Below are 55,105 nucleotides of genomic sequence, written 5' to 3' on the forward strand. Positions count from 1 at the left end.
CGCCGTACGATCGGGATCGCTGGGCCGCGAACTCGCGAACGGTCGAGGCCCGGCCCGAAAATGTGGCTGATTACGAGCGCGGTTACGCCGACTACCAGGCTTCCCTGTCTGCCGCGCGCGGACTGTGGAGGCTGTGAATGATCCTGGAGAACGAGCGTGCCGTCGTGTGCGAGTACGCCCGCCGCCTGACCGCGGACGGCTTGGTCGTCGGCACGTCAGGCAACGTGTCGGCGCGAGCTGGCGACCTGGTCGCGGTAACCCCGACCGGTGTTGACTACGCCGCCCTCACACCCGCCGACATCCCCGTGGTGGACCTCGACGGCAACCCCGCGGACGGCACCCTGAAGCCGACGAGCGAACTTCCGATGCACTTGGCGGTGTACACCCGGGCCGTCGATCCGGAGTCCGCCCCGGTGAACGCGGTGGTGCACACGCATTCGGTGCACGCCACCGCAGTGTCCACTTTGGTCACCGAAGTCCCGCCGATCCACTACATGCTCGCGGCAATCGGCCCCACGGCTCGCGTGGCTCCGTACTCGACCTACGGCACCACCGAGCTTGCCGATGCCATGCTGGCGGCCTTGGCCGATCGTCGAGGCTGCCTCCTGGCGAACCACGGCACGATCACTTACGGAGACTCGTTGTCGAGTGCGTATAGCCGTGCCCAGCAATTGGAATGGGTCTGCCAGGTGTGGCTGCTGGCTCGCTCAGCCGGTAGCCCGGGTTTGTTGCCGCCAGCGGAAATCGAGCATGTGGTGGAGAAACTGAAGGGATACGGCCAACGCTGATTGATCAGTGCGAGGGCGGCGGCCCGCCCTGGCCGCCTTGGCCCGGCGGATACCCGGGCTGGGGTGGATACCCGGGCTGGGGCGGATAGTCAGGTTGTGGTGCAGCTGGTGCTGCCGGGTAGCCGTTCTGCGGCAAGGGATTCCCCGGCCCGGGCGGCGGCATCGGGTACCCAGTCTGAGCAGGAGCCCAGGGCTGCGGTGAGGATCCGGGTTGCGCAGGAAACCCAGACTGCGCAGGAAACCCAGACTGCACAGGAACTCCGGGCTGCGGGGGAACTCCGGGCTGTGCGGGAATCCCGGGCTGACCCGGATACGTAATGCCCGGCTGAGGCGCGTACCCAGCTTGCGGGACCTGCCCGGCGTATCCCTGCGGCGGGTACTGCGCTGCTGTCCAAGCCGCCGGACCGTAGCCCGTTCCGGCGGGTTGCGCGCCCGGAAGAAGCTTGGCGACCGGAGGCAGCAGCAGCGCGATCGCCGTCAGTCCGGCGACGACAGCCGCAATGCCCGTCTGAAGTTCCACGACGGCAAGCACGTGCCGCGAGAGCAAACGCGACAGCGAAACAATGGCCACCACCGCTTGTACAACCGCGGGAACGACGAGAAAACGCGCCGGGCGCAGACCTCGCGTCGCGAGCAATGCCGCTCCAGGCAACACCGCGATACTCAGCACAGCCAACAGCGGATGCACGTAACTGCCGCTGTCCCAACCATGGTTGATCATGGTCGCGGCTTCGGCCCACAGCACGACTATTTCGCTGAGTCCGAGCACTCCGGCGGGCACCAGAGCGAGGTTCCGCGCCTGTTTGGTTGGTCCGGGCATGCCGGGATAACCCATACTTCCCCCTCCGTCGTCCTCTTACGGTAGCGGCACGAGCGCCCCCATGCCTGCCCGTGCGAACTGCGTAGCCAACCGTTGCGGCAACGGATTCGGGTACAAAATGATCGACGCGAACGGCGACGGCGTGTAACCGGCCCCGCCGTTGCTCTGCAGGTGCACGCTGACGTGCACGTTGCGGTCAGCGGGAACCTCGAACGACACCGCGCCCCAGGAAACGACGTACTGCCGACCGTCGATCCCCGCGAACGGGATGTAGGCGCCGGCGTGGAAAATATGCGTGGAAATATCGATCGTGAGCAACCGGCGCGGCCCGTCATGCGGGTCGACGTACGGGATCACGTTCGGAGTGGAAGCCAAATCTGGCGGCTCGGTCGGGTCGGTCATCGTTCCGGGCCTTCCGGTAGGCAACGGACGAATCTTACCCTCGGCGCAGGGATCCGGGAGCGTCTTCCGGCGGCGGGCGCGTACAGCCAACGGCCAAGAGTTCGCAGAAAGTCCTGGTATCGCTGCAGTGCCAGCCCGAAGTCCCCGACTTCGCTGAACTTCGGGGCTTTCGCAGGAGTTCCGGAATAACCCAGTGCGCACTGCGCCCGGCGGCTTACGCGGCATTTCCCCTTGAGGCCGAAAGCATGTCTGCCACCAGTGTCCCGCAGTGCGGCGAGATTAGAACTGGTAGTACAGGAACGGGCTGAAAGTCCCCGTAGCCACCAGGATCGCCGCGTAGATCAGGCCGACCGTCATGACCCCGATCCGCAGCGCCGTCGCGCCGCGGCTTCGGGAGGATTCCAGCAGCGGGCCGGTCACCGGGTGCGCCGGGAGGATGAACACGATCAGCGCCAGTAGCAGGATCACCAGCCGCTGGTTCGTCAGCGCGCTTTCCACGACGTCGCCGAGGCCGCCGAAGTCGGGGATCAGCATGTGGCCGATCATCGACAGGGCGTGGCCGAGGTCGGCTGAGCGGAAGAAGACCCAGCCGAACACCACGAGGATCAGCGTCAGCACCCGGCGGGCGATGCGGGCGACCGGGCTGGCCGGGGAGTCGCCGAGGTTGAAGCGGCGTTCGATGACCAAGAGCGCGCCGTGGTAGCAGCCCCAGATCAGGAACGTCCATTGCGCGCCGTGCCAGAAACCCGTCAGCACGAAGACGATCGACAGGTTCCGGTACGTCTTTCCGGCGCCGGAACGGTTCCCGCCCAGCGGGATGTAGACGTAGTCGCGGAACCAGCGCGACAGCGACATGTGCCAGCGGCGCCAGAACTCCGTGATCGTCACCGACGAGTACGGGCGGGCGAAGTTCTCCGGCAGCCGGAAGCCGAGCATGCGGCCGAGGCCGATCGCCATGTCCGAGTAGCCGGAGAAGTCGAAGAACAGCTGCAGGGTGTAGCCGATCGCGCCGAGCCAGGCCGTCGTGAACGTCATCTGGTTCGCCGGGGTCGAGAAGCAGGCTTCGACCATCGGGCTGAGCGAGTCGGCGATGATCGACTTCTTGCACAGGCCCAGCGCGAACCTCGGGAAGCCCGCGGCGATGTCGTCCAGCCGGTGCGAACGCCGCTGCGGAAGCTGGTCGGCGATCTCCCGGTACCGCACGATGGGACCCGCCACGAGCTGCGGGAACATCGCGATGTACGCGGCGAATGACACCGGGTTGCGCAGCGCGTGCCGTTCGCCGCGGTAGATGTCCACCACGTACGAGATGTGGTGGAAGGTGTAGAAGGAAATGCCGATCGGCACCACGATGTTCGCGACGCCCAGGTCGCCGCCGAACCAGTGCGCGACGGCCGCGATCTGCTGCGTCGCGAAACCGGCGTACTTCCAGATGACGAGCACGAGCACGTCGAGGGTGATGACGCCGATCAGGATCCGCTTCCGGCGCTTGCCGCGGACGTCCCACGGGCTGGGCTCCAGCGCCGGCCCGGCCAGGAAGTTCACCGCCATGCAGAGCAGCAGCAGGAACAGGTACGGGCCGGCGCCGATCGTGTAGAACAGCAGGCTCGCGACCGCGACGATGCCGTTGCGCCAGCTGCGCGGGCACGCCAGGACCGCGATCAGCACCGCGGGCATGAAGTACCACAAGAACAGCGGCGAAACGAACGACATCGGTGACGGACCCCCTCGGTTCCGGAGGAGACCTTAGCCCGAGCGGGTGGCCCCGCGGGGCGATGCCCGACGGATCACAGCACGAATCACGCAGGGTGACGGATTTGGGAGGGTTCTGCCGCTCGCGGTGGGGAAGGGCGGGGGACGCGAGCGTTCTGGCGGAGGCGACGACGGCAAGGCTCGTCGGGGAGTTGCCTGCGGCGGAGATCCGAAACAGCAGCTCTCGCGAACCAATTCCAGCCCGGGCTCAGTCGGTGATCCGGCCCAACCACTCGCCCATCAAAGCCTTCTCCGCCGCACTCAACCCCGACACCTGCGGCAACACCGCCCGCAACGCCATCGCCGCCGCGGCGGGTCCAGGAGTCCGGGACACCGGCCGATCCGTGCTGATCGCCGCGATCACCGCTTCCCGAGCCGCGACCGACACCGCCAGGTCGCGGGAATCCGGCGGAGTACCGATCAGGCTCAACGTCGCCCCAGACCCGGCGGCATGGATCAACGCAGCGGCGAGCGGCTCGGGCACTCGGAGCCGTCCGGCCGAGGCGATGCGGCTGACTCGCGCCCCGAGGATCTCCAGCGACTTCTCCAAAGCTGGAGAGGGGCCGGGACGGGTAGTCATCAGTAGGTACAACGCAGGATTGGCCAGGCCGAATTCCAGGTGCTGGTCCCAGCCCCGCCGCAAGTCCTCCAGTGGGTCCTCGGCGGGGGGCTGGGCCGTTTTCGCTTCCAGATAGTCGGCATAGCCCTGGACGGTGATGGCGTCCAGCAGGCCGTCCTTGTCGCCGAACAACCGATAGATCGTCGGCGGCTGGACGCCTGCCGCGGAGCTCACCGCGCGGGTCGACACCGCGTCCGGGCCGCCGGTGGACAGCAGGTCCAGGGCGGCGGCGATGATGCGGGCGCGGGCGTCGTCGGGCATGTTATCGACGATAACAGGCCGGTGATTCCAGTGAAATCAGACGCGTCCGGCGATCCGGCGGCGGCGGGCCACCTCGGCCAGCAGCACGCCGGCGGCGACCGAGGCGTTCAGCGATTCCACACCGGCGGCCATCGGGATCGACACCGTCGCGTCACAGGTCTCGCGCACCAGCCGGGAGAGGCCGCGGCCCTCCGAACCGAGCACGATGACCAGCGGGTCCGCAGCCAGGTCTAGCGCGTCGATGTCGACCGTGCCGTCAGCGTCGAGGCCGACGATCATCAGGCCCTTCGAAGCCCACGCGCGCAGCTGGCGGGTGAGGTTCGTGGCGACCGCGATCGGCAGCTTCGCCGCGGTACCGGCGCTGGTACGCCACGCGACCGCGGTCATTCCGGCGCTGCGACGCTCCGGCAGCAGCACGCCCTGCGCACCGAACGCCGCGGCGGACCGGATCACCGCGCCGAGGTTGCGCGGGTCGGTGACGCCGTCGAGCGCGACGAACAGCGGGGTGTTGCCCGAGTCGCGCGCGGCCTGCATCAGGTCGTCCGGGTGCGCGTACTCGAACGGCGGCACCTGCAGGCCGAGACCCTGGTGCATCGCGCGGTTGGTCTTGCGGTCCAGCTCCTCGCGCGGGATCTCCAGGATCGAGATGCCCTTGTCGCCCGCGAGCCGGACGGCCTCGTTGACCCGGTCGTCGATGTCGATGTTGAGCGCGACGTACAGCGCCGTGCCCGGCACGTCCGCGCGCAGCGCCTCGACGACCGGGTTGCGGCCGGCGATCAGCTCCGGCCGGTCGGCCTTCTTCTGCCGGGCCTGGTCACGCTTGGTGGCGGCGTTGGCAGCGCGGTACGCCTTGTGCCCGGGCCGGTCCTCGGCCTTCGGGGTCGGGCCCTTGCCCTCGAGCGCCTTGCGCCGCTGCCCGCCCGAACCGACGACGGCACCCTTCTTGGTGCCGGTCTTGCGGATGGCACCTTTGCGCTGTGAGTTGCCTGCCATGAATCCTCAATCTCTGCTGCCGCGAAGGAAGTCAGGAGTTCCTGACTGTCCATTGCGGACCGTTCGGGGTGTCTTCCACCGCGATCCCCGCCGCCACGAGACGGTCGCGGGCGGCGTCCGCGCGGGCGAAGTCCTTCGCCGCACGGGCCTCCTGGCGTTCGGCCAGAAGGGCTTCCACGAGCGTGCCCAGCGCGTCGCGGACGGGAGTGTCCGAGCCGCCGTCCGCCCAGTCCGGCGACAGCGGGTCGATGCCGAGCACGCCGGTCATCCCGCGGACCGTGCCGGCCAATTCGAGTGCCTTCGTGGTGTCGCCGCCGTCGAGGGCGGCGTTACCGTCGCGGACCGTGTTGTGCACCACGGCGAACGCGGCGGGCGTCGCCAGGTCGTCGTCCATCGCCGCGGCGAATTCCGAAGAGACCGGGCCGACGTCCACCGGGCCGGCCGACTCCGCCCGGCGCAGGAACGCCTCGATCCGCCGGTAGCCCTGCGCGGCTTCGGAAACCGCGCCCTCGGAGTACTCCACCGTGGACCGGTAGTGCGGCTGCACCAGGTAGTAGCGCAGTTCGGGCGCACGGTAGCGCTCCAGCATCGCCGGGATCGCGACCGTGTTGCCCAGCGACTTCGACATCTTCTCGCCGGACATGGTCACCCACGCGTTGTGCAGCCAGTACCGGGCGAACCCGTCGCCGGCCGCGTTCGACTGCGCGCGCTCGTTCTCGTGGTGCGGGAACACCAGGTCGACGCCGCCGCCGTGGATGTCGAACTCGGCGCCGAGGTAGGTGGTCGCCATCGCCGAGCACTCCAGGTGCCAGCCGGGCCGCCCGTCGCCCCACGGCGTCGGCCACGACGGCTCGCCCGGCTTCGCGCTCTTCCACAGCGTGAAGTCGCGCGAATCACGCTTCCCGCGGGTGGGCGTCTCGCCCTGCTGAACCTCGTCGAGCTGCTGTCCGGAGAGCGTGCCGTACTCCGGGAACGACTTCACCGAGAAGTACACGTCGCCGTCGACGGCGTACGCGTGCCCGGCTTCGATCAGCCGCTCCATCAGCTGGACCATCTGCGTGACGTGCCCGGTCGCGCGCGGCGTGGCCGACGGCGGAAGGCAGCCGAGATCCTCGTACGCCTTCTCGAACGCCCGCTCGTGCGTCGCCGCCCATTCCCACCAGGGCCGTCCGGCGTCGGCGGCCTTGGTGAGGATCTTGTCGTCGATGTCGGTGACGTTGCGGACCAGCAGCACGTCCAGTCCACTGTGGAGCAGCCAGCGGCGGAGCACGTCGTAATTCAGCATGCCGCGGACGTGCCCGATATGCGGTACTCCCTGCACGGTGGCCCCGCACACGTAGATCGACGCCGTTCCGCTGCGGACGGGAGAGAACTCCCGGGGGGCACGGGTCGCGGTGTCGTACAGGTGCAAAGCCACGAGGTAAAGGGTACCGGCAGCACTGTGGGAGACGTCGCAGACGTCAGAGCACGCCGTGCTCCCGCAACACGCCTAGCAGCGCGTCCGGCCGCTGCGCGGTGGGCAGCGGGTCGACCAGGGCGAACTGGCAGCCCAGCGCCCGGGCGCCGCCGTCGGCCTCCTCGCTGTCTCCGACCATCAGCGTCTCCTCGGCGCGGACGCCCAGCCGCTCGATCGCCGCCTGGAAGATCTCCGGCTCCGGTTTCACGGCTCCGACCTCGAAGGACAGGGTGAACTCGGAGACGTGGGCGTCCCAGCCGCGCTGGCCGAACGCCGGCCGGATGTCGAACGCGATGTTGCTCAGCACGCCCGCCTTGCGCCCGCTGCTCGCGACCGCCTTCAGCGCGGCTTCGGTGTCCGGGTACGGCGTCCACTGGTCGGGCGCGATGAGCTGGGCGTACAGCGCCTCGGCCTGGTCGCGCCGGGGCACGCCGGACAGTCGCAGGACCTCCAGGTACACCTTCCGGTGCAGCTGCGGGTCGCGGTCGCGGTTGTGCCAGGCGTGCAGGTGCTCCTCGTCCAGTTCGACGGACTGCTCGACCGGCGCGGTCATCCGCCGCATCAGCTCGGTCTGGGCTTCGACGTCGAGCGCCGAACCGTCGTCGTCGCGTACGTCGTCGAGCCAGCCGTCCTGCTGCTCAAGCCGGAAAAGAGTGCCGGAGAAATCGAACAACACCGCGTTGATGGCCACGCGCCAACCCTATCGGGCGTTCCGGGTGCGCTGCCGCCCGTTTGTGGCCCCCAGCTCATCCGGTCGGGACGTACAGCTCCACGAACTCCGGCGTCGCGTCGAGCCGGACCTTCAGGATCGGCACCGCCTTGTTCACCGGGTCGCCGCGGTCGTCGAACGAGATCATCCCGCTCGCTCCCGGTACCGCGGACTGTCCGTGCAGCCGGTTCCTGGCCTGCAGCACGTCCTGCGCGGTGACCTGCTCCGGGGACACCCGCGGGATCCCCCGGATGGCCCAGACCACGGTCAGCACCGCGTCGTGCGCCAGGATCGCGATGCCGTCGTCCAGCCGTTCCCGGGGGAAGACCGCCGTGAAGCAGCCGTCGCACCCTGGTTCTTCGAAGCTCGCGACGGCCGCCTTGTTGAACGACTCCGGGTGGTCGCGCCAGGCCTGCGGGTGCGCGAGCCCGGGCGCGAGGACGGTGACGTTCGCCTGGAGACCGCGGCGCATCTCCGGACCGGGCGGGCCGACCTGGGCGAGGTCGCCGGTCAGCACGGTCAGGTGCTTCTCGAGGCACGGCCGCTGGGCGAGTTGCGCGACGAACGACTTCAGGTGGTCCTCGCGGCCGGCGAAGTAGACGACGTCCGGGTTGTCGCCGCAGATGTTGGGCATCATCTGCAGGAACGTGTTCTCGATCCCGGGCAGGCTGGAGTCGTAGGACTCGGTGCGCCCGACGATCCGGTGCGTGGCGTCGGCGAACGTCTTGGTGAACGCCGTGGCCAGCGTCTTCGGGTACAGGTCGTCGGGGTTCTGGTCCTGCACGACGGTGGCGGTGTGCGCGGTCGGCTTCACGTAGCCGGCCATCGAACTGCCGTAGGTCGAACTGGTCGGGGACACCCGCAGGAAGCCGGGGATCTGCGAGAACTCGTCGGCGGCCAGATGCGACGCGACGACCGGGACGCGGTGGTCGGACAGCTTCTGGATGGCGCTGCGCGCGGTGTCGAGGCTCAGCCCGATCCCGGTCACGCCCACGATCCGGTCCGCCCCGGTGCGGCCGATCAGGTCGTCGACCACCGGCTCCCACTGTTTGAGCTGGCTGCCGGGGTTCGCGAGCAGCAGCCGGATGAGCGGCACGCTGCCCCACGACTGCGTTTTGTTGGCCCGGTGCTGCGCGACATACGCCCCTTCGAGCTGATGCCGCACCCATTCGCGGGAGAGAATGTCGTGGTCGGTGAGCGTCATCGGCAGGAGCACCGCGATGGTCACGTACGGTTTGCCGGAGCCGACGGTTTCGGTATTTTCCTGATGAATTCTGTTTTCCACATCCGCAAGGTCGGGAGAGAACACGAATTCGCCGTCAGTCGTGCCGATGCATTCGGAATTCTCACCGCGCTCCTCGACGCCGGTGCCGCAGGTGCGATTCGCCTCGCTGATCGCCGGGACCACGACGAACGCCGCGACGACGATGACCACGACCAGCAGCACCGCGCCGCCGCCCCACAGCCACTTCGCCCACGTCGGCCGCGGCGGCTTGATCCGTTGCGTCATCGGTAGCGCTCCGCTCGCTCGTGCAGCAGCATCGATCCTCGTCCCCGGCCTTGGGCCAGATGGTGGAATCCGCTCTCGATCGTGGCGTTGAGGGTGCCGCCCGGGTCACCGAGCGGATCGCGTGCCAGCCACAGCGAAGCGACCAGCCACGCCACGGTGGTCTCCAGTTCGCCTTCCCATTCCCCGACGTGCTGCTGCACCTGGGTGTACGGATCCGCGTTCTCCACCAGGCGGTTGGGCGCGGCGGTGATCGTGTCCAGTTCGGCGAGCCACGCTTCCGCGGTCGGCACGTCGAACTCGGCGTGTGCCGCGGCGAGCGGCTTGCACAGGTGCGTGACCACCGCCTCGACGTTTTCGAGCGCCAGATCGTGGTAGCGCGCGGCGGCGACCCGGCCGTTCTTCTCGTAGAAATCGCGGCAGCGCGTGTGCACCTTCTCCCAGTTCAACGGGTGATCGTCGGCGCGCGTGGCCAGCTTCCGCAGCAGCAACCGGCGCAGCCACGGGTGCAGGACGTAGCGCGACGGGTCGTCCGGATCCGCCCGCAGCCACAGCTGGTCGGCGAGCTGCTTGAACAGCGGTCCCTCGCCCATCGGATTGCGCAGATCGAGAATTTCCTTGTGGAACAGCATTTCCACGTCGACCGCGGCGCTCGCGGTGACGAGTTCCTGGCGGCTCGCGGTCGAAAAGTCCTGCAGCAGGTAGTCGCACATCTCGGCGAGCAAAGTGGAATCGCTGCCGTCTTCCGCGGTTACCTTGGTGTACAAGGCTTCCCGCAACGTGTTCGGGTTGGCCGGTTCGTAGCGCGCGGCGACAGTGTGCAGCACCTCCCGCACCGCGCCGGGATGTCCGTCGGTGAGCCGGGACAGGAACCGCGGCAGCCGCGACGTCGGATGCACGTCGTGCGCGGCGGCGACATCGACGACGTCGCCGCTGGAAAGCGTGCCGAGTTCCAGCAGGTACCACGGGGACCAGCGGTTGCCCGGCTGGCCGGGGATCCAATCGGTCTCCACGTGCGCGGGCAGCCGCGGCACCGGCCATTCCAGACCGCTCGTCCGATGCTCGGGGTTCCGGCGGATTTCCCGGTCGCTGCCGGGATGCGCGGTGACCATCGACCAGCTTTCGCCCCAGTCCGGATTCCACGTCCGGCTCGTCGCGATCACCACGAGCGGATCCGCCTCGTCGGGTGTGTGCCTGCGCGATTCGGCGAGCGCGCGCAGGAAGTCCTGTCCGCCCTTCGTGTGCGCGTTGTCCAGCAATACCAGGCAATTCATCGTCCGGCGGGTGCCGGAGAGACCGGAGTACGCGCGGCGCAGGTCGGCGAGGAACGCGTCGCAGATGATCGCGTCGACCGCCGCCCGGTCGTCCTCGTCGCCGTGCGCGTGCTTGGCGATCTCGATCAGGAAGTCCTGGTGGTTGCCGTGCCCGGTCGGCATGGCCTTGACCTTGCCCATCAGCCGCCGCCGGTCGTACCAGCTGAGCCCGCGCAGCAGCAGTTCGGTCGCCTCGTTCCAGCCAGGGAGGCTGTTGCCGGAGGTGACGCCGCCAACGAGCTTGACGACGTCCACGATCGCGTCGCGATTGCGTTCCAGCGGCTGGTTTTTCCCGATCAGGTCCCGGAGCTTGCGCAGCGCGGCCCTGCGGTCGCCGAGTTCCACCGGCGCGCTGAGCACGAGCATGCATAGCCACAGCCGGGGAAACGCGATACGGCCGAATTGCCGCCATTGCCTCCCCAGATCAAACGCCAAGTGGCCCAGCAGTTCTCGGGGTTGAATCTGCTCCCAGTCGCGCCGCTCGAAATCGACGAGCGCGTGCGGGATGTCCTCGCATCGGGTGCGCAATTCCTCCAGCAGCGCCGACTTCCCGGAGCCGCGCACGCCTAGCGCCACCGCGATCGGCAGTGGTCTGCTCTGTCCTCCCGGACGGCTCAGCAGTTCTTCGACCAGCCTTCCGGTGATCGAACGTACTCCGGACAATCGATGCGCATCGACGGGCATCGTCCCCCTTTGGCCCGGGCGGCCCCGCTCCCTGCCGCCGCAAACGTCGCGAAATAACTATAATGAGCCGCGGGTACGAGCGCAGAAGTTAGCGGAGATCTTTGCCCGATCGACGAAGATCGTTCTACCGGGCCGTGTTGTTCTCGCTGGTCAAGTATCGGCAAAAATGGAATATCACGATTTCCCGCGCGAGCGCATTTCGCTCAGCCGCGCACCAGCAGCGCGGTCGCGACCGCCGCGATGCCCTCGCCGCGGCCGGTGAGGCCGAGCCCGTCCGACGTCGTTCCCGAGACGCTCACCGGTCCGCCGATCGCGTCGCTCAGCACCTGCTGCGCCTCGTCGCGCCGTTTCCCGATCCGCGGGTGGTTCCCGATGACCTGGACGGTCGCGTTGGCTACCTGCCAGCCCTCCGCCCGCAGCAACGTACGCACCTCGACGAGCATGTCGGTGCCGTGCGCGCCGTCCATGCGCGGATCGCCGGTGCCGAATACCGCCCCGAGGTCGCCGAGACCGGCGGCGGACAGCAGGGCGTCGCACAGGGCGTGTGCCGCGACGTCGCCGTCCGAGTGGCCCGCACAGCCGTCGACTCCGGGCCACCGCAAGCCGGCCATCCAGCATTCCCGGCCCGGCTCGACCGGATGGACGTCGACGCCGTTGCCTACCCGCAGATCGGTCACAGGGGATCCTCTCGGTCCCCGCCCGCGACGAGCGCCTCGGCGAGGGTCAGTTCGAAGGCGCTCGCGACGCGCATCGCGTCCGGGTCGCCGGGGACGGTGGCGGCGCCCGCGGTGTCGGCGAGGCCGGGGTCGGCGGAATCGGCGAGTGCGGAGCGGAATGCGGAAAGGGAAAAACCAACCGGGGTTTGCGCGCTGCGGAGACCGTCGCGATCCACCGTGGCGGTGACGATTCCGTTCTCGTCAGTGGTTTTCACCGTGTCGGACATCGGCAGCACCGGCACCGCGACGGGCGCGCCGTCCCGGACCGCGGCCAGGACCTGCCGGACCGTCCGTTGTGGAGTGAACGCCCGCAGCGCGTCGTGCACCAGCACGACGGCGTTGGGGGAAAGAATGGGCTCGACGGCGGCGAATGCCTGCCGGAGCGATTCACCGGGAACGACCCGGCAATCGAGGCCGCGCACAGCCTCGGAAAACGACTTCGCACACCGCTCGGGGGCTGCGGCGACAACCAGATCGATCTCCGGTGTGCCGAGCAGCCCCCGCACGGTGTGCGTGAGTAGTGCTGCACCACCGACCGCCGTGAGCGCGAGCTCGGGATCGGCCGGACGGTGCGCGACAGTCACGAACGCGACACTGAGCACCTGTGGGTTCATCAGGTCGTGATCGTAGGGAACCGGTTGCCTCGGCGGCGAACCGGAGGACCCGGGGTCAGACCGTCGCGGTCTCTAGAACCTCGTCGAGGAGCGTTTCCGCCTTGCCCTCGTCGGTGCCCTCCGCGAGCGCGAGCTCGCTGACCAGGATTTGCCGTGCCTTCGCCAGCATGCGTTTCTCGCCGGCTGAAAGTCCGCGGTCCTTTTCTCGCCGCCAGAGGTCGCGCACCACTTCGGCCACCTTGTTCACATCGCCCGAGGCGAGCTTCTCCAGGTTGGCCTTGTACCGACGAGACCAGTTCGTGGGCTCTTCGGTGTGCGGAGCACGCAGAACATCGAAGACCTTGTCCAGTCCTTCTTGCCCGACGACATCGCGTACGCCGACGATCTCGGCGTTGTCAGCGGGCACGCGAACCGTAAGATCCCCTTGCGCGACTTTGAGGACGAGGTACTTCTTTTCCTCGCCCTTGATCACGCGGGTCTCGATGGCTTCGATGAGTGCGGCACCGTGGTGCGGGTAGACGACGGTCTCTCCGACCTTGAAAACCATGTGTCCTCTGCCCCTTTCGCTGACTCCATCCTATCACGGCTGTTCGGCGGCCACCTAGCGACCCGGGATCGTCGTCGCAGGTCAGCGGCCTGGGCAGGGCTTGACAAACCGGTTTTCGCCGTGCTCATGCAGGTGAGCCGACAGCGCCCCGACCGGCACCGTGGGATCCTTTGTGGACAGTCGATCGGCCGGGAACGCACACCGGTTCCGCGCGCGAAGAACCGCCCGGCTAGTCTTCGGGAAGGACGAGGCCGTGAAAGGGAAGGACTCTGACGTGAGGCTGCAGAATCGCCGCGTGCTCGGCGCAGGCGTGTCGGCGCTCGGCGCCGCACTCGTGCTCGCCGGTTGCGGAGCCGGTCAGATCACCCAGACCGACACCCAGCAGCCCGCCGTCAACGGGACCTACGCCCAGGTGAAGACGATCGTGCTGCGCAACGTCGCGGTGCAGTACCCGGCGCAGGGCCCCGGCTACGCGGCGGGTTCGCCCGCCCCGCTCACGCTCACCGTGATCAACCAGGGCCAGAAGGACGACAAGCTCGTCTCGGTGACCTCCGAGGGCGCGACCGGGCCCGCGCAGATCTCCGGCGACCCGGCGATCGTCGCCGGCCACTCGCTCGTGATCGGCCCGGTCGACGCGGTCGAGCAGGGCGCCCCGGCGCAGCCGGAATCGGCGAACAGCACGCCGGCCTCCGAGACCAACTCGGCCGCCAACGGCGCGCCCAGCTCGGCCCCGGGCTCCGCCTCGAACAGCGCGTCGAACTCCGCCCCCAACTCGGCGTCGAACGCGCCGCAGGCGGGCGAGAACGGCGGCGCGGCGAGCCAGCTCGGCACCGGCAAGGTCGTGCTGCAGGGCCTGAAGCAGCCGCTGTGGCCGGGCGCGACGATCAAGGTCACCTTCACCTTCCAGAACGCCGGCCCGATCGTGGTCGAGCTGCCGGTCGCCGCGCCGGCGCACCCGCGCTCCTGATCGCCGCCGCGTTTCTGTCGGTGCTCGCCGATAGCCTCGCGGCGTGGTGAAGAAGACCAGCACCGTCCATCGGTGCGCGGAATGCGGGTACGAAGCGGCGAAGTGGGTCGGCCGCTGCCCGGAATGTCATGCGTGGGGCACGCTCGAGGAGCGCGGTTCCGCGAAACCGGCGATCGCGCGAGTGGCCGCCGGAGCGCCGAGCGCGCCCGCGCGGCCGATCGCCGAGGTGGACGTCGAGGCGGCCCGGGCGAAAGCCACCGGCGTGCCGGAGCTGGACCGCGTGCTCGGCGGCGGCCTCGTGCCCGGCGCGGTCGCGCTGCTGGCGGGCGAACCCGGGGTCGGCAAATCCACGCTGCTGCTCGAAGTCGCCTATCAATGGGCGGTCACGGCCGGGCGTTCGCTGTACGTCACGGGCGAGGAATCCGCGGGACAGGTCCGGCTGCGCGCCGAGCGCACCGGCAACGTGCACGGAGAGATGTACCTCGCCGCGGAGAGCGATCTGTCCGCGATCCTCGGGCACGTCGACGCGGTGAAGCCGGGAGTGCTGATCGTCGATTCGGTCCAGACCATGGCGTCGCCGCAGGTCGAGGGCTCGCCGGGCGGGGTCACGCAGGTCCGCGCGGTCACCTCCGGGCTCGTCGCGCTGGCCAAGGAACGCGGGTTGCCGGTCGTGCTCGTGGGACATGTCACGAAGGACGGTTCGGTCGCCGGTCCGCGCGTGCTGGAGCACCTGGTGGACGTGGTGCTGCAATTCGAGGGCGACAAGCATTCGACGCTGCGGATGGTGCGCGGCATCAAGAACCGGTTCGGCGCGGCGGACGAGATCGGCTGTTTCGAGCTCACCGAGGAAGGCATCGTCGGCGTGCCCGACCCGTCCGGGCTGTTCCTGAGCCGGACGGCGGAACCGGTGCCGGGCACCGCGGTCACCGTCGCGGTCGAAGGGAAACGGCCGCTGCTGGGCGAGGTGCAGGCGCTGGTGTCGAGCAGCGGCATGCCGCAGCCGCGACGCGCGGTGAGCGGCCTCGATTCGGCCCGGATCGCCATGGTGCTCGCCGTGATGGAAAAACGCGGCCGGATGAAGCTGGGGGACAAGGACGTCTACGTCGCCACGGTCGGCGGCATGAAGATCACCGAGCCCGCCATCGACCTGGCGCTGGTGCTCGCGCTGACCTCCTCACTGCACGACGTGGCCCTGTCGCCGCGGTTGGTGGCGGTGGGCGAAGTCGGGCTGGCGGGCGAGATCCGGCGGGTGCCGAACGTCGCCCGCCGGCTGGCCGAGGCGGCCCGGCTGGGCTTCACGCACGCGTTGGTGCCGCCGGATTCCGGCAAGCTCCCGGACGGCATCCGGGTGCTGGAGGTGCCCGACGTGGCGAGCGCGCTCAACGCGGCGAATCACGCGAAATGATCAGTCTCCCGCCCGCTCGGTGGTCTCGAAGGAGAACTGCGCGGAGCTGACCAAGGTGCCGGGCGGGACTCCGGCGTTTTTGTTCCGGGCGGTCACCTGGATATTGGTCAGCTGGGCTTGCGCGGGGTCCACCGAGACGAGCAGGTAGTACAGGCCGGAGGACGCCGTGTACTGCGCTACGTCCGGGCGTTCCCGCATGGGGGTGAAGCCGAACCCAGGCTTGTCCATCACACTCAGCAAAGCGGCTCGCAGCTCCCGTGATGCGTACCCGGAAGCGAAGACGTTCAGGATCATCGCGGTTCCCTCCGGATAGCTGATGCGGCTGGGGAACTGCGGAGTGCCGCTGTAGTTCATCGGCTGCGGCATCGGCCCGTCGCCCTCGGGCGGCTGCGGAGTGTTGAGGTCGGTGAAGAGGCGAGCGGTCAACTGGCTGGCGTTGGTCGGCAGGCTCGCGACGAATTCCGGGGTCGGGTGGTACCAGCCCGGCGAGAGGAAGTCGGACGGCGAGCGGCTCGGGAAGGGCAGGTTCTGGGTGAAGCGCCCGCCGGGTGCGGATTCCTCGTACTGCGACGGCCCGGGCAGGCCCCCGCTGTCCTTTTCCTTCCCGGTGATCAGCTCCGGCGGCGAGGACCGGGTCCACCGGCCTTTCCAGGTTCCGGCCGGGTTGGCCGGGATCCACAGGTCCAGCTGTTCCCGGATGGTGAACGCGCTCCTGCCCTCCACCCAGGCGGTGCGGCTGTACTTGGTCACGACGTGGGTGAACGGCGCGCCCGCTTCGCGGCGGTCCGTCGAAGAGCCCGGGCCCGCGGGCGCCAGCGTCGACGGCGCGCTGGCGAGTTCCCGGACCACGACCACGCCGCCGGTGACGAGCGCGACCGCGGCCGCCACGGCGATCCACCGCCACGCGCCGGAGCGCTGTTTCCGTTGCGGGGCAACGGGTTCGTCCGATTCGCTCACTGCCGCGGCGGCCCGCATCATGCTCGCGCGGGCTCGGTCGAGTTCGGCGCGGTCGGTGGCCGCCTCGTGCGGGTGCAGTGCGGCGAGGGCTTCGTCGAGTTCGGCGTCGGACCACAGATGCCGCACGGTGTCGTCGTTCACTGTTCCTTCGCCTCCTCGCGGCTCGATGCGCCTGGATTGGTGCGCAGCCATCTGCGGATCCGGTGCAGCCTCGACCGCACGGTGCCCGGCGGGATGCCGAGCGCCTCGGCGACTTCGACCGGTTCCAGCCCGGCCCACGAGACCAGCAGCAGCGTGTCGCGGTCGGCGACGCTCAGCTTCGCGAGCGCGCCGGCCAGCTGTGCCGCGCGGGCCTGTGCGTCCACCTGCTCGGCGACCCGGGTGTCGTGCCCGCCGTGGCCGCGGTCGCTGGAATTCGCGAGCCGCGCGGTGGCTCGCAGCGCCCGGGTTTCGCTGCGGACGTGGTGGCGCAGCAGGTTCGTCGCGATCCCGTACAGCCACGAGCGCGCGGTGCCCAGCTCCGGCCGGTAGGACTCCCGCCGGCGCAGCGCGACGAGGAACGTCTCGGCGACGAGGTCGTGCGCGGTATCCGGGCCGACGCGGCGCGCGAGGTAGCGGTGCATGGTCGCCGCGTGCGCGTCGAACAGCCGCCCGAAGGCCGGGGCGGGATCGGGTCCGCCCAGGTCGGGGCGGTCCTGCGGGCCGGTCGACACCGGCTCGGGACCGTCATGGGTCACCTGCATACCTGTTCTTGCCCGCATGGCGGGCGAGCGTTCACGGCGTTACCAGATGGGGTGGTCGCTGAACTTCTCCAGCGTGCTCACCGACGGCCGGACGAACCAGAGCCCGGCGCTGTAGCCGATCAGGCCGATGGCGAAATTCGCGAACGTCGCGAGCAGTTCGGTGAAGCCGAGCTTGCCGTGGTTGCCCCAGAGATCCACCAGCGCGGACACCCCGAGGGCGATCAGACAGCTGACCGACAGGAACGTGAAACAAGTAGTGAGCGCGGCGCGCGTGCTGCGAGCCCGGGCGATCACGAGGTAGTCGCCTTGCAGACAGCGGCGCGCGGACAGCACCACCACGGCGATGGCGAGCACGGACAGCAGCGGCAGCAGCAGGGCGGCGAGACCGAGCAGGCCGCGCGGCAGGCTGTGCCCGTGCAGCGGACGGTTCACGAGCGCGGTGATGCCGAAAACGAGCAGCGTGCCGATCGCCAGCGCGACCCCGACGACCACGGAAGCGACGCGCACCCGGGCGGCGAACAGCGGCGGCAGCGGGGCGTACTCCGCGGACTGCTGCCCGTAGTACTGCTTCACCGCATCACCTCCGCGCCGGCAACCCGAACGAACGTGCAAATGCTCGTGAAGACCACCTTAACGGAATGCGATTCCGGCAAGGCGGCCTTCACGGCACTTGTCACCGAGGCGTGCTAACGATCTTGCCTGATCAAGCCTTCTCGGCCAGCAGATTCGCGCACCGGATCAGGCCGATGTGCGAGTACGCCTGCGGGTGGTTGCCGAGCGAGCGCTCCGCGACCGGGTCGAACTGCTCGGGCAGCAGCCCGGTCGGGCCCGCCGCGCCGACGATCTGCGCGAACAGCTCCTCGGCCTCGTTGCGCCGACCGGTGCAGAGGTACGCCTCGATCAGCCACGCCGCGCAGATGTGGAAGCCGCCCTCGCCGCCGGGCAGACCGTCGTCGCGCCGGTAGCGGTACACCGTGGAACCGCTGCGGAGCTCGGCCTCGATCGCCGTCACGGTCTTCTGGAACCGCTCGTCCGCCGGGTCGATGAGGCCGGTCAGGCCCACGAACAGGGACGCCGCGTCGAGGTCGGTGCCGTCGTAGGCGGTGGTGAACGCCTGCACCTCGTCGTTCCAGCCGTGCTCGAGGACGTCGGCCTTGATCTGGTCGCGCAGCTGAGGCCAGGCTCCTGGGACGCCGCGGCCGTACTCGTCGCCGAGGCGCACCGCGCGGTCGATGGTCACCCAGCACATCACCCGCGAGTACACGCGGTGCCGCGGTACGTGCCGCTCTTCCCAGATGCCGTGGTCCGGCTCGCTCCAGCGCCGCGTGACCGCCTCGGCCATCGCGCGCACCATCTGCCAGTCCTCGTCGCGCAGTTCGCCGCGGACCTTCGCCAGCGTCGCGACCAGCTCCACGACCGGGCCGAACACGTCGAGCTGCACCTGGTGGTTGGCCAGGTTGCCGACGCGCACCGGCCGCGAACCGGCGTACCCGGGCAGCGATTCGATGACCGCCTCCGCGCCGATGACGCTTCCGGCCAGCGTGTACAGCGGGTGCAGCCGCTCCGGGCCGGCCAGCGTGGCGAGCACGCCGTGTAGCCACTTCAAGTAGCCCTCGGCCTCCTCGTGCGAACCGAGGTGCACGAGTTCGCGCACGGTCATCGCGGCGTCGCGGATCCAGCAATAGCGGTAGTCCCAGTTGCGGACCCCGCCGATCTCCTCCGGAAGCGACGACGTCGCGGCGGCCAGCACGCCGCCGGTGTCGGTGTTGACCAGGCCGCGCAGGGTCAGCGCGGAGCGGCGCACCAGTTCGGTCTGGACGGTCGGCAGCTTGAGCTTCGCCGCCCAGTCGCTCCAGTACCGGCCCGCCCGGTCGCGACGGTCCACTTCGGACAGTTCATGCGCGGTGAAATCCGTGGTGCCGCACCGCAATTCGAGCACCACCGGCTCCTCCGGCGTCGGCTGGACGAGCGCGGTCGCGGTGTCCTGAAGGCCGTCGGAGGTGATCGACCATTCGACGCCGGGCGAGCGCAGCACGAACGGCTCCGACGTGCCCAGCACGCGCAGGCCCTCGGCCTCAGCGACCAGCTTCACCGGCACGCCGCCGAATTCCGGCCGCGGCGCGAACACGACCTGTGCCACCGCTTCGCCGGAGATCACGCGCACGAGGTCGGTGCGGTGCCCGGGGCTTTCCGGTTCGAGATAGTCCGTGACGAGCAGCCGCGACCAGCGCGTCTCCACCGTCATCGTGTTCGGCAGGTACCGCTGGCCGAGCGGGAGCCCGTTGCGGTGCGGTTTGATCGAGAAGTGCCCCGCCCCGGGACCGCCGAGCAGGTCGGCGAACACCGCGGGGGCGTCCGGGCCGGGGTGGCACAGCCAGGTCAGCTTCGCGTCCGGCGTCACCAGCGCGACCGAGCGCTCGTTGGCAAGCAGCGACAGCCGTTCGATCGGCGTCGCGGACTCGCCGTAGAGCCAGTTGCGCCGCTCTTCCAGCAGGAACGCGAGCACCATCGCGACGTCGACGGTGTCGGGCACGTGGTACTCGGCGAGCGATTCGCCGTCGCCGACCTTGATGCCGAGGTCCGGCCCGGCCAGCCGGGCGAACGCCTTCTCGTCGGTGACGTCGTCGCCGAGGAACACCGCGGCGGTGGCCCCGACCTGGTGGCGAAGGGTGTCGAGGGCATTGCCCTTGTCGGTCTTCACGACCGCCAGTTCGACGACTTCCTTGCCGTCAGTGGTCGTGACGCCTTCCCACTTCGCCGGGCCTTCGTGCACGTCCGCGAGGACGCGGCGGCCGGCGTTGTGCTCGGCGCGGCGCACATGCACCGCGATGCTCGCCGGCTTGACCTCGAGCGACACCCCGGGCACGTCGAGCACCAGCTGTTCCAGCTCGTGTTCGAGCCGCCGGTGCAGCGCCTTCGCGTCCTCGTCGAGCGCGTGGATGAAACCGATGTCGAACTCGGATCCGTGGCTGCCGACCAGGTTCACTTCGGACGGCAGGCGCGACAGCGTCGCGAGGTCGCGCAGGGCCCGGCCGGAAATCACGGCGGTGGTCGTTTCGTGCAGGCCGGCGAGAGATCTCAACGCGCCCACGGACTCGGGCAGCGGCCGTGCCTCGTCCGGGTTCGCGGTGATGGGGGCCAATGTGCCGTCGTAGTCGCAGGCGACCAGCAGGCGCGGGGTACGGGCGATCTGCACGATCGCGCGCCGTAGCTCCGCGGGCAACGCCTCGGCGGTCAACACTCCTCCTCAGGAGGTCCAGCGCGGTACGGGGGAGGGGGTCAGTCGGCCGGTTCGGCACCCAGCGCCTGGAGGAACGAACGCGCCCACCGGTCGACGTCGTGGGTGAGGACCTGTCGACGCATGGCGCGCATCCTGCGTCGGCCCTCGGCGGGGTCGAGCGTAATGGCAGCCTCCAACGCGTTCTTCACCCCGTCCAGATCGTGCGGGTTCACGAGGAAAGCGCTGGTCAGTTCGGCCGCCGCGCCGGCGAACTCGCTCAGCACCAGCGCGCCGCCCAGATCCGGGCGGCACGCGACGTACTCCTTGCAGACGAGATTCATCCCGTCGCGCAGCGGAGTCACCACCATGACGTCGGCCGCGGAGAAGAAGGCGGCCAGCTCGGTGCGGTTCACGGATTGGTGCAAATAGTGCACGACCGGGTGGCCGACGCGGGCGAACTCGCCGTTGATCCGGCCGACCATCTGCTCGATCTCGCCGCGCATCCGCTGGTAGTGCTCGACGCGTTCGCGGCTCGGCGTGGCCAGCTGCACGAACGTGACGTCGCCGGGTTCGAGGCGGCCCTCGTGCAGCAGCTCGTGCAGCGCTTGGAGCCGCAGGTCGATGCCCTTGGTGTAGTCGAGCCGGTCGACGCCGAGCAGCACCGCCTTGGGGTTGCCGAGGTCGCGCCGGATCTGCTTGGCGCGCTCGCCGACGCCCTTGCTGCGGGCGAGCGAGTCGAGGCCCGCCGCGTCGATGGAGATCGGGAACGCGCCGACACGCACGGTGCGGTCGCCGACCTGCACCATGCCCGGCCGGGAGCGGACGCCGACCGCGCCGCGGGTGGGTTCGAGGCCGACCAGCTGCCGGGCCAGCCACAGGAAGTTCTGTGCGCCGCCGGGCCGGTGGAAGCCGATCAGGTCCGCGCCGATCAGGCCGCGCACGATCTCCGCGCGCCACGGGAGCTGCATGAAGAGCTCGACCGGCGGGAACGGGATGTGCAGGAAGAAGCCGATGCGCAGGTCCGGCCGTAGTTCGCGGAGCATCCGGGGCACGAGCTGCAGCTGGTAGTCCTGGATCCACACGGTCGCGCCCTGTGCGGCGACGGTGGCGCTGGCCTCGGCGAAGCGCTGGTTGACCTTCACGTAGCTGTCCCACCACGCCCGGTCGAAAACCGGCCGGGCGACGACGTCGTGGTAGAGCGGCCAGAGCGTGGCGTTGGAGAAGCCCTCGTAGTAGTCGCGGACCTCGGCCGAGGTGAGCGACACCGGGTGCAGGACGAGCCCGTCGTCGTCGAACTCGTCCACCTCGACGTCCGGCACGCCCGGCCAGCCGACCCACGCGCCCTTGCGGGACCGCAGGAACGGTTCGAGCGCGGACACCAGTCCGCCGGGACTGGCGGTCCAGCGCTGTTCCCCGTCCGCGGTCCGTTCGAGGTCGACGGGCAGCCGGTTGGCCACCACGACGAAATCCGCGGACGGTGCGCTGTTCTCCTCGGCGATCGCGTCAGTCACTCCAGCTGCTCCCTCGTCATCGGCGGGTCGCGGCCCCACTGGAAACCCTAGCGCGCGCGGAGTGACCGGCCGGTGACCAACTGGTTACTCCAAACGCCTTTCGGTCGGTTCCATCGGCCCGGCCAGCCGCGGCCCGGAGAGCTTGCGCTCGAGCCTGCCGAGCCCGGTGCGGACCGGCTGGGCGAGGTATTCGCCCAGTACAACGCCCGCCGCGAGGGCGAGCCCGACGGCGACCGCGGTCATCAGGGTGGAGATGTTGCCGCCTGGCGACACTGCCAATTGGTATAGACCACGATAGGTGGAGAGACCGGGGAGCAGCGGCGTGATCCCGGACACGGCCACCACGAGCGGAGTAACCTTCAGCCGCCGCGCCATGACGCCGCCGCAGAACCCGACGAGCGTCGCCGCGATCGCCGACGCGCTCACCGCGTCGAGCGTCGCGAGGATCAACGCGCCGTAGACGAGCGCGCCGATCGCGCCCGCCGCGGCGGCGACGAGCATCGCGCGCAGTTTCGAGTACGAGGCGAGCGCGAAGCAGGCGGCCGCGCCGGCCCCGCCGATGACGATGATCGGCAGGTCCTGCGCGGTCGAGATGGGGACGTCGGGCAAGGGCTTGCGCGGCAGTTCGAGCATCACCGCGATGCGAAGTGCGAGCACGACCCCGGCGATCAGCCCGGCACTCATCAACGCGGTTTCCATCGTGCGGCCGGACGCGGTGACGTAGTACCCGGTGATCCCGTCCTGCACCGCCGAAACCGTGGACAGCCCGGACAGCAGCACGGTGACCGCCGCGGCGACCACCAGCGTCGGCCGGTCGGTGGTGAGGATGTTGCTGCTGACGATGATCATCGCCGACAGCGTCGCGAACAGCCCGCCGACCACCTGCTGGAAGAAGAACGGGAGGTTGAACTTGTTGAGCAGCCTGCCGATCCGGTCGATCGCGGCGGAGATGACCATCGCGACGAGCGCGATGTCGAGACCCCCGCCGAGCAGCAGCGTGATGAACCCGGCCAGCCCGCCCCAGGCGGCGGTCGCGGTCCAGCGCGCGTACGGGTGCGGAGCGGAGGTGATCCGGTCCAGTTCGGTGACCGCTTCCTCCGCCCCGGTGTTGCCGCGGACGATCTGGCGCACGAGCGCCTCGGTCTCGTTGAGCCGCGTGTAGTCGAGACTGCGCGAACGGACCACTCGCAACGCGGTGACCGGCGCGAGGTCCGTCCCGCGGTGGCAGGTGACGGTGATCGACGTGAAGATGACGTCGACCTCGCAGTGCGGCAGCCCGAGTGCGGAGGTGAGCGCGAGGATGGTCGCGGTGACGTCGGACGCGCCGGCGCCGCTGGCCATCTGCACCTCGCCGATCCGCAACGTGAGATCCAGAACGAAGTTGACGGTCGCGTCGTCGGGCGGCTTGGGCCCGAGCGCCTCCTCGGACTCGACCGCGGGCTGTTCCGCCGTCGGAGCCTCGAGAATGTGCCAAGCACGACGGCGCAGCAAATTCGGCCGATGCCGCTGGCTCGACCGCGGGTGCGGAGGCTCGAGAATCGGCCACCGTCTGCGCGCGGCCCCCTGGCCGGTACGCTCGTTGATCTTCATGATCGATCCCCACCTCCTCGTTCGTTCCCGGGGACCATCGGCCGTACCGCCCCAGCTGTTGCAGTGGCGTCCGCCACACCTGTCATCGATCGTGCCGCATGGGGTTGGATCTTGTCGATTTTCGGGGCTGACCTGGGGGTTGGGGCGGGTTGTCCGGGTGCGATGGGAGCGGCCCGATATACTTTGGGCGCGCCCGTCGTCGGGTGCGTGCCGGTATAGCTCAGTTGGTAGAGCATCTGTCTTGTAAACAGAAGGTCAGGGGTTCGAACCCCCTTGCCGGCTCCGTCTCGATCATGGTCCTGTCCGGCCGTAGGTAACCGCGGCGGCTGGCACTCGAAACATAAGTGGGCAAGGCGACAGCCTGGCTGCTTACCGGGGCCGCACGCGCCTTGCTTGTTCAGGAAGCTGCCGTAGGGGATAGCGGCGAAGTTGCCGGACGCTTTCGTGGTTTCTTCACTTGCTGCCCGCGAACACCTTGCAGGTCACATCGATACCGGTCGTGATGGTCAGTGCCTGGTCTGACCTCATAAACCCTGATAGCCCGAAGAAGTGGTCCCGTCGCCGACTCGATCGAGATTGTTAGCTCGCAGGGAGGGCTCTGAGATCCTCATCTGCAGATGTGGGTGAGGTACAAGCACTGGACGACGGCCGGAACTGCCGCTCCAGTGGCAGGCGCAAGAAGCCAGCGAGGTCGGCCGAGATTTCCGGGAAGGATCGACGGAGGCTTACTGTGCGCAGACGCGCAGCGGGTTCGTCGACGCAGCCGAGCGACAAGATCCGGGAGGCGAGTGCCTTAGGCCGTGGGAAGCGCGCGAACGTAGGCGGGCGCGAGTGCGCGGATTCTCGATTCAGGGACCGCGCCGTCCAGCGCTGCTATGGCAAGTCGGACACCCGGAGTGTCGCTGCCTCCGAACTGATCTCGTAGAAGCTCCAGGCCAGTTCTTGTTACCGGCCCGACCCAGGAGTCTGTGAGTAACGCCGCGAACCGGGCACCGACTTCGTTGGGACGAGTTCCTACCATGAGGCGGTAGACGTCGCCGGCGTCTTTTGCCGTCAGGCGGTCCGGGCGCCTGTCGGCGTCCGCGAGGCGATCATGAAGCTTGTGAGCCTTAGCTACGAACAGCGCCGCAGGGCCAGCAACATTGACAGTGATGGTGCGTGGATCTTCCTCATTGAGGGATGACACGGTCATAGGCGAACGATCGATGGTCGCGGTTTCGATTCCGGGTACAGGGCGAGCAGCCATGGAGTCGTGCGGCGGGATACTGACGCTTCGGCGGCCTGTCTTGGCCAGCGTCTGGCCAACGAGCAGGTCAAGTTCCACCTGCACCTCCTGCCCGCCGATGTCTTCTATGCGGAACCACAGGCCGGACTGGTTCCTGTCGAGGCGTACGAACCCAGCGTCGGTGAGGGCGTCCTCGATCAGCGGGGCTTCAAGCAGTCGAGCTGGGTCGACGCCGAGATCGCCGTCAGATGTGAATGCGGCTACGGGTAGGTGCACGGCAGAGGTCCGCAGATAGACCGCTTGGGCACCCACGACGGTCAACGCATCGAGGTGCTGTGATAGCGCGACCAGTCCGTCTAGGAGAACTCGCCGCGCGACTGACGTGATTTCGTGCGCGGCAACGTTGCCTGGCAGCTTTGACACGAGATTTCACAACCTGTCGTTGGTCGGAACGATTTTTTGTGGTGGCGCTAATGACCGGTGCGGTCACGCCAGGGCGGCCGCCAGCTCTCGGGGTTTTGGCGCATGTGCCGCAGGACAGCTTCTGCCTCGGCCGGCATTCGGCCAGGTCCCGAGAGCCCGTCGAGGACCAGTTGAGTCTGCGCAACATGTGGAATGCCGCTGATCGCCCGGGTGCCCCTGAATACAACCTTGTCGTGAGCGCGTAGCAACAGAACGTCTGCCCCTTCGTCGGCACGGAGGAGCTCGAGGCGGTCGATCCATTCATCAACGTTGTGTGGTCCGGCGGGTACGTAGAGCATCAGTTGCCCGCCTTCAGTGAGCGGTGCGATCGCGCGTGCTGCGTACGGTCCGGTTACCGCGACGTCAGTGTCTCCAGCGGCCTCGGCCACCAGAGCGCGAAGCTTTTCTAGCGCTGCCGGTATCCCGAACGGTGCTATCGCTCCGACATACGGATTGTGTCGCAGCAAGTCGTAGGTTTCCGCGCGCGCTCGGAGTATGCCTTCCCAATTGACTTCGAGTATCGAGCGGCCGTGTCGCTCGATGAGCAACTGATCTTCGAGTTGGCCAAGTATCTGAGACACCCAAGGCAAGCTGACCTGCGCTTCCTCTGCGATCTCTGTTGCCTGATATGGGGGGGAGTAGTCGGCTAGGAATCGAACGACGCGCCCGCTCCGCGGCCCCGCCAAGGTGACGGTTTTCGAGCTGTTCTGAACGAGTCCTCGCGGGGCATGACTGGCACCGTGGGTAAGAATACGAATCGCTGGGTAGTCGACTGCTAGCGAAACGTTGCCGGTCAGGTCGAGGTACCCGATGCCTCGATCTCGCAACTCGGCCTGGGTGCGAGGGGAGATCCACGGCGCGACGACGAGCATGGTCGGCGGGTTCCGCGTGTGAGCCAGCACGTTGCGGATCGGGCCGATCGCTCGTTCCACGGCCCGAGGCGTCAAGCTCTGCTTGACAGTGACAACTAACTCGGTGAATGGCCCGTGTCCAGGCGGATCGATCTGCAGTGTGGCGTCAAACGCGACCGTCGCCTGTGCTGCGGCCTTGGGGAGCTCCGTTACCGTCCAGGACTCGCCAAGTAACGTGCGCAAAGAGCTAACAGCCTGGTCAACTAGGCTTTGCCCGGGGGGATGCGTCTCCGCCATGAGTACATGCTGACACAGCTGACTACTTAGAGTCAACTTAACTGTGCTCTAGATGCTGACTTTTCCCATGCAGGAAAGTCGGAAAACTAGCAAAGTTGAGACCAATCGCGGTGCTTTGCCCGACGGGCGAAGTGGTCAAGCTAGCAAAGTTTGCACACGTCCTGACCTGGTCAGCTTGCATCGGCACCTCCGCAAGGCGAGACCGGAGCACCGACCTCGCCAGGGTTGGCGGCTGCGGTTGCCGCAATCGCCTAGGTTCACGCAGTTCACCGTTGGGCACGCCGAACGTCCACAACGCCGTAAGTACGGCAAGTCCGAGTGACCCTGATGAGCAAAGGTTCAAGGTCCAACCCCTGCGGCACTGTAGAGTTCACGGTCCTGTCCGGCCGTAGATAACCGCGCCGGCTGGCACTCGAAACATGTTTCGGTCACTGCGATCGGTGATGCCGTGCTCCAGTTCGACAACCGCCACTGCGCCGTCGCCTTCGGTCTTTACCACTCGGCAAGGGACGCGAACCGGCGCTGGGTACCGCGACGCCGTCGTGAGGTCGTCGTCCAGCGCCGGCAGCTTCTCCACGAGCGTGATTTCGGTGCCGTCGGCCCCGGGGAACTGGACTTCGACCCAGCCGGGGAACTCGTCGTCCACTACTTGCGTGGCAGTGCCGCTGAGGTAAGCCATAAAGCGAGAATGCCGCATCCGGAACGGCAAAGTGGGCCCGGCGAACGCACCAGGCCCACTTGTCGTTCAGAAGATCAGAAGCCGTCGCAGGTGGCGGTCGCGAAGTTGCCTGATGCCTTCGCCGTCTTGGCTTCCTTGCCGTCCACGACGACCTTGCAGGCCACGTCTCCGCCGTCGGCGCCGGTGGTCACCGACAGGCTGCCGCCCTTGACCAGGCCCTTCGTGGTGATGTCTTTCGACCACGGCAGGGTCTGCGGCTGGTCCTGGTTGGAGGACGCGTTGGCGTCGCCGATTGTGGTGTAGGTGATCGAGGCTTCCTTCGCCGTGCCGGTGACCTCGTAGTGGATGGTCACGGTGCGGTTTGCCTCGGTGTTGATCTCGTTGACCACCTTGGCGGCCGTCACGGTCCACACGATGCAGATCGCCAGGCCGATCACCGAAAGCACCAGGCCGGCGATCGAGAGGCCCTTGTTCGTGGCCTTTCCGGACCGCGTCCGGGCGAAGCCGAGTGCCGAGAAGATGATCCCGAGGATCACCAGCGGCCACGCCACGAGCCCGATGACCGGGATGAACGAGAAAATCAGGCCGACCAGCCCGAGTACGAACCCGGTGGTGCCGAGGCCGTTCTTCGGCGGGAGCTGGGGTGCCGGCGGGGCCGCCTGGGGTGCGGGCGGCGGGGGATAGTCAGGGGCGGACATTGAGAGCCTTTCGTGATCGACCGTGCACAAACAGGTCGCACTAGTCGCCACGGGCGTTACGCCATTTCCGGTATCAGTTCGGGCGCGGCTCCACGTGCACTCGTTCCCCCTGCAGTCCGAAGAGGATCAGCAGCTCCACCGCGCCTCCGTCGGCGGAGCCGAGCCAATGCGGTTCCGTCGTGTCGAACTCCGCGGCCTCGCCGGGCGGGACCGTCAGGTCTTTCGCGCCTACGATTAACCGGAGATGTCCATTGAGGACGTACAGCCATTCGTAGCCGCTGTGCGTTTTCAGTGCGGGTTCCGCAGAACTGCCGGGGATCAGCATTTTGTACGCGTGCACCCCGCCCGGTCGCCGGGTGAGCGGCACGTAGGTCATCCCGTGCTGGTGGATCGGGCGAAGGTGGACGCGCGGGTCGCCGGCTCGGGGTGCGCCGACCAGGTCGTCGATCGGGACGTCGTAGGCGCGCGACAGCGGCAGCAGGAGTTCCAGGTTCGCCCGGCGCTGGCCGTTCTCCAGGCGGGACAGGGTGCTTTCCGAGATGCCGGTCTCCGCCGACAGGTCGGCCAGGGTGATGCCGCGCCGGTTGCGCAGGGTTCGCAGTCTCGGGCCGACCGCGTCCAGTACTTCGTCGATCTCACGCATACTGTGCTGATTGTACTAATCCGGCCACAGCCACGGCCTAATGACTTCGCTGCAGCGGTTACGTGCCGCTTCAGGGGCGGCCTACTTTTGGCCGGATTAGCACCATCCCAGTCTCGCCCAAACCGGGAGACTGGGGTGCATCCGCGTCAGCTGACCAGTTCGGGAGCCGGTTTCGCGGCGCGGCGCGCGGGGGCGGTTTCCGGGAGGATCAGCAGGCAGACCAGGCTCAACACGAGCAGTGCGGCCAGGTAGTAGCCGACCGCGAGGGCGTCGCCGGTCGCGGCCACGATCCGGTTGGCGATCATCGGCGACAGGCCGCCGCCCAGCACCGCGCCGACGTGGTAGCCCACGCCGAGGCCGGACTGGCGCTGCTCTCGCGGGAACAGTTCGGCGAACCAGGTGTACATCGGTCCAAAGAGGATTCCGGTGGCGGTGAAACCCAAGAGCAGCGCGACGAACACCGAACTGACGGTGCCCGCCGAGGCGATCGGGAACATCACGAGCGCGGCGGCGATCGACAGGACCGAGCCGGTCAGCATCACCGGTTTGCGGCCGATCCGGTCGGACAGCCAGGCGGCTCCGACGTTCGCGGCGGCGTGGCACAGCAGGGTGATTGTCGAAATGGTGACGATCGGGCCGCGCGGGAGACCGAGGCCTTCCGGGGCGGCGGCGGTCGCGTAGGACAGCATGAACGTGACCAGTGCGAAGGTGCAGGCGGTGAGGCCGAGGTTCGCACCGGCGATCAGCAGCAGCCGTCGCCAGTTCGAGCGGAGGACGTCGGCGAGCGGCTTTTTCGCGCGCGTTTCGGCGGCGGCCATTTTCTCGAATTCCGGGCTTTCCGAAACGCCGCGGCGAACCCAGATGCCGATCGCCAGCACGATGCCGCCGGCGAGGAACGGAAGACGCCAGCCCCAGCTCATGATGTCGTCGTTGGGCAGCAGGAGAACCAGCGCGAAAGCGAGGTTCGCCAGCACGACGCCGATCGGCGAGCCGAGCGCGACGAAGGAACCGTAGAGGCCGCGCCGTTTTTCCGGCGCGTGCTCAACGGCGAAGACAGCCGCACCAGCGCTTTCCCCGCCGCGAGCGGCGCCGTGCAGCAGGCGCAATCCGACGAGCAGCAGCGGCGCGGCGATGCCGATCACCGCGTACGGCGGGAGAACGCCCATGCCCAGCGTCGCGAAACCCATCAGCAGGAACGCGGCGTACAGCGCGGTCCGGCGGCCGCGACGGTCGCCGATCCAGCCGAAAAGCGCCGCGCCGAGCGGGGCCATGACGAAACCGATGGCGAAGGTCGCGAGGCTCATAAAGGTGCCGAACCAGGCGTTGCCGGTTTTGAAGAACACCGATCCGAACACCAGCGCCGCCGCGGTGCCGTAGATCGAGAAGTCGTACATTTCCAGGGAAGTGCCGACGCCGGCGGCGAATCCGAGCCGCAGCACGCCGGGAGAGTGCGCTTCGTCGCGCTTGGCCATAGCAGGCCTTTCGTCGTCTCGCGCGAGAATGCGCGGAGTGTCCGGTGGTGGGGAAACGGTGGACACAGCTTAGAGAAAGCGTGACGAAGGAGGCAAAGTCCGATTTGCGGCGGATTGATAAATAAAATCGATCAATTAATCGACAAGACGGCCGGAATCACGAGGATCCCGGCCGAGGCGCGTCAGTACAGTTCGATCACCAGTTTTTCCGAGCGGGCACGCGACACGCACAGCGCCATCTGGTCGCCGGAAGCCTTGTCGCTGGCCGAAAGGCACTGGTCCCGGTGCTCCGGCGTGCCTTCCAGCACCCCGGAGACGCACGAGCCGCAGATGCCTTCCTCGCACGATTTGAACACCTCGATCCCGTTGTCGGTCAGCACCGACAGGATCGACCGGTCGGCCGGGATCTCGAACACCTCGCCGGTGTCGAGTTCGACGGTGAACGGCTGATCGCCGCTCGTGTCGACCTCGGCCGCGGTGAAATGCTCGACGTGCACCTGCGGTTCGCCGACCACCGGCGCGAACACGCCGGTGACCTGCTCCATGAACCCTTCCGGGCCGCAGGTGTAGACGTGCCCGGCGGAACCGAGCCCGGCAGCCACTTCCGTGAGCACGGCGGGCTGTTCGCCGCGCGGTACGCCGAAATACAGCAGCACCCGATCCCGGAATGCGGCCTGTTCTTCAAGCAGGGAAACAAAAGCCGCTGACTCCCGGCTGCTCGCGAAGTAGTGCAGTTCGAATTCCGCACCGTCCGCGTGCAGCTGATAAGCCAGGCTCAGCAACGGAGTGATGCCGATGCCGCCCGCGATCAGCACGTGCCGGTCCGCGCCCGGAGCCAGCGAGAGCAGGTTCCGGGACTCTCCGACCTCGAGCTTGTCGTTCTCCGCGACGGCGTGCAGCGCCTCGGAACCACCGCGCGAATCCGGCTCCCGTTTCACCGCGATCAGCAGCGACGACGTGTCGTCCGGCCGCCCGCACAGCGAGTACTGGCGCAGGATCCCGGTCGGGCCGGTGACGTCGACGTGCGCACCGGCGGGGTGCGGGTCGAACGGCAGGCCGTCGGCGCGGACGAGGCGAAGCGCCCGGATACCGGGCGCTTCCTCGACGACCTCGGCCACGCGGACCACGGTGTTCGGCATCGGCTCTCCGTTTCAGGGCAAGGGAGTTCAGCGCAGGTAAAGGCCACCGTTGGCGTCCCAGCACGCCCCGGTGACCGAGGCCGCGCCGGGCGAGGCGAGCAGCGACACCATCCGCGCGATGAACGCCGGGTCGCCGAGTCGTCCGACGGGGATGTTCTTCGTGAAAGCCTCGAGGTTGTCCTCGCCGACGATCGAATGCACCATCGGGCTGTCCAGCGGCCCCGGGGACACCGCGTTCACCGTGACCCCGTGCGCGGCGAGTTCGCGCGCGAACACCTTCGTCGCGGACATGATCGCGCCCTTGGACGACGCGTAATGCCCGCCGGTCGCCGTGCCGCCGTTCTGTCCGGCCAGCGACGCCATGTTCACGATTCGCCCGTAGCCCTGCTCGGCGAAGTACGCGCCGAAGATCTGACAGGCGGTGAACGTGCCGGTGAAGTTGACCGCGAGAACCGCGTCGAGGTCTTCCGGCGTGATCTCCATCAACGGTGCCGCCTGCGTGCGGGCCGCGTTGTTGACCAGCACCTGGACACTGCCGAAATCACGGACGACGTCGTCCTTCAGCTGCGCGAGCGCCGCTCGATCCCGCACGTCGACCGGGTAGCCACGGCAGTTGCCAAGGGCTGCGGCCAGCTTTTCGGCCGCCTCGCCGTTGACGTCCGCGATCGCGACGCGATAGCCCTCGGCGTGCAGCTGCCGCACGATCGCTTCTCCGAGACCGCTCGCGCCACCGGTGACAACGGCGACGTGCGGTTCCACCGGCGCGCTCACAGCAGGAATCCCGCGGCAGGAACGGCTTCGTCGCTGTTGACCAGCCGGACGACCTTCAACGCGATCCGGTCGCCTTCGGGGCCCTCCGGCGACAACTGGATGCGGTGCACCAGATCCGCTGCCCACAGGTCGTGATTGCCCCGCTTGTAGGCGACCAGGATCTGCGCCGAACGCAGCACGATTTCTTGGTCCGAAACGGATTCCGGCACGAATCGCGACACTGTGCGCACGGTGCGGGCGGAATCGACGGCCGCGAGCGCGTAGCCCTCGGTCATCCGCGCGATGCGCATCTGCCGCATCCGCGCGTCGTCGTACACCATGTTCAGCGAGCCAGCGAAATCGTCGGTTTCCCGGTCGATCGGGATGACGTAAATACCGTCTTCGGTGAACAGCTTTTCCCACACGTGGTATTCCGTGCGGTCGAGCAGTTCCGCCTCGCGGTTGACGAGGTCGACGGCACGCGCGACCCGCAGGTCAGTGACGGGGATGGTTTCAGTCATCGCCCATCATCTCCTTCCACTGGGCGTACGCGGCGCGCATGCCGGTTTCGTCGGTGACGTGCGAGGTCGGCCAGCCTTCGGGGCTCGCCTTTTCCCGCGCCAGCCCGCGGTTGACCAGGATCGGCAGGTCCGGGCCGCCGTGCGCACCGCGCTGCACGCGGTCCCAGCCCTCGGCGTCGTCCGGCGTGCCGAACCCGAACGGGCCCTGGAAGTGCTCGTGGATGCGCAACCGTTCGCGGTTCACGATGTCCAGCTCCGGCGGTCCGTCGGGCCCGATCGCGACGTGCTCGATCAAGGTCTCGTTGACCGAAATCGGCCGCAGCACGCGGAAAAACGCTGCGGACATCGAGACGTTCGGGAACAGGTTGAGGTTGAATCCGGTGCCGTGCATGGCCCGGACGACCTTGCGCACCTGCGCCTCGTCCAGCGTCTTCGACAGCTCGGACACGACGTGGTCGAAGCGGCCCTGCAGCGGTTCGGAGCCGTCGTCGACGTCCAGGTCGGAGTGTTCCGGCACCATCTGCATGACGCTGTGCCCGTTGCCGAGCGAATGCGTGATCGCCGACGGATCGGTCATGAACGACATCATGTCCGCGGTTTCCGAGTCCACCGAAGCCATCCACGACCGGTGCACGATCGGGAAGTGATAGCCGTCGGTGGTGTTCTCCAGCTGGATTTTCCAGTTGCCGCGGAACTTGAACTGGTGCTTGCCCAGCACCTTGATCGGATAACCGCCGCCCTGCTTCATGAAGCGGTCGATCCACAGTTTCGCGTCGCCGAGGAAGTCCTCAAGGGACTCAGCGTCCTCGTCGAAGGTCGCGAAAACCATTCCGCCGTACGACTCGGTGCGCAGCTTCTTCAGCGACAGTTCGCCCTTTTCCAGCACGCCTTCGTAGCCGTCGGGATAAGGGATGCCGCGCAGCTTGCCGTCGAGGCCGTAGCTCCAGGCGTGGTACGGGCAGGTGAAGCCGTTGGCCTTGCCGCTCGGCTTCTCGCACAGGCTCGCGCCGCGGTGGCGGCAGCGGTTGAGCATTGTGTGCAGCGTGCCCTTGCGGTCTCGCGTCACGATCACCGGCTGGCGGCCGACGTAAGTGGATTTGAAGTTGCCCGGCTGCGCCAATTCGCTTTCGTGCGCGACCCACACCCACGAACGCTCGAAGATCTGCGTCATCTCGCGTTCGAAGATTTCCGGGTCGGTGTAAAGCCGGGCGGCGACGCGGTCGCTCTCGGCGAAATCGGCGGGAACGCTTGCGTTCTCAGTCATGAGGTCTCCGGTTCAGTCGGGCAGTTCGACGTCTTCGCGGACAGTCAGCGGACGCCCGATCCGGGCTTCCATCTTGGCGAAGCGCCACAACTTGATGCCGTTGCCGCCGACCTCGACGGTGCGCAGCAGGTTGACCCCGGCCTTGACGGTTTCCTGGCTGTCGGCGTCGGCCAGGAGGTAGCAGGTCCACGGCCAGCCCTCAGACGGGCCGACCATGTGCGCGTCATCGTCGATGTCGCCGATGAAAGTGATGCCCGGCAACGCTTTCAGCTGGTCCATCATGGACACGAATGACTGCCAGACGTCGCCGATGGTGATGCCGTCGGCGGGCAGGTCGAAGAAGTTCTGGTTGATGCCGATGCAGAAAAGCACCCGCAGGGGCTGCGTGCTCACAGTCGGAGACTCCTCGTCGTGGTGGTGGCTGGTCAGCGGAAGCCGGGGCTGGTCGGCGGCTGTCCCATGAGAACCGCGCCGGCGGCGTCGTGGATGGCCGGGCCCAGGAACGCATGCTGCTTGGGTACCAGTGCGTCGCCCTGAAGTCCACGCAGCGGGTGCGTCGAGTAGATCGGCGCGGTGCCGGAAATCTCGACGAGCTTCGAGACGACCTCGGACGACGTCTTGGCCAGGTGCGCGGACGAAAGCCGCAGCTGGGCGTTCTGCTCGTCGGTGGCCTCGTCGCCGGAGACGACGGTGTCCCAGACCTCGTGGCTGACCTCGTAGAACCAGGCGCGGGCGGACCGCAGCGCGGCCTCGGCGTCGGCGTACCCGGTGCGGTAGTAGCCGCGGTCGGCGAGCTTCGGCGCGCCGGTGACGCCGGTGTAGCCAGCGCCGACCTCGCGGGCGTGGTCGAGCGCGGCACGTGCGACACCCGCACCGACGATGGCGAGAACCTGTGCGGCGTAAGCGATTGTGGGGTAGCGGTAGAGCGGTTCGTCGACCATGGGTGCGCCGCCGCGGATGAACGTCCACTCGCGCGGGACCTCGACGTCGCGTACGACCAGGTCGAACGAACCGGTGCCGCGCATGCCGACGACGTCCCATTCCTGGACGATCTCGACCTGCTCAGGCCGCAGCAGCGCGGTGCGCGGTTTCCCGCCGGTCGATTCGTCGCCGGGGATGCCGACGCCGAGGATGTCCGCGCCCATGCAGCCGCTGGCGAACTTCCACCGGCCGTCCACGCGGAAGCCGGTTTTGGTCGCCGGGGCGGGCTGGACCGGGAACAGGCCGCCGGCGAAGGCGACGTCCGGACCGTTGGAGTACAGCTCGGCCTGCGTGTCCAGCGGGAGCGCGGCTAGGTAGATCAGCGACGAGCCGAAGCTGGCGACCCAGCCGGTCGAACCGTCCACTGTGGAAATCCGCTCGATCAGGCGGAGGAATTCGGCGGGCGGGAGCGGGTTGCCGCCGAACTTCGCGGGCGTGCTGGCCCGGTAGATGCCGAGCTGCTTGAGCCGGTCGATGAAGTCCCGCGGAACGTAGCGCTGCTGCTGGAACTCGTCCTTGCGCGTGGCGAGCTCGGCGAGCACCTCCTCCATGGTGACTTCGCTCATCGCTGCTCCTCAGAATGCCGGTGCGGTCCTGCCGACGGTACGAACCTCGCCGCCGCACGGGAATTGGTAGTGCCTGAGCGGGCGTAGGGGATTTCTTCAGTGCGGGCCGCCAGCCAGGGGCTTTACGCTGAGCCGATGGAGGCAGACCCGCGCGCGCCCGAGCTGACGACGCACGATTTCGTCGCGATGCTCAACGCCAGCCGTACGTGCGTGCTCGTGCACGACGGCGCGACGAAGAACATCCTGTGGGCCAACCCGGCCGCGTGCGAGATGCTCGAATGGAGTGTCACGGAGCTGCGGCCGTTGAAGGCGAACCACATGAGCAGCTCCGCGCAGCAGTACGACCGGGTGATCGGCCGGGCGTGGCTGCAGGAGGCGGTCGACAAGGGCGTCAGCCGGATCGAATGGCACTACCGCACGAAGTCCGGCCGGGTGATTCCGACGGACGCGGTGGCGACTCGAGTTGAACTGGCGCAAGGCCCAGCCGTGATGGTGCAGTTCCGCGACATCGAACGCGAGCAGGAAATCGAGCGTGAGCTGCGGTTGACCACGTCCTGGGTCGACGCGCTGGCCCGGCATACGTCCGCGCTCGCGGTGATGCTCGACGCCTCGGGCGCGCTGCGGTTCGTCACCGACTCCGCGGCGGAGCTGTTCGGCGCGACCCCGGACGAGCCGCTCGGCTGCCTGACCGACCACGCTGGCCTGCGTCTCGACGACCGTCCGGCCACTTGGGACGAGGTCCGCGAGCGGGCCGCGCCGGGTACGCCGGTGCGACTGGAAATCCAGGGTCGCGTGTGGCTGGAGGGGAGCGTCGAACGTCTTCGAGAGCCTGGTGGGGACGCGTTTCTGATGCTGCTTTACGACGTGTCCGAACGCGTCCGCGGCGAGGTTCGGCGCGAGCGGGAGCTGCACCGGGAGAACTACCTGGCGCGCTACACCGCGATGGGCGACATGGCGATGGCGATCGCGCACGAACTGAGCCAGCCGCTCGCCGCCGCGGGCAACTTCCTGGCCGGGGTGCGGTCGCGGACGCTCGACGCCGCGCCGGTCGTGTACGGCATCGACAGCGCCGTCCGGCAGATCGAGCGGGCGAGTCAGATTGTGTCGTCCGTGCGGGCCTTCGTCGGGCATCTGGAGCATGTGGAGCAGGTGGCTGACCTCAACGAGATCGTCGAGGAATGCCTGTATTTCGTGCGATTGCGAGCCGAACCGGCTGCGATCGAGGTGACTTTCGATCAGTCCGCCGAGGCCGTGCCGGTGCACTGCGAACGCGTGCTGACCGGCCAGGTCGTGCTGAACCTGTGCTTCAACGCGATCGAGGAAATGGCCCAGTGCCCGCAGCAGCGGCGCAGCCTCGTGCTCACCACGCGCCGCGACGGCGACACCGGCGTGGTCACCGTGGACGACCGCGGTCGCGGCTTCCCGCGCAACCCGTTCGACGAGTCGTTCACCGCGAAGGAGCGTGGCAGCGGCATCGGACTGGCGCTGAGCCACCGCATCATTACCCGCCAGCACGGGACGATCTGGGCCGAACACCGCGCGGGCGGCGGCTCGCGCTTCGGCTTCGCACTGCCCGCGACCGGCCCGGGTTAGGAATTCTTCAGCTGTGCCGGGGAAGTTCTCGATATCCCGCGACCGGTGCGGCTTTGTACGGTCGGAGGAGTCCCGGCCCCAGTCCTAGGAGGCACCGTGTCCGAGCTGACCCGGACCCAGCGCGAATTCCGCACCGCGATGGCCAACCTCTCCGCGGCCGTCAACGTCGTCACCACCGCGGGCCCGCACGGCCTCGCCGGGATGACGGTGAGCGCCGCCTGCTCGGTCACCGACAGCCCGCCGACCGTGCTCGTGTGCGTCAACCGGTCGAGCCGGTCGCACGCGATCCTGGTCGGCAACGGCCAGGTGTGCGTCAACGTCCTCGGCCCCGGCCAGGAGGACCTGGCCATGCACTTCGCCGGCGCGACGAAGGTGCCGACCGCCGAACGGTTCGGCGAGGACTGCTGGGACCTCGACAGCGAGGACGCCCCGGTCCTGCGCGGCGCCGCGGCCTCGCTGGTCGGCCGGATCGTCGCCGAACAGGAACACGGGTCGCATTCGGTGCTGTTCGTCGAGATCGAAAAGGTGCTGACCGCGCCGGACAGCGGAGCTTTGGTGTACTTCCAGCGCCGCTTCCACCGGCTTGCCGCACTCAGCGCCTGATCGAGGAGAACCCGTGGACCGGATGACCCTGACCTGCTACAACGACACGCACGGCTACGGCTGGCGGCACGTCGACCTCTTCGTGCACGACGAGCACGGCCGCGAACTGGACTGGGTGCACTGGCAGGCCCCGGCCGACGGCCCGGACGCCGCCGACGAGGCCACCGCCCGCGTCGAACCGTTGCTGCGCCGGACGTCCGGCTGGCGGCATTCGGTCAGCGCGAGCGGCATGGACTACTGGACCGCCGACGCCGCCTGGACCCAGCCGTGACCGCCCCGTGGTCGCTGCGCGCCCTGGTCGCCGATCTGACCGCTGGCCGGACGACGCCGGAAGCAGCTGTCGCCGAGGCTCGCGCGCGGATCGCCGCGGCTTCGTTCGACGCCTGGGTTTCGTCGGCCTTCGTGCCTGCGTCGACGGGCCCGCTGGGCGGAGTTCCGTTGGGCGTCAAGGACATCATCGACTTGGCGGGGATTCCGACTCGCTGCGGCTCCGTCCTGCGCGCGGACGCCCCACCGGCCACTGTGGACGCTTCGATCGTCCAGGAATGGCGTCGCGCCGGAGCAGTGCCGATCGGCAAAACGGTCACCACGGAATTCGCTTTCTTCGCTCCCGGCCCCACGGATAATCCCGCCGCGCCCGGCCATACGCCTGGCGGTTCCTCCAGCGGTTCCGCCGCTGCCGTCGCCGCTGGACACGTCCCGCTGGCGCTCGGCTCCCAAACCGCTGGCTCGGTTACGCGCCCAGCTGCGTTCTGTGGAGTTGCCTCGCTGGTCATGAGCCGGGGCCGGTTCCCGGTCGACGGCGTCACCGGCCTGAGCCCGAGCCTCGACAGCCACGGCATGTTCACCACGACGGTCTCCGATCTGGCCCTGGCCTGGTCAGCGTTGTCGGGAGAGCCGGAGGCCGCGGTTTCTTCTCCTCCGCGATTGCTCGTGTGGTCGTCCGAGGACGCGACTCCAGCGATGCGGAACGCACTTGGTTCCGCGGTCGCTGGATTGCGAGCCACCGGTGCCGTGGTCGACGAATTCCCAGACCCGGCGTTGGTCCCCGCTTTGACCGCCGCGCACCCCGTGGTGATGGCTTACGAGGCGGCGCGGGAACGTTCCGTTGAGCTTGCTTCCGCGGACCGGCTCAGCGCTCCGCTGGCGCAGCTGCTGCGTACCGGCGCGGAGATGCCGCTCGCGGATTACGAAGCCGCGCTCGACGTCGTCGCTTCCGGTGCTTCACGGCTAGCCGAGATCGTGGCCGGTTACGACGCCGTCCTCGCTCCCGCCGCGCTCGGCTCGGCCCCTTCCGGCCTGGCCGCGACCGGCGATCCCGTGCTCAGCCGCCCTTGGCAGGCGTTGGGCCTGCCGGTCATCGCCATTCCCGGCCTGCGCGACGACGCCGGGTTGCCGCTGGGATTGCAGGTGGTCGGCAGTCCTTTGCGCGAGACTGCTTTGCTGGCCACCGGCCGCTGGACGGAGACCGCGCTTAAACGGTGACGCGATGGGTGAGGATGTCGCGGACCAGCGTCCCGAGGCTGTCCGCCGACGTCTTCGCCTTGATCCGCGCCCGATGCACGTCGACAGTTTTGACGCTGGTGCCCAGCCGGTGCGCGATCGCCTGGCTGGGCATCCCGTCGACCACCAGTCGCAGCACCTCGCGCTCGCGCTGAGTCAGCGTGTCGAGCCGAGCCCGGACCGCCTGCCGCTCCGCGTGCTCCGCGAACCGCCGACGGGCCTCGATGAGCTGGGTCTGGACCACCTCGACCATGCGCTGGGCCTGATAGGGCTTCTCCAGGAAATCGACCGCCCCCGCGGTGAGCGCACGGACCGACATCGGAATGTCGCCGTGCGCGGAGCAGAAAATCAGCGGAGCCGGACAGTCGATTTCCGCGAGCTTTTCCTGCAGCTGAAAACCGCTGATCGCGGGCATTCGCACGTCGACGATCACGACCGCGGGCTCGGCCGGATCGAACTCGTCGAGGAAGGTCTGGGCGTCCGGATAGGTCAACGCCTGCACGCCGACGCTCTCCAGCAGGAAAACCAGGGACTGCCGGAGGTCCTCGTCGTCGTCCACCACGTGCACGACCGGGTCGTCGCTCATGGCTTCATCAGCACCGAGGCCGAGGGATAGTCGCTGGCCCAGCCTTCCGGCAGGGGTGCGATGAAGACGTTTTCGGTGCGGGTACGGGTGATCCGCCAGGTGTCGCCGACGCGACGGAACGCATTGTTCAACCGGCTGGACCGCAGGAGCGCCTTCCCGTCGGAGAACAGCCACGGTTGCATGTGGATCCATTGTCCGGTGGCCTCGTCGCCGTCGACGTGAATCTGCTCGGAGGTGAGATAATGCGCGTTCAGCAGAAGTTCGGGGTCTTTTTTCTCGCCCCAGAACCGCTGGAAATGCGCCCGGATAGCGTCGGCGCCTTCCGCGCGCCCGAACTGTCCGTCGTAGTACTCGCCGACGCCTTCCCAGACGGCGTCGTCGGTGTAGAGCGCCATGATGAGGTCGATCCGCTCGTCGTCGCTGGTGACGCCGAACTCCGGGCAGGGAGTGTCGCAGAGGAACATGTAGCGCGCCTGCACCCGGCGGATCTCCGCCTCGGCCTCGAGCGTCCCGACCCGCCGCACCAGCCCCGCGACAGTCTCCTCGAGCGCGGCGATCCGCCGGTCCGTGGCCGGGCTTGCGGGTGCGGGGTGGTCGAGAGACATCGTTTTCCTCACCAGAGAAGTCGTGACGGATGGCGCTTCAGTGCCGGGGTTGGCCTTTCGATGCGGTTTTCGGCTCGTTGACAGGGTAACCGGACCGGACCGCGCCGGGCGTTGGCAGCTTGTGCCCAGCCTCTGCCCCGTTCGGAAGGGTTGTCAATCGGATCGGTGAGTTATGCGGGGCGTGTTTCAAACCGGGGGTGGCGCTTATCAATGGCGGGGTTGCTGGATAACGCCTTTGGGGTCGCGTCTGGCACGTCACACGGCCTGCATGCGCTCCTTGGCGGGGCTGAGGATGCGCTGTTTTCTGGCGAGGTTGCCGCAGCTCCTCCCGTACGGGGAGTTGAGGCGAAGGCACGGGCGGACAGGCTTGGGCGGATATCGCCGGGGCGGGAACGCTGCCTGATTCTTGGCTCGGGGTGCCTCCCTCGGCGGCGGCACCGGTTCACCGGAGACATCGCGATGGTGGTGGCTCGGGGGAGAGATCGCGGCGGTACTGGTTCGGCGGAGACATCGTGGCGCTGCCGGTGCGGCGGAAGCATCGCGGCGGTACTGGTTCGGCGGAGACATCGTGGCGCTGCCGGTGCGGCGGAAGCATCGCGGCGGCACTGGCTCGGCGGAGACATCGTGGCGGTACCGGTTCGGCGGAAGCATCGCGACGGTAGCGGCTCAGCGGAAACATCGTGGCGGCGCTCGGTTCCGCCGTCTCTCCGCCATTCGTCGGCGAACAGCCGGTGGCTGAGGATGCCGCATCCTGCCGCGCGGATTATGCGGCACTCGGCTGGTCCGCGATAACGTTGAGGCATGTGCGTTTCCACTGGTGCCGGGCGTCGGCGATGAGTGCGGCTCAGCGGGCCGACGCTCGGGAGAACCGGGAGCGGATCGTCGAGATCGCTCGCGAGGCGATCGCCGGTTCGGGGGAGTTGCGGCTGAACGCGGTGGCCAAGTCAGCTGGTGTCGGGCAGGGGACGCTCTACCGGCACTTCCCGACGCGCGAGGACCTGCTTGCCGAGGTGTATCGGCAGGAGGTGGAGGAGCTGGTCGCGCTGGCTCCGGAATTGCTGTCCTCGCAAGGGCCGGTCGAAGCCTTGTCCCGGTGGTTCGACCGGATCGCCGAATACGCGCGAGTCAAGCGCGGCGTCTTCGCGGCGCTGGAAACCGCGGTGTGGAAAGGCTTGTCGGAAGAAAGCCATGGCCCGCTTGGCGACGCCATCACCCTGTTGCTCGACGCCGGAAAAGCCGAGGGGACCATCCGCCCCGACATCGACGCTCGCGACTTTTTCATCTTGTCGGGCTACCTGACCCGCCTGGACGAGGACGAGTGGGATTCCCGTGCTCGGCATCTCTTGGACGTGCTGTTGCAGGGAGTTCTTTCCCGCTGACCGGTCGGCGGAGAGAGGCGCGGCACGGCCGGGAGATCAGCGTGGACGAGACCAGCTTGCAGGACAACGGATTCACGCGCGACCGGCGATGATCGCGACGTGGCAGCCGCGGCGCGATGCGCAGTTGAGTGACATAGCGAGCGCCGAGTGGCAAGAGTCGTTTAAAAGCTACCGAAACTCAGAGCCCGATTCGGCCGACGGCCGCGGCGTGGGCTGTGGTGTCCATATTGGACGGGCCGCTCGCGGGTGCGGTCGGCCCGGTCCCCCAGAGTTCCCCAGTGGTGGTGCTGTTGGTGGTGCGGTTCAGGAGGCGACGGCCAGGCGCACCCGGCGGTCGCGGGCGTACGAGACCAGTTCTCGGACCTCGTCGGTGGTGATGATGCGGACTGCGTCTTCCAGGATCTCGGCCGTGGCCACCTGCAGCGGCCAGGAACGCAGGCCGGGAGCGGGTTCGTGCCAGAACCACTGGCCTTGGGAGAGATCTTCGGCGGCGACGGTCGGTGCCTCGGTGTTCATGCCTGCAGCCTAACTTGCACCACCGACAGAAAATCGCTCTACCGGACATCCCGGGACAACCCCGTAGGAAGCGCAAGGAGTGAATGCGGGTTCGGCGATGGTTCCTGCTGGTCGGGAGGATACGAGCGAGCTGCCGGGTGGCGTGGGTCACGCGGTCTCCCCGGTCAGCGGCGGAATCCGGTGGCCGGGTGCGAAAGGCAAGGGCCAGGTTAACCGGTCTCTCGCACAGCCGGGTTCAGGTGGATTTTGCACCGCCAGGCGGCCTGCCCTAGGCTTCGCCGGTCACCGCGCACACACCGGGGGTTTCCGGGACGAGAGGAACGGTGCGAATGGCTTTGCGCGACCCCGAGGCGTACCGCGACATCGACCTGCCGACGATTCTTCGCATGGAGCGCCGGCTTCCCTGGTACGGCTGGCCGCACCTGCCGTTGGGGCTGCTGGTCTGCGTGGCCGCGATCCTCGCCGCCTATCGGGTTCCGGTTTCGTATCACCTGACTACCGCGCTGGTCGCGGGCGGCGGGGTGGTCGGCGGGTTTTCCGGTTACGGCTGCGGGCTGGTCATGGTCAGCACGCCGGGTCTGGTCCAGACCGGGTACCTGAACTGGCGGCGCACCCGGGTGTCGCGGGCGTTGCTGATCGTGCTCGGCGGGTTGTCCGCGGTGTCGATGGCGGTCGTTGTCGCGTGCCATATTTCGTTGCTGGCGGGGGCTTCTGACCAGCATCCGTTCCAGCTCTCGGTGCAGGCCGGGTTGTATTTGGCGCTCGTGGTCGCCAACACCGTCCTCGCGGGGCTTGAGGCATGGCAGTTGTCGAAGATCCTGCGCGCGCCCGTGGCCGAGGCCGCTGCGGAACCGGCGGGGCCGGTGCGGGTTCGGCTCGGCTGACTGTCTACATCGGACTGACTCAGCGCCTGCGCAGCAGTACTTCTTGGGTGACTGAGGCGACTAGCCGTCCGTCGGTGGTGAAGAACTCGCCGTGAGTCAGCCCTCGGGTGTTCGCGTAGCTAGGGCTTTCCATGTCGAACAGCAGCCATTCGTCCGCGCGGAACGGGCGGTGGAACCACACTGCGTGGTCCAGCGAAGTCAGTTGCGGTTCGCCCGGGTCGTCTCGGTGAGGCAGCAGGGCGGTGCCTGCCAGGCGGATGTCGGAGATGTAGGTGAGCGCGCAGACGTGCGCCAGCGGGGCGTCCGGCAGTGCGTCTTTCGCTCGCACCCAGATCTGCTGACGCGGGCCGCGGCCGGTGTCGGGCAGGCCGGTTTCCGGGTTGCTGACGAAGCGGACTTCGATGGCGGACAGGACGATCGGCGAGCGGTCCTGTTCGACGACGCCTGCCTCGTCCGGAGCGGGGACGTCCGGCATCCGCGCCTGGTGCGCGCTGCTTTCCGCCTCGGTCTGGAACGACGCCGACAGACTGAAGATGCTCTCGCCGTTCTGGATCGCGACGACCCGGCGCGTGGTGAACGAACCGCCGTCGCGGGTGCGTTCGACCTCGTAGATGATCGGCATGTCGGTGCGCCCGCCACGGATGAAATAGCCGTGCAGCGAGTGCACGTGCCGCGCGGTGGGCACGGTTGCGCCGGCCGCGGTGAGCGCCTGCGCCGCGACCTGACCGCCGAACGCCCGCTGCGGCGAACCCTGGTGGCACCAGCCGCGGAACAGGTTCAGCTCGAGCGGTTCGAGCTTCAGCAGCTGGTCTAGCCCGGTCCGGGCGGGATCGATCGTCGTCACCCGGCCAGTCTAAGCGCCTGCTCAGCTGCTCCGCGGGGTGAGCAGCGCCGCCACCGCGGCCGGATCCTCGACGTGCGCGTTGTGCCCGAGCCCGGACAGGACCGCTGCCTCGGGAACAAGGGCGCGCAGCTGCTCGGGACGGCACATCGGATCGTTTTCGCCGGCGGCGAGCACCACCGGGCAGCGCGCGGCCGCCAGCAGTCTCGGCAGGTCCGGCCGGCCGACGCCGAAGGCGGGCGGGTCCAGGACCAGCCGCCAGCCGTCCGGGGTTTCGGTGACGCCGTCCGGGTCCGCCGGAGCCAGGCCGGTCAGTCCGGCGATCTTCAGATAGGCGGTTTCGGCCTCCTCTCGGGTTTTGAACAGCCGGGGCGGTCGGGCTGCCATCGCGGCGGTACGGGCAAGGTCGTCTTCGCTCCACTCGACCTTGATGCCCACCGCCAGCACGCTGCTGACATCGAGGCCGTAGCGGCCGCTCGCCAGCTCCAGCGCGACGACACCGCCGAGCGAATGGCCGACAACGGAGACTGGGCCGGGCTCGTCGAGAGCGTCGGCGACTGCTGCCGCGAGCGCCTCGAACGTGTACTCGGGCAGCTGCGGCGAGCCGCCGTGTCCGGGCAGGTCCGGCGCGAGCAGGCACCGGTCGAGTTGGCCGGTCAAGCCGTCCCAGACCGCGCCGGTGGCGCCGAGCCCGTGCAGGAGCAGGACCGGCGGTTCGCCTTGTCCGGTGACGCGCAGCTTCAGCTTTTCCACCGGACGGATCTTTCCGCAGGCGGCGGTCTCGGGGCTAGGGTCGGAACGTGTCGAGTGCTGTCATCGCCGACCCGGACACCTACGTCACGGGCGTGCCTTACGACCTGCTTGCCCGTCTGCGCCGCGAAACGCCGGTGACGCGGATCGGCGACTTCTGGGCGGTGCTGCGCCACTCCGACGTGCGGCACGTGCTCCGCACCCCGGCGGTGTTTTCGTCGCAGCTCGGCGGCACCCAGATCCGCGACCCGGCCAGCGCCGAGGACCTGCGGTACGTGCGCCGGATGATGCTCAACATGGACCCGCCCGAGCACGGCAGGCTGCGCGGGCTGCTCACGAAAGCGTTCACCCCGCGCGCGGTCGGCCGGATCGCGGAGCGGATCGAAGGCTGGGCACATGATCTCGTCGCGGCGGTGGCCGATCTCGGCGAATGCGATTTCGCCAAGGACATCGCCGCGGATCTGCCACTGCTTACGCTCGCCGAGGTGTTCGGCGTTCCCGAGCAGGACCGTCGGCTGATGTTCGACTGGAGCAACCGCGTGATCGGCTTCCAGGACGCCGAATACGCGGTGAGCGCGACCGTCAAGGCCGACGACGTCACCGACCTCGCCCGTGCCGCGCTGGCCGTGCGTCCGGAACCCGGCCCGGACGGCCGGATGCCGGATCCGCGCAGCCGCGCCGGAATGCCGGATCTCTACGCCTACGCGCACGCGCTGGGCGAGCACAAACGCGAGCACCCCGGCGACGACGTGATGAGCAACCTGATGCAGCACGTGGACGACGACGGCGGCCGCGTGTCGATTGAGGAGTTCGAGAACCTTTTCTGGTTGTTTTCCGTAGCTGGCAATGAAACCCTGCGCAACGGCCTGCCCGGCGGGATGGCCGCACTGCTCGCGCATCCGGAGCAGTACCGCAAGCTTCTCGACGACCGGAGCCTGCTGCCGGGTGCGGTCGAAGAGATGCTGCGCTGGCACACGCCGGTGATGCACTTCCGCCGCACCGCGACGCAGGACACTCGACTGTCCGATGTGGACATCAAGGCCGGGGAGAAGGTGGTGGTGTGGTTCTCCTCGGCCAATCGCGACGAGACGGTCTTTCCCGATCCTGATGTCTTCGACGTGACGCGCGCGCCGAGCGAACACCTGACGTTCGGCCACGGCCCGCACTTCTGCCTCGGTTCGCACCTCGCGCGGATGCAGCTGCGTGCGTTGTTCGCGGCGGTGTTCGACCAGCTCGGCGAGGTCCGGCTCGCGGGCGAACCCCGCCGGCTGCGGTCGAACTTCCAGAACGGGCTCAAAAGCCTGCCGATCCGCTGGGACTGACCGCCTCAGCCGAAGCCGACGAGCGAAAGCCAGCGGTCCAGGTACACCGTGTCGCCGCTGCGGTGCGCGGTCTCCGACGACAGCCTGCCGTAGACCATCAGCAGGAGATCACCAAGCGGCGCGGCCACGGTGACCGCCGCGTCCGCCGGCGGGCCTGGGTGCCAGGCCAGCTGATCGCCGGTGAGATCGACCGTCCAGGACTCCGCGTGGTCCGTCGGCGCGAGGTGGATCGTGCGGTCCGGGCCGAGCAGTTCGCGGCGTTCCGGGACGTACTCCAGCAACTGCGGCAGCGACCCGAGTTCCAGCCATTCCTCCATCGCGTCGTGCGCGACTTCCAGCGTGACGGTGAATTCCCCGCCCGCGGCCAACGTCGCGTCGGCGCGGTGGATCAGCGTCTCGTTCATGAACCGGCGTGCGTAGAACGCTGCTCGCGGCGGGCCGTTCGGGACCGGCGTGAACACCTCCGCGTCCGGCCCTGCTTCGCGCAGCGTCGCGGCCAACGTCTTGGCCCCGTCCACGAGCCACGACGCCGGGCGCGGGGTGTCCACCGGATTCCGCAGTTCGTCGTCCGGCAGCCAATGGTCGGCCCGCGTGCGCACGGTTTCCTCCGCCCACCGGTGACCGGTGCTGACGTGATCGAGCAGTTGCCCGAGATTCCACGCCGGGCACGCCGCGACCCGCGCCGTCCGGTCCGCGCCTTCGACGGCCGCGGCGAGCAGCTCCGTCTGCCGCACGATCTCCGCGCAACGCTCGTGAAAGTCCATCGGGTGTCCTCTCCGGTTCAGTTTCGCTGACACCCGACAGTCGGAGCCGACGCGGCCATCCAGACACCGCAGCGGAAGAACCCGGGTTACTCCACGCTCCAGGCGTCTCCCCATTCCGCGTCGCGAGCGGCGCGGTAGCGCACGCCGTGCCGCTTCGACACGACAGTGCCGGGCGCGAGCCCGTCGACAGTACAGAGGTCGAGCTGCACGAACCCCTTGTGCTTGCGCGGATGCCGGATGATCCGAGCCGACGGACGGTCGACCGGTGCCGACGTGGCCGCCACGTACGAATACTTTTCGTCCTCGAAGCCCAGCGTGCCGGACTTGATCCGCCGGTGCACCCCGCTTCGGGGTAACCGGGCGGAGAAATGGCACCAGTCTTCTCCCGGCTTGATCGGGCAGGCGTCGTCGTGCGGGCACGGCGCCACCACGCTGCGGCCCATCTCGCGCAGCACCTCGCGAGCCTCGCGGATCCGCTCGAATCCGGCCGGCGTTCCGGGCTCGATGAGCACGACGGTTCCGGCTTTCGCGGCGAGCCATCGGACGACATCGGCACGGCCGCGTTCGGGCAGTTCGCCGAGGACGTACGAGAGAGTGACCAAGTCGGCTTCCGGTGCGGCTGACGCGGAATCGACCAGCCCGCGCTGCCAGACCGCGGTGCGGACGGCCGGCTCGTCGGACTTGGCCGCCAGCTTGCGTCCCAGCGCCAGCGCGGCCGCCACCTGCTCCAGGACAGTGCACTTCTCCAGCGACGGCCAGACGTCGGCCGCTGCCCACACCGCCGCTCCGGTGCCGCCGCCGATGTCGACGTGCGTCTTCGGAGCGAACCCGGGCGCGGCGGCAGCCACCTCGCCCAGCACCGCGCTGATTGCCGCGTACGTCGCTGGCATCCGGTACCCGGCGTACGCGGCGACATCCAGCTCCGAAGAGAGGATCGGCGAGCTTGCCGAGTCGCCTTGTCGATAACGCTTGCTGAGCCGGTCCACGGCCTGCGCGAGCCGGGATTCGGGGAACCGGCCGAGCTCTTCGTCGAGGGCGGCGCGGAGAGGTTCGGGGAGTACTGCCACGGACGACGATTCTCCCACGCCTGTTTTGTCCGCCGAAGTTCGCCTGACCTGCTAGTTTCGCGACCGGGAAAAAAGTTTGGGGACGGTGTCGATCCGGCCGCGGCCCGTTCGACGCAGGGGTGAAGGCAAGCCGAGAGCGAAGGGGTACCGAAGATGCGATTCATGGTGATCATGAAGGCCAGCGAAGAGAGCGAAGCGGGCCAGATGCCGAGCACCGAACTGCTCGCCGAGATGGGCAAGTTCAACGAGGAACTCGTGCGGGCCGGCGTGATGCTCGCGGGCGAGGGACTGGCTCCCAGCTCCCAGGGCGCCCGGGTGAAGTTCTCCGGCGACAGCGAGCCGAGCGTGGTCGACGGTCCGTTCGCCGAGACCAAGGAGCTGATCGCCGGGTTCTGGATCCTCCAGGTGCGTTCGCTCGAGGAAGCGGTGGAGTGGATCAAGCGCGTGCCCAACACCGACGGCGCGCACCACGAGATCGAGATCCGGCGGATCTTCGAGGCCGACGACTTCGGCGACAACCTCACCCCGGAACTGCGGGAGGCCGAAGCGAAGCTGCGCGAGCAGGCTGCGCAGAACTGATGCGGTTCATGGTGCTGGTGAAAGCCAGCAAGGAATCCGAAGCGGGAGCCGCGCCCAGCGCCGAGTTGATCGAGCAGATGGGCCAGTTCAACACGGAACTCGCCGAATCCGGCCACCTCGTGCAGGCCGCCGGGCTGACGCCGAGCTCGGCCGGCGCCCGGCTGCTGTGGTTCGACGGGGACGCGGAGCCCAGCGTCGTCGATGGTCCGTTCGCCGAGACCAAGGAACTGGTCGCGGGCGTGTGGATTCTGGAGGGGGAGTCGCTCGCCGAGATCGTCGAGCTGATGAAGCGGGCGCCCAACCCGGACCGGCAGGCGGGCACCGTCGAGATCCGCCCGATGGCGGGCGAGCTCTGACTCCGCGCCCGCCCGAGGGTTGCCTCGGGCGGGCCGGCCCGGTCTGATGGGCCGGTGGACACGCGAAGTGCGGTAGAGGCCGTTTGGCGGATCGAGTCGGCGCGGGTGATCGCCGGCCTCGCTCGGATGACCCGCGACGTGGGCCTCGCGGAGGAGCTGGCCCAGGACGCGCTCGTCGCCGCGCTCGAACAGTGGCCGGAGACCGGCGTGCCGCGCAACCCGGGCGCCTGGCTGATGACGATCGCGAAGCGGCGGGCCATCGACCTGTTCCGGCGCAACGAAACCTTCGGCCGCAAGCTCGACGAAATCGGCCGGGAGGCCGAACAGCTCGGCGAGGGCGTGCTGCCCGACTTCGACGCCGTGCTCGACGACGAGCAGATCGAGGACGACCTGCTGCGGCTGGTGTTCACCGCGTGTCACCCGGTGCTGTCCACCCAGGCGCGGGTGGCGCTCACGCTGCGCATGCTCGGCGGGCTCAGCACCGACGAGATCGCCCGCGCCTTCCTGGTGAAGGAATCCGCTGTCGCGCAACGCATCGTGCGGGCGAAGAAGACGCTCGCCGAGGCCAAGGTGCCGTTCGAGACGCCGGTCGGCGACGAGCGCGTCGCGCGGGTGCCCGCCGTGCTCGAAGTGATCTACCTGATCTTCAACGAGGGCTATTCCGCCACGCGTGGCGACGACTGGATGCGGCCCGCGCTGTGCGAGGACGCGTTGCGGCTCGGCCGGGTGCTGGCTGGCCTGATGCCGGGCGAACCGGAAGTGCACGGCCTGGTGGCGCTGATGGAGATCCAGGCGTCTCGCTCGGCGGCGCGCACCGGCCCGAACGGCGAACCGGTGCTGCTGATGGACCAGGACCGCAGCCGCTGGGACCGCCTGCTGATCCAGCGGGGCCTCACCGCGCTGGCCCGGTCCGAACGGCTGGCGGACGGCACGTACGGGCCGTATTCCGCGCAGGCCGCGATCGCCGCGTGCCACGCCGTGGCGGTCACGCCGGACGAGACCGACTGGGCGCGCATCGCGGCGCTGTACGCGGGACTGGCGCAGCTCACGCCGTCTCCGGTGATCGAGCTGAACCGGGCCGTCGCGGTCTCGATGGCCGAGGGACCGGAAGCCGGGCTGGCGCTGGTGGACAAATTGCTGACGGAGCCCGCGCTGAAGAACTACCACCTGCTGCCGAGCGTGCGCGGCGACTTTCTGTACAAGCTCGGCCGCCGGGACGAGGCGCGCGCCGAGTTCGAGCGCGCGGCGAAGATGACCGGCAACGAGCGGGAGCGCGCGCTGCTTCTGGAGCGGGCCGAGTCGTGCAGCAAGCTGGAAGCGGGAACGAGGTAGCTGGGCGGCACCGTGCGGTGCGAGGGTGATCTTCATGCCGGGAACGGTCCACCACCGGCCCGACAATTCCCGGGACCGCAGGCAGCCATCCCCAGGGTTGTCCACAAGTCGACACGGCTGTGGATAACCTGTTTCCGCTGGCAGGAGCCGCAACAACCGCCAAGAAGACCCGATCCGGTGAAAGACTCAGCGGTTGCGCACGTACCCCAGCCGCATTGACAACGCCGCGGCCGTCCCGGCCACCGTCGCGCCCAGTTCGTCCGCCCGGCGCATCACCCGAGGCGCTGGCCCGGCGACGCTGATCGCCGCGATCGGACGGCCCGAATGGTCCCGCACGGCCGCCGCGACACAGCCGACGTCCGGCTCGTTCTCCAGGTCGTCCACGGCCCAGCCGCGACGCCGGGTGCGCGCCAGCTCGTCCAGCAGCCGGACCGGGTCGTTGATGGTCTTGAGGGTGAGGCTGTCCAGCTTCATCCGGCGCACGCGCTCCACCCGGTCGGCCTCCGGCAACGCGGCCAGCCAGGCCTTGCCCAGCGACGTCGCGTGCTGCGGCCGCCGAGTGCCGAGGCGGCAGGAGAGCGTTACCGCGCTGGCGCTGCGTTCGGTCGCGACGTAGACCATCGCGTCGTTGTCCGGCACCGCGAGGTACGTCGTCTCCCCGGAGCGCTCGGCCAGCGCGGTGAGATACCGCGGCGCGCAGCGGTGCAGGTCGGTCGCCGCCATCGCGCGGGCGCCCAGTTCGACCAGCCGGGTGCCGAGCCGCACGCGTCCGGTGACGGTGTCCGCCTCCAGGTACTCCAGCCGCTTCAGGGTGCCGACGATCCGGTACGCCGCGCTGCGCGAAAGGCCCAGTTGCCGGGCGAGCGCGTTCGTGGAGATCTCCTGGTGCTGCCCGACGTGTTCGAGCACCGCCAGCCCGCGCTCCAGGGTGCCGCTTTGGTCCAGCCCGCGTACTGCTGCGTCCACGTTCGCCCTCCGCCTGTCGCTCTGCGTTCCCGGTCACCGGTGCGTGGTGCCATCAAGCGGGGTTGGACGCTAACACCTCCGATGTATAGACGGAAGATCTTGACCGATCTCTGTCATTCGGCAAGGTCAAGGTTGCGCCGAATGGTTCAACCTCCGATCGGTAAGACTGCTTACAAAGGGTAACGGAGACTGGAGTCACCCTCTCAGGAAAATCACAGCGCTCGTGCCGCACGGTTTGTCGTGATGCCAACACGTCTGCGCACCCGGGCGTCGGTCGCCGCCGGGCGGCTGACCGCGTGGTTTTCCCGTACCGCCCGGCTGGGCCGCGGCGGGGTGATCGGCGGCCGCGTCACGCTGCGGCTCGACCCCAAGGCGCTGCGCAGGCTCGGCCGCGATCGCACGGTCGTGATCATTACCGGTACGAACGGCAAAACCACCACGTCGCTGATGTTGACCCGGGCGCTCGAAGCGCTCGCCGAGGTCGCGCACAACGGCGACGGCGCGAACATGCCCGACGGTTTGGTGGCCGCGCTCGCCGCCGCCCCGGAAGCGCCGTACGCGGTGCTGGAAGTGGACGAAACCTACGTTCCGTGGGTGGCCGAGCAGGTGCAGCCCGCGGCGCTCGTGCTGCTCAACCTCAGCCGGGACCAGCTCGACCGGGTCGGCGAGGTCCGGATGATGGAGCGCGATCTCCGCGCCGCGTTCGCCGGGCTGTCGCGCACGGTCGTGGTCGCAAACTGCGACGACGTCCTGGTCACGTCCGCGGCCTCGGCGGCGGCCCGCCCGGTGTGGGTCGGCACCGGACGGCGCTGGTCGGGCGATTCCGTCTCCTGCCCCCGCTGCGGCGGCGCGATCACCCACACCGATCGCGAATGGCGCTGTGCGGTCTGCGCTTTCGCCCGCCCGGAGCCGACCTGGAACCTCGACGGCGACCTGGTCCACACTCCTGGCGGCCGGCAAGTGGACCTCGACCTGCGGCTTCCCGGAGAGGCCAACCGGGCCAACGCCGCTCTCGCGCTCGCCGCCGCGCACTGCGTCGGCGTGCCGCCGCACACCGCCGCGGCCCGGCTGCGCACGATCACCGACATCGGCGGGCGCTACCGCACGATTCGCCGCACCCGGCACTCGGTACGGCTCATGCTTGCGAAAAATCCGGCTGGGTGGGCCGAAACGTTGCGCGTGCTCGACGAGGACACCCCGGTTGTTGTCGCGGTCAACGCGCACGAGGCGGACGGTCGCGACCTGTCGTGGCTCTGGGACGTGCACTTCGAGCGCTTGCGCGGCCGTCAGGTCGTCGTCGCCGGCGAGCGGTGCGCGGACCTCGCCGTGCGGCTTTGCTACGCCGAGGTGCCGCATTGGTCGGCCCCGGACCCGGTCAGCGCGATCGACACGCTGCCGCCGGGCGGGGTCGAACTCGTCGCGAACTACACCGCCTTCCGTGACCTGGTCGACCGGTTGCCTGATGTCTGATTCGACCGTCGGCATCGGCCTGCTGCTGCCCGAGGTACTGGGGACGTACGGCGATTCCGGCAACGCACAGGTGCTCTGCAAACGGTTGCAGTGGCGGGGTTACGAAGCCGAGGTCGTGCCGGTCTCGCTCGACTCCGCGGTACCGTCCACTTTGGACCTCTACCTGCTTGGCGGCGGCGAGGACATGGCGCAGGTGCTGGCCGCGGACTTCCTGCGCGACTCGGCGGGGCTGCGGAGTGCGGCGGACGCGGGACGTCCGGTGTTCGGGGTGTGCGCTGGCCTGCAGATCCTGGGCACGCGCTTCCGCGGCGTCGACGGCGTCGACCACGCCGGGCTGGGGCTGCTCGACCTCGTCACCGGGCCGTCTCAGCAGCGCGCGGTGGCCGAGCTGATCGTCGAACCGAACCTGCTCGAGACGCCGTTGACCGGCTTCGAGAACCACCAGGGCTCGAGCGTGCTCGGTCCGGGCAGCGCGCCGCTCGGCCGCGTCGTCCGGGGCACCGGGAACGGCGACGGCACCGAGGGCGCGGTCACCGACCACGTCGTGGGCACCTATCTGCACGGCCCGGCCCTGGCACGCAACCCCGAGCTCGCTGACCTGCTGTTGTCGTGGGTGCTGGGCCACGCGCTGAAGCCGTTGGATCTGTCTGAGGTCGATACGCTGCGCACGGAACGGCTGGCCGCACGCCGCGCCCGATGACGTCACTCCGCGCTCGTTACGCTGCGTGCGTGAGAATTCTCGCTGCAGCAGGCGTCCGGATGCGGACAACCGGGGTTGCCGTCCTCGCGCTCGCGCTTGCCATCGCGACCGCGTGCGTCGTCGTGGTGCTCCTGCTGCAGCAGTCGCTCGACCGAAGCGTCACCGAAAGCGCGCGCAGTACCGCGCGGCAGGTTGCCGTCCAACTCGTGCGCGCGGGCGCGCGAGACCTGTCGCCAAGCGACGTCGCGAGCACTGGCGACACTGAAGCCGTCACACAGGTCCTCGGGCCGCGAAGCACACCGATCGCGAGCGACCCGGCGATTGTCGGCCGTCCGGCCATCACCGCTGCGCGCCCGGCCCCCGGACAAGAAACCGTCGAAACGCTGCCGCTCGGCTTAGACGGCGACGGCAGCGACTACCGCCTGGTCTCGGAGGGCGTCAACGGGCCGGGCGGACCGTTCACCGTCATCTCGGCACGCTCGCTCGAGCCAGTCACCGAAGCGTCTGCGCGGCTTACGCTGCTACTAGGGCTGATTTCGCTGCCACTGCTAGGTATCGCGGGCTTCGCGGTGTACCGCTCTGTCGGGTCCGCACTGCGACCGGTTGAGCGGATGCGGCGCACTGTCGCCGAGATCTCGACGCGCGACCTCGCATTGCGCGTACCGCTGCCGCCTGGCGGTGACGAGGTGCACCGGCTCGCTGTCACGCTCAACGAGATGCTCGAACGGCTCGGGTCGGCGCAGGCCGCGCAACGCCGCTTCGTCGCCGACGCAAGTCACGAGCTGCGCTCACCACTGTCGACCATCAGCACCGCGCTCGACGTTTCGAACCAGCACCCGGAGACCACCGACGAACTGGTACCCGTGATCACTCGCGAGACCGCGCGCCTGCGAGAGCTGGTTGACGACCTCCTGATGCTCGCGCGCACTGACGACGCCACGGATCGGCCCTCGCGCACTGAAGTCGATCTAGACGACATCGTTCGCGCCGAAGCCGAACGCGTACGCGGTGAAGCGGCTGTCGAGATCGAAGTGCGCGCAGGACCGGCGAAGGTGCGCGGCAGCGAGGCGCAACTGCGTCGCGCCGTACGCAACCTCGTCGACAACGCGTGCGGGCACGCGCGCGAGCGGATCCGGATTGCGAGTTCGGTGCAAGATGAGATGGTCGTGGTGGAGGTGAGCGACGACGGCCCGGGCGTCGCCGAGGAGGACCGGGAGCGGGTGTTCGAGCGGTTTGTGCGGCTGGACGCGTCACGCCGGCGCGGCGGCACCGGACTGGGCCTGTCGATCGTGGCCGGTATCGCGGCCCGGCACGGCGGCCGCGCGCGGTACGTCGACGTGGCCGACCCGAGCTACCCGGGCGCGCACTTCGTGATCGAACTGCCGAGCATCGAACTGCCCCGGATCGAGGAGGACTGAGCATGCGGTTGCTGATCGTGGAGGACGAGCTGGAGTTCGCCGAAACCCTTCGCCGCGGCCTGGTCGCCGAGGGGTTCACGGTGAACGTCGCGCACACCGGCCGGGACGGGCTCTGGTCGGCGATGGAGCACGATTACGACGCCGTGGTGCTCGACATCATGCTTCCCGAGCTTTCCGGCTATGAGGTGCTGAAACGTTTGCGGGCGGCGGAGAATTGGACGCCGGTGCTGATGCTCACGGCGAAGGACGGCGAGTACGACGAGGCGGACGCATTCGACCTCGGCGCGGACGATTATCTTTCGAAACCGTTCTCGTTCGTCGTTTTGCTGGCTCGGCTGCGGGCGCTGCTTCGCCGGGGTGCGCCCGCTCGTCCGGCGGTGCTGACCGCTGGGGATCTGCAGCTCGACCCGGCCGCGCGCACTGTCCACAGGGGAGAGACGCGGATCGAGTTGACCGCCCGCGAGTTCGGGTTGCTGGAGTTTTTGCTGCGCAGGCAGGGGGCGGCGTTGACCAAGAACGAGATTCTCGGTCACGTGTGGGACGCGCATTACGAGGGCGACGAGAACGTGGTCGAGGTTTACGTCGGGTATTTGCGGCGGAAGATCGACGCGCCATTTGGGACGCGGACGATCGAGACGGTGCGCGGGGTGGGGTATCGGCTCGTCGGATGAGCGGGCACGTCGTTTTTCTCAACGGCACGTCCAGTTCCGGAAAATCGAGTATCGCGACGGAGTTGCTGGATTTGCTGC

Annotated in this window: 57 protein-coding genes and 1 tRNA gene (2 of these 58 cut by a window edge); 20 read left to right on the forward strand and 38 right to left on the reverse strand. The window is 68.6% G+C overall.

Going from position 1 to position 55,105, the window contains the following annotated elements:
- Both ACFORO_RS17175 and ACFORO_RS17180 read left to right on the forward strand, forming a co-directional pair.
- Positions 1-137, forward strand: partial view of an FGGY family carbohydrate kinase gene (locus ACFORO_RS17175; RefSeq protein WP_377871124.1) — the final stretch only. Its footprint begins 1,312 nt before the window's first position; 137 of the gene's 1,449 nt are visible here — the last part of the coding sequence; its start codon lies beyond the left edge, outside the window; it ends in the stop codon at positions 135-137.
- The gene (locus tag ACFORO_RS17180; protein WP_377871123.1) at positions 138-788 is read left to right on the forward strand and encodes a class II aldolase/adducin family protein; all 651 of its coding nucleotides are present in this window, start codon (positions 138-140) and stop codon (positions 786-788) included. It abuts the gene before it with no gap.
- Between the two features lie 4 nt (positions 789-792).
- Here ACFORO_RS17180 and ACFORO_RS17185 read toward each other — a convergent pair whose 3' ends face one another.
- From ACFORO_RS17185 to ACFORO_RS17240, 12 genes are all read right to left on the reverse strand, one after another.
- Entirely contained in the window at positions 793-1,608 is an 816-nt protein-coding gene (locus tag ACFORO_RS17185; RefSeq protein WP_377896583.1) for a hypothetical protein, read from the reverse strand.
- Positions 1,609-1,644: 36 nt separating this feature from the next.
- On the reverse strand, positions 1,645-2,010 hold the full coding sequence (locus ACFORO_RS17190; protein WP_354739803.1) for a hypothetical protein: 366 nt from the start codon (positions 2,008-2,010) through the stop codon (positions 1,645-1,647).
- Between the two features lie 279 nt (positions 2,011-2,289).
- Complete coding sequence (locus ACFORO_RS17195) at positions 2,290-3,723, reverse strand: MBOAT family O-acyltransferase (protein WP_354739805.1); 1,434 nt, start codon at positions 3,721-3,723, stop codon at positions 2,290-2,292.
- A gap of 247 nt (positions 3,724-3,970) precedes the next feature.
- Complete coding sequence (locus ACFORO_RS17200; RefSeq protein WP_377871121.1) at positions 3,971-4,642, reverse strand: TetR/AcrR family transcriptional regulator; 672 nt, start codon at positions 4,640-4,642, stop codon at positions 3,971-3,973.
- Between the two features lie 36 nt (positions 4,643-4,678).
- A complete protein-coding gene (gene rlmB, locus ACFORO_RS17205; RefSeq protein ID WP_354739809.1) occupies positions 4,679-5,635 on the reverse strand; it encodes a 23S rRNA (guanosine(2251)-2'-O)-methyltransferase RlmB in 957 nt (318 codons plus the stop codon).
- A gap of 31 nt (positions 5,636-5,666) precedes the next feature.
- Positions 5,667-7,052, reverse strand: a complete 1,386-nt coding sequence (gene cysS / locus ACFORO_RS17210) for a cysteine--tRNA ligase (protein WP_377871120.1) — start codon at positions 7,050-7,052, stop codon at positions 5,667-5,669.
- A 43-nt stretch (positions 7,053-7,095) separates the two neighbouring features.
- On the reverse strand, positions 7,096-7,782 hold the full coding sequence (locus ACFORO_RS17215; RefSeq protein ID WP_377871119.1) for an HAD family hydrolase: 687 nt from the start codon (positions 7,780-7,782) through the stop codon (positions 7,096-7,098).
- A 55-nt stretch (positions 7,783-7,837) separates the two neighbouring features.
- Positions 7,838-9,310 carry an ABC transporter substrate-binding protein gene (locus ACFORO_RS17220; protein WP_354739815.1) on the reverse strand — a complete coding sequence of 491 codons (1,473 nt, stop codon included), beginning with the start codon at positions 9,308-9,310 and terminating at the stop codon, positions 7,838-7,840.
- The gene (locus ACFORO_RS17225; RefSeq protein ID WP_377871118.1) at positions 9,307-11,304 is read right to left on the reverse strand and encodes a hypothetical protein; all 1,998 of its coding nucleotides are present in this window, start codon (positions 11,302-11,304) and stop codon (positions 9,307-9,309) included. The genes ACFORO_RS17220 and ACFORO_RS17225 overlap by 4 nt, the downstream gene beginning before the upstream one ends.
- A gap of 203 nt (positions 11,305-11,507) precedes the next feature.
- Positions 11,508-11,972: a 2-C-methyl-D-erythritol 2,4-cyclodiphosphate synthase gene (ispF, locus tag ACFORO_RS17230; protein ID WP_377871185.1), complete on the reverse strand. Its 465-nt coding sequence runs from the start codon at positions 11,970-11,972 to the stop codon at positions 11,508-11,510.
- A gap of 5 nt (positions 11,973-11,977) precedes the next feature.
- Positions 11,978-12,634 (reverse strand): IspD/TarI family cytidylyltransferase, encoded by a 657-nt coding sequence (locus ACFORO_RS17235; protein WP_377871117.1) that lies wholly within the window; start codon positions 12,632-12,634, stop codon positions 11,978-11,980.
- A gap of 55 nt (positions 12,635-12,689) precedes the next feature.
- Positions 12,690-13,181: a CarD family transcriptional regulator gene (locus tag ACFORO_RS17240; protein ID WP_009084200.1), complete on the reverse strand. Its 492-nt coding sequence runs from the start codon at positions 13,179-13,181 to the stop codon at positions 12,690-12,692.
- 274 nt (positions 13,182-13,455) lie between these two features.
- On the opposite strand from ACFORO_RS17240, the gene ACFORO_RS17245 reads away from it, so the two are divergent.
- Both ACFORO_RS17245 and radA read left to right on the forward strand, forming a co-directional pair.
- Positions 13,456-14,148 (forward strand): hypothetical protein, encoded by a 693-nt coding sequence (locus tag ACFORO_RS17245; RefSeq protein WP_377871116.1) that lies wholly within the window; start codon positions 13,456-13,458, stop codon positions 14,146-14,148.
- A gap of 43 nt (positions 14,149-14,191) precedes the next feature.
- On the forward strand, positions 14,192-15,553 hold the full coding sequence (gene radA, locus ACFORO_RS17250) for a DNA repair protein RadA (protein ID WP_354739820.1): 1,362 nt from the start codon (positions 14,192-14,194) through the stop codon (positions 15,551-15,553).
- Here the strand turns inward: radA and ACFORO_RS17255 are convergent, their stop codons facing one another.
- From ACFORO_RS17255 to ACFORO_RS17280, 6 genes are all read right to left on the reverse strand, one after another.
- Positions 15,554-16,651, reverse strand: coding sequence for a hypothetical protein (locus ACFORO_RS17255; protein ID WP_377871115.1), 1,098 nt, complete (start codon positions 16,649-16,651; stop codon positions 15,554-15,556).
- Entirely contained in the window at positions 16,648-17,253 is a 606-nt protein-coding gene (locus tag ACFORO_RS17260) for an RNA polymerase sigma factor (protein ID WP_377871114.1), read from the reverse strand. The genes ACFORO_RS17255 and ACFORO_RS17260 overlap by 4 nt, the downstream gene beginning before the upstream one ends.
- Positions 17,254-17,292: 39 nt before the next feature.
- Positions 17,293-17,826 (reverse strand): hypothetical protein, encoded by a 534-nt coding sequence (locus tag ACFORO_RS17265; protein ID WP_377871112.1) that lies wholly within the window; start codon positions 17,824-17,826, stop codon positions 17,293-17,295.
- 130 nt (positions 17,827-17,956) lie between these two features.
- Positions 17,957-20,491 carry a trehalose-phosphatase gene (gene otsB, locus ACFORO_RS17270; RefSeq protein ID WP_377871111.1) on the reverse strand — a complete coding sequence of 845 codons (2,535 nt, stop codon included), beginning with the start codon at positions 20,489-20,491 and terminating at the stop codon, positions 17,957-17,959.
- 41 nt (positions 20,492-20,532) lie between these two features.
- The gene (locus ACFORO_RS17275) at positions 20,533-21,984 is read right to left on the reverse strand and encodes an alpha,alpha-trehalose-phosphate synthase (UDP-forming) (RefSeq protein WP_354739830.1); all 1,452 of its coding nucleotides are present in this window, start codon (positions 21,982-21,984) and stop codon (positions 20,533-20,535) included.
- Positions 21,985-22,068: 84 nt separating this feature from the next.
- Positions 22,069-23,574 (reverse strand): threonine/serine exporter family protein, encoded by a 1,506-nt coding sequence (locus tag ACFORO_RS17280; RefSeq protein ID WP_377871110.1) that lies wholly within the window; start codon positions 23,572-23,574, stop codon positions 22,069-22,071.
- Between the two features lie 209 nt (positions 23,575-23,783).
- On the opposite strand from ACFORO_RS17280, the gene ACFORO_RS17285 reads away from it, so the two are divergent.
- A tRNA-Thr gene (locus ACFORO_RS17285) sits at positions 23,784-23,856 on the forward strand.
- A 511-nt stretch (positions 23,857-24,367) separates the two neighbouring features.
- Here ACFORO_RS17285 and ACFORO_RS17290 read toward each other — a convergent pair.
- From ACFORO_RS17290 to ACFORO_RS17345, 12 genes are all read right to left on the reverse strand, one after another.
- Positions 24,368-25,222 (reverse strand): hypothetical protein, encoded by an 855-nt coding sequence (locus tag ACFORO_RS17290; RefSeq protein WP_377871109.1) that lies wholly within the window; start codon positions 25,220-25,222, stop codon positions 24,368-24,370.
- A gap of 47 nt (positions 25,223-25,269) precedes the next feature.
- Positions 25,270-26,409, reverse strand: coding sequence for a hypothetical protein (locus ACFORO_RS17295; RefSeq protein WP_377871108.1), 1,140 nt, complete (start codon positions 26,407-26,409; stop codon positions 25,270-25,272).
- 370 nt (positions 26,410-26,779) lie between these two features.
- On the reverse strand, positions 26,780-27,088 hold the full coding sequence (locus ACFORO_RS17300) for a hypothetical protein (RefSeq protein ID WP_377871107.1): 309 nt from the start codon (positions 27,086-27,088) through the stop codon (positions 26,780-26,782).
- A gap of 74 nt (positions 27,089-27,162) precedes the next feature.
- Entirely contained in the window at positions 27,163-27,786 is a 624-nt protein-coding gene (locus ACFORO_RS17305) for a DUF4190 domain-containing protein (RefSeq protein ID WP_354739836.1), read from the reverse strand.
- A 73-nt stretch (positions 27,787-27,859) separates the two neighbouring features.
- Positions 27,860-28,429 carry a helix-turn-helix domain-containing protein gene (locus tag ACFORO_RS17310; RefSeq protein ID WP_377871106.1) on the reverse strand — a complete coding sequence of 190 codons (570 nt, stop codon included), beginning with the start codon at positions 28,427-28,429 and terminating at the stop codon, positions 27,860-27,862.
- A gap of 146 nt (positions 28,430-28,575) precedes the next feature.
- Entirely contained in the window at positions 28,576-29,901 is a 1,326-nt protein-coding gene (locus tag ACFORO_RS17315) for an MFS transporter (protein WP_377871104.1), read from the reverse strand.
- A 182-nt stretch (positions 29,902-30,083) separates the two neighbouring features.
- The gene (locus ACFORO_RS17320) at positions 30,084-31,040 is read right to left on the reverse strand and encodes a PDR/VanB family oxidoreductase (RefSeq protein WP_377871103.1); all 957 of its coding nucleotides are present in this window, start codon (positions 31,038-31,040) and stop codon (positions 30,084-30,086) included.
- A gap of 27 nt (positions 31,041-31,067) precedes the next feature.
- A complete protein-coding gene (locus ACFORO_RS17325; protein ID WP_377871102.1) occupies positions 31,068-31,811 on the reverse strand; it encodes an SDR family NAD(P)-dependent oxidoreductase in 744 nt (247 codons plus the stop codon).
- Positions 31,808-32,311 carry an aromatic-ring-hydroxylating dioxygenase subunit beta gene (locus ACFORO_RS17330; RefSeq protein WP_377871101.1) on the reverse strand — a complete coding sequence of 168 codons (504 nt, stop codon included), beginning with the start codon at positions 32,309-32,311 and terminating at the stop codon, positions 31,808-31,810. The genes ACFORO_RS17325 and ACFORO_RS17330 overlap by 4 nt, the downstream gene beginning before the upstream one ends.
- Positions 32,304-33,575: an aromatic ring-hydroxylating oxygenase subunit alpha gene (locus tag ACFORO_RS17335; RefSeq protein WP_377871100.1), complete on the reverse strand. Its 1,272-nt coding sequence runs from the start codon at positions 33,573-33,575 to the stop codon at positions 32,304-32,306. The genes ACFORO_RS17330 and ACFORO_RS17335 overlap by 8 nt, the downstream gene beginning before the upstream one ends.
- 12 nt (positions 33,576-33,587) lie before the next feature.
- The gene (locus ACFORO_RS17340) at positions 33,588-33,968 is read right to left on the reverse strand and encodes a hypothetical protein (protein WP_377871099.1); all 381 of its coding nucleotides are present in this window, start codon (positions 33,966-33,968) and stop codon (positions 33,588-33,590) included.
- Between the two features lie 32 nt (positions 33,969-34,000).
- Positions 34,001-35,122 carry an acyl-CoA dehydrogenase family protein gene (locus ACFORO_RS17345; RefSeq protein ID WP_377871098.1) on the reverse strand — a complete coding sequence of 374 codons (1,122 nt, stop codon included), beginning with the start codon at positions 35,120-35,122 and terminating at the stop codon, positions 34,001-34,003.
- A 135-nt stretch (positions 35,123-35,257) separates the two neighbouring features.
- Between ACFORO_RS17345 and ACFORO_RS17350 the strand changes: the two genes are divergently transcribed.
- The 4 genes from ACFORO_RS17350 (at position 35,258) to ACFORO_RS17365 (ending at position 38,803) form a co-directional block, all read left to right on the forward strand.
- Positions 35,258-36,715 (forward strand): PAS domain-containing sensor histidine kinase, encoded by a 1,458-nt coding sequence (locus tag ACFORO_RS17350; RefSeq protein WP_377871097.1) that lies wholly within the window; start codon positions 35,258-35,260, stop codon positions 36,713-36,715.
- Positions 36,716-36,811: 96 nt separating this feature from the next.
- Complete coding sequence (locus tag ACFORO_RS17355) at positions 36,812-37,318, forward strand: flavin reductase (RefSeq protein WP_354739856.1); 507 nt, start codon at positions 36,812-36,814, stop codon at positions 37,316-37,318.
- A 22-nt stretch (positions 37,319-37,340) separates the two neighbouring features.
- A complete protein-coding gene (locus ACFORO_RS17360) occupies positions 37,341-37,589 on the forward strand; it encodes a hypothetical protein (protein WP_354740060.1) in 249 nt (82 codons plus the stop codon).
- Positions 37,586-38,803 (forward strand): amidase, encoded by a 1,218-nt coding sequence (locus ACFORO_RS17365; RefSeq protein ID WP_377871096.1) that lies wholly within the window; start codon positions 37,586-37,588, stop codon positions 38,801-38,803. Before ACFORO_RS17360 ends, ACFORO_RS17365 begins: the two co-directional genes overlap by 4 nt.
- Here the strand turns inward: ACFORO_RS17365 and ACFORO_RS17370 are convergent.
- Both ACFORO_RS17370 and ACFORO_RS17375 read right to left on the reverse strand, forming a co-directional pair.
- Complete coding sequence (locus ACFORO_RS17370) at positions 38,793-39,407, reverse strand: response regulator transcription factor (RefSeq protein WP_009084166.1); 615 nt, start codon at positions 39,405-39,407, stop codon at positions 38,793-38,795. The two genes, ACFORO_RS17365 and ACFORO_RS17370, sit on opposite strands and share 11 nt — an antisense overlap.
- Positions 39,404-40,012 carry a nuclear transport factor 2 family protein gene (locus tag ACFORO_RS17375; protein WP_377871095.1) on the reverse strand — a complete coding sequence of 203 codons (609 nt, stop codon included), beginning with the start codon at positions 40,010-40,012 and terminating at the stop codon, positions 39,404-39,406. Before ACFORO_RS17375 ends, ACFORO_RS17370 begins: the two co-directional genes overlap by 4 nt.
- Positions 40,013-40,692: 680 nt before the next feature.
- Between ACFORO_RS17375 and ACFORO_RS17380 the strand changes: the two genes are divergently transcribed.
- Positions 40,693-41,391 (forward strand): TetR/AcrR family transcriptional regulator, encoded by a 699-nt coding sequence (locus ACFORO_RS17380; RefSeq protein ID WP_377871094.1) that lies wholly within the window; start codon positions 40,693-40,695, stop codon positions 41,389-41,391.
- A gap of 303 nt (positions 41,392-41,694) precedes the next feature.
- Here ACFORO_RS17380 and ACFORO_RS17385 read toward each other — a convergent pair whose 3' ends face one another.
- Positions 41,695-41,907 (reverse strand): hypothetical protein, encoded by a 213-nt coding sequence (locus ACFORO_RS17385; RefSeq protein ID WP_344265227.1) that lies wholly within the window; start codon positions 41,905-41,907, stop codon positions 41,695-41,697.
- A 329-nt stretch (positions 41,908-42,236) separates the two neighbouring features.
- Here ACFORO_RS17385 and ACFORO_RS17390 point away from each other — a divergent pair, with 329 nt between their 5' ends.
- A complete protein-coding gene (locus ACFORO_RS17390; RefSeq protein WP_354739862.1) occupies positions 42,237-42,791 on the forward strand; it encodes a hypothetical protein in 555 nt (184 codons plus the stop codon).
- 19 nt (positions 42,792-42,810) lie between these two features.
- Here ACFORO_RS17390 and ACFORO_RS17395 read toward each other — a convergent pair whose 3' ends face one another.
- Positions 42,811-43,635, reverse strand: coding sequence for an acyl-CoA thioesterase (locus ACFORO_RS17395; RefSeq protein ID WP_354739864.1), 825 nt, complete (start codon positions 43,633-43,635; stop codon positions 42,811-42,813).
- Between the two features lie 21 nt (positions 43,636-43,656).
- Positions 43,657-44,385 (reverse strand): alpha/beta fold hydrolase, encoded by a 729-nt coding sequence (locus ACFORO_RS17400; RefSeq protein WP_377871093.1) that lies wholly within the window; start codon positions 44,383-44,385, stop codon positions 43,657-43,659.
- A 47-nt stretch (positions 44,386-44,432) separates the two neighbouring features.
- Here ACFORO_RS17400 and ACFORO_RS17405 point away from each other — a divergent pair, with 47 nt between their 5' ends.
- A complete protein-coding gene (locus tag ACFORO_RS17405; RefSeq protein WP_377871092.1) occupies positions 44,433-45,704 on the forward strand; it encodes a cytochrome P450 in 1,272 nt (423 codons plus the stop codon).
- A gap of 5 nt (positions 45,705-45,709) precedes the next feature.
- Here ACFORO_RS17405 and ACFORO_RS17410 read toward each other — a convergent pair whose 3' ends face one another.
- The gene (locus ACFORO_RS17410) at positions 45,710-46,468 is read right to left on the reverse strand and encodes a maleylpyruvate isomerase family mycothiol-dependent enzyme (protein WP_377871091.1); all 759 of its coding nucleotides are present in this window, start codon (positions 46,466-46,468) and stop codon (positions 45,710-45,712) included.
- An 86-nt stretch (positions 46,469-46,554) separates the two neighbouring features.
- Entirely contained in the window at positions 46,555-47,535 is a 981-nt protein-coding gene (locus ACFORO_RS17415; protein WP_377871090.1) for a small ribosomal subunit Rsm22 family protein, read from the reverse strand.
- Between the two features lie 153 nt (positions 47,536-47,688).
- Between ACFORO_RS17415 and ACFORO_RS17420 the strand changes: the two genes are divergently transcribed.
- The 3 genes from ACFORO_RS17420 to ACFORO_RS17430 are packed head-to-tail and all read left to right on the forward strand — an operon-like array spanning position 47,689 to position 49,802.
- A complete protein-coding gene (locus ACFORO_RS17420; protein ID WP_354739874.1) occupies positions 47,689-48,114 on the forward strand; it encodes a YciI family protein in 426 nt (141 codons plus the stop codon).
- On the forward strand, positions 48,114-48,470 hold the full coding sequence (locus tag ACFORO_RS17425; RefSeq protein WP_354739876.1) for a YciI family protein: 357 nt from the start codon (positions 48,114-48,116) through the stop codon (positions 48,468-48,470). Before ACFORO_RS17420 ends, ACFORO_RS17425 begins: the two co-directional genes overlap by 1 nt.
- A 54-nt stretch (positions 48,471-48,524) precedes the next feature.
- Positions 48,525-49,802 (forward strand): RNA polymerase sigma factor, encoded by a 1,278-nt coding sequence (locus ACFORO_RS17430; protein WP_377871089.1) that lies wholly within the window; start codon positions 48,525-48,527, stop codon positions 49,800-49,802.
- Positions 49,803-49,988: 186 nt separating this feature from the next.
- Here the strand turns inward: ACFORO_RS17430 and ACFORO_RS17435 are convergent, their stop codons facing one another.
- Positions 49,989-50,768, reverse strand: a complete 780-nt coding sequence (locus ACFORO_RS17435; RefSeq protein WP_078870254.1) for an IclR family transcriptional regulator — start codon at positions 50,766-50,768, stop codon at positions 49,989-49,991.
- Positions 50,769-51,011: 243 nt separating this feature from the next.
- Here ACFORO_RS17435 and ACFORO_RS17440 point away from each other — a divergent pair, with 243 nt between their 5' ends.
- The 5 genes in view from ACFORO_RS17440 to ACFORO_RS17460 are tightly spaced (at most 29 nt apart) and all read left to right on the forward strand, a layout consistent with a single transcriptional unit that may run on beyond the window.
- The gene (locus ACFORO_RS17440; protein WP_354739880.1) at positions 51,012-52,238 is read left to right on the forward strand and encodes a MurT ligase domain-containing protein; all 1,227 of its coding nucleotides are present in this window, start codon (positions 51,012-51,014) and stop codon (positions 52,236-52,238) included.
- Complete coding sequence (locus tag ACFORO_RS17445; RefSeq protein WP_377871088.1) at positions 52,231-52,938, forward strand: type 1 glutamine amidotransferase; 708 nt, start codon at positions 52,231-52,233, stop codon at positions 52,936-52,938. Before ACFORO_RS17440 ends, ACFORO_RS17445 begins: the two co-directional genes overlap by 8 nt.
- A 29-nt stretch (positions 52,939-52,967) precedes the next feature.
- Positions 52,968-54,356, forward strand: a complete 1,389-nt coding sequence (locus tag ACFORO_RS17450) for a HAMP domain-containing sensor histidine kinase (protein ID WP_377871087.1) — start codon at positions 52,968-52,970, stop codon at positions 54,354-54,356.
- Positions 54,357-54,358: 2 nt separating this feature from the next.
- Complete coding sequence (locus tag ACFORO_RS17455) at positions 54,359-55,027, forward strand: response regulator transcription factor (RefSeq protein WP_009084133.1); 669 nt, start codon at positions 54,359-54,361, stop codon at positions 55,025-55,027.
- Positions 55,024-55,105 carry the 5' end (the start) of a chloramphenicol phosphotransferase CPT family protein gene (locus tag ACFORO_RS17460; RefSeq protein ID WP_377871085.1) on the forward strand. 461 nt of this gene lie beyond the right edge of the window, so only the first 82 of its 543 coding nucleotides appear in the window; it begins with the start codon at positions 55,024-55,026; its stop codon lies beyond the right edge, outside the window. The genes ACFORO_RS17455 and ACFORO_RS17460 overlap by 4 nt, the downstream gene beginning before the upstream one ends.

It is taken from the genome of Amycolatopsis halotolerans, from assembly GCF_042647905.1.
Classification (GTDB): Bacteria; Actinomycetota; Actinomycetes; order Mycobacteriales; family Pseudonocardiaceae; genus Amycolatopsis; species Amycolatopsis halotolerans.

Excerpts from the sequence above, each read along its gene's own strand:
- ACFORO_RS17180 (WP_377871123.1), top strand. The coding sequence starts at position 138 with ATGATCCTGGAGAACGAGCGTGCCGTCGTGTGCGAGTACGCCCGCCGC.
- ACFORO_RS17185 (WP_377896583.1), bottom strand. The coding sequence starts at position 1,608 with ATGCCCGGACCAACCAAACAGGCGCGGAACCTCGCTCTGGTGCCCGCC.
- ACFORO_RS17190 (WP_354739803.1), bottom strand. The coding sequence starts at position 2,010 with ATGACCGACCCGACCGAGCCGCCAGATTTGGCTTCCACTCCGAACGTG.
- ACFORO_RS17195 (WP_354739805.1), bottom strand. The coding sequence starts at position 3,723 with ATGTCGTTCGTTTCGCCGCTGTTCTTGTGGTACTTCATGCCCGCGGTG.
- ACFORO_RS17200 (WP_377871121.1), bottom strand. The coding sequence starts at position 4,642 with ATGCCCGACGACGCCCGCGCCCGCATCATCGCCGCCGCCCTGGACCTG.
- rlmB (WP_354739809.1), bottom strand. The coding sequence starts at position 5,635 with ATGGCAGGCAACTCACAGCGCAAAGGTGCCATCCGCAAGACCGGCACC.
- ACFORO_RS17220 (WP_354739815.1), bottom strand. The coding sequence starts at position 9,310 with ATGACGCAACGGATCAAGCCGCCGCGGCCGACGTGGGCGAAGTGGCTG.
- ACFORO_RS17225 (WP_377871118.1), bottom strand. The coding sequence starts at position 11,304 with ATGCCCGTCGATGCGCATCGATTGTCCGGAGTACGTTCGATCACCGGA.
- ACFORO_RS17235 (WP_377871117.1), bottom strand. The coding sequence starts at position 12,634 with ATGAACCCACAGGTGCTCAGTGTCGCGTTCGTGACTGTCGCGCACCGT.
- ACFORO_RS17240 (WP_009084200.1), bottom strand. The coding sequence starts at position 13,181 with ATGGTTTTCAAGGTCGGAGAGACCGTCGTCTACCCGCACCACGGTGCC.
- ACFORO_RS17260 (WP_377871114.1), bottom strand. The coding sequence starts at position 17,253 with ATGCAGGTGACCCATGACGGTCCCGAGCCGGTGTCGACCGGCCCGCAG.
- ACFORO_RS17280 (WP_377871110.1), bottom strand. The coding sequence starts at position 23,574 with ATGAAGATCAACGAGCGTACCGGCCAGGGGGCCGCGCGCAGACGGTGG.
- ACFORO_RS17295 (WP_377871108.1), bottom strand. The coding sequence starts at position 26,409 with ATGGCGGAGACGCATCCCCCCGGGCAAAGCCTAGTTGACCAGGCTGTT.
- ACFORO_RS17300 (WP_377871107.1), bottom strand. The coding sequence starts at position 27,088 with ATGGCTTACCTCAGCGGCACTGCCACGCAAGTAGTGGACGACGAGTTC.
- ACFORO_RS17305 (WP_354739836.1), bottom strand. The coding sequence starts at position 27,786 with ATGTCCGCCCCTGACTATCCCCCGCCGCCCGCACCCCAGGCGGCCCCG.
- ACFORO_RS17310 (WP_377871106.1), bottom strand. The coding sequence starts at position 28,429 with ATGCGTGAGATCGACGAAGTACTGGACGCGGTCGGCCCGAGACTGCGA.
- ACFORO_RS17315 (WP_377871104.1), bottom strand. The coding sequence starts at position 29,901 with ATGGCCAAGCGCGACGAAGCGCACTCTCCCGGCGTGCTGCGGCTCGGA.
- ACFORO_RS17320 (WP_377871103.1), bottom strand. The coding sequence starts at position 31,040 with ATGCCGAACACCGTGGTCCGCGTGGCCGAGGTCGTCGAGGAAGCGCCC.
- ACFORO_RS17330 (WP_377871101.1), bottom strand. The coding sequence starts at position 32,311 with ATGACTGAAACCATCCCCGTCACTGACCTGCGGGTCGCGCGTGCCGTC.
- ACFORO_RS17335 (WP_377871100.1), bottom strand. The coding sequence starts at position 33,575 with ATGACTGAGAACGCAAGCGTTCCCGCCGATTTCGCCGAGAGCGACCGC.
- ACFORO_RS17345 (WP_377871098.1), bottom strand. The coding sequence starts at position 35,122 with ATGAGCGAAGTCACCATGGAGGAGGTGCTCGCCGAGCTCGCCACGCGC.
- ACFORO_RS17350 (WP_377871097.1), top strand. The coding sequence starts at position 35,258 with ATGGAGGCAGACCCGCGCGCGCCCGAGCTGACGACGCACGATTTCGTC.
- ACFORO_RS17360 (WP_354740060.1), top strand. The coding sequence starts at position 37,341 with ATGACCCTGACCTGCTACAACGACACGCACGGCTACGGCTGGCGGCAC.
- ACFORO_RS17370 (WP_009084166.1), bottom strand. The coding sequence starts at position 39,407 with ATGAGCGACGACCCGGTCGTGCACGTGGTGGACGACGACGAGGACCTC.
- ACFORO_RS17375 (WP_377871095.1), bottom strand. The coding sequence starts at position 40,012 with ATGTCTCTCGACCACCCCGCACCCGCAAGCCCGGCCACGGACCGGCGG.
- ACFORO_RS17385 (WP_344265227.1), bottom strand. The coding sequence starts at position 41,907 with ATGAACACCGAGGCACCGACCGTCGCCGCCGAAGATCTCTCCCAAGGC.
- ACFORO_RS17390 (WP_354739862.1), top strand. The coding sequence starts at position 42,237 with ATGGCTTTGCGCGACCCCGAGGCGTACCGCGACATCGACCTGCCGACG.
- ACFORO_RS17410 (WP_377871091.1), bottom strand. The coding sequence starts at position 46,468 with ATGGACTTTCACGAGCGTTGCGCGGAGATCGTGCGGCAGACGGAGCTG.
- ACFORO_RS17420 (WP_354739874.1), top strand. The coding sequence starts at position 47,689 with ATGCGATTCATGGTGATCATGAAGGCCAGCGAAGAGAGCGAAGCGGGC.
- ACFORO_RS17425 (WP_354739876.1), top strand. The coding sequence starts at position 48,114 with ATGCGGTTCATGGTGCTGGTGAAAGCCAGCAAGGAATCCGAAGCGGGA.
- ACFORO_RS17440 (WP_354739880.1), top strand. The coding sequence starts at position 51,012 with ATGCCAACACGTCTGCGCACCCGGGCGTCGGTCGCCGCCGGGCGGCTG.
- ACFORO_RS17445 (WP_377871088.1), top strand. The coding sequence starts at position 52,231 with ATGTCTGATTCGACCGTCGGCATCGGCCTGCTGCTGCCCGAGGTACTG.
- ACFORO_RS17455 (WP_009084133.1), top strand. The coding sequence starts at position 54,359 with ATGCGGTTGCTGATCGTGGAGGACGAGCTGGAGTTCGCCGAAACCCTT.